Annotated in this window: 52 protein-coding genes (2 of these 52 cut by a window edge); 26 read left to right on the forward strand and 26 right to left on the reverse strand. The window is 37.5% G+C overall.

Annotated features, from left to right (window positions below; all coding sequences use genetic code 11):
* Window positions 1–137 carry the final stretch of a polysaccharide deacetylase family protein gene (locus tag GO621_RS12970; RefSeq protein WP_157567699.1) on the forward strand. The gene continues 613 nt to the left of window position 1, outside the view, so 137 of the gene's 750 nt are visible here — the last part of the coding sequence; the start codon falls outside the window, past its left edge; it ends in the stop codon at window positions 135–137.
* Window positions 138–173: 36 nt separating this feature from the next.
* Here GO621_RS12970 and GO621_RS12975 read toward each other — a convergent pair whose 3' ends face one another.
* Window positions 174–1331, reverse strand: coding sequence for a glycoside hydrolase family 26 protein (locus GO621_RS12975; RefSeq protein WP_157567701.1), 1158 nt, complete (start codon window positions 1329–1331; stop codon window positions 174–176).
* Between the two features lie 160 nt (window positions 1332–1491).
* Between GO621_RS12975 and GO621_RS12980 the strand changes: the two genes are divergently transcribed.
* The gene (locus GO621_RS12980; protein ID WP_157567703.1) at window positions 1492–2301 is read left to right on the forward strand and encodes an alpha/beta hydrolase; all 810 of its coding nucleotides are present in this window, start codon (window positions 1492–1494) and stop codon (window positions 2299–2301) included.
* 5 nt (window positions 2302–2306) lie between these two features.
* Here the strand turns inward: GO621_RS12980 and GO621_RS12985 are convergent, their stop codons facing one another.
* The 6 genes from GO621_RS12985 to GO621_RS13010 form a co-directional block, all read right to left on the reverse strand.
* Complete coding sequence (locus GO621_RS12985; RefSeq protein ID WP_157567705.1) at window positions 2307–3881, reverse strand: amidohydrolase family protein; 1575 nt, start codon at window positions 3879–3881, stop codon at window positions 2307–2309.
* A 21-nt stretch (window positions 3882–3902) separates the two neighbouring features.
* Window positions 3903–4346 carry a hypothetical protein gene (locus tag GO621_RS12990; protein WP_198170238.1) on the reverse strand — a complete coding sequence of 148 codons (444 nt, stop codon included), beginning with the start codon at window positions 4344–4346 and terminating at the stop codon, window positions 3903–3905.
* A gap of 305 nt (window positions 4347–4651) precedes the next feature.
* Window positions 4652–5809, reverse strand: coding sequence for a metallophosphoesterase family protein (locus GO621_RS12995; protein WP_157567707.1), 1158 nt, complete (start codon window positions 5807–5809; stop codon window positions 4652–4654).
* A 343-nt stretch (window positions 5810–6152) separates the two neighbouring features.
* Window positions 6153–6863, reverse strand: a complete 711-nt coding sequence (locus GO621_RS13000; RefSeq protein ID WP_157567709.1) for a hypothetical protein — start codon at window positions 6861–6863, stop codon at window positions 6153–6155.
* A 192-nt stretch (window positions 6864–7055) separates the two neighbouring features.
* A complete protein-coding gene (locus GO621_RS13005; protein WP_157567711.1) occupies window positions 7056–11225 on the reverse strand; it encodes a cache domain-containing protein in 4170 nt (1389 codons plus the stop codon).
* 15 nt (window positions 11226–11240) lie between these two features.
* The gene (locus GO621_RS13010; RefSeq protein ID WP_157567713.1) at window positions 11241–12419 is read right to left on the reverse strand and encodes a patatin-like phospholipase family protein; all 1179 of its coding nucleotides are present in this window, start codon (window positions 12417–12419) and stop codon (window positions 11241–11243) included.
* Between the two features lie 435 nt (window positions 12420–12854).
* Between GO621_RS13010 and GO621_RS13015 the strand changes: the two genes are divergently transcribed.
* The 5 genes from GO621_RS13015 to GO621_RS13035 all read left to right on the forward strand — a co-directional run bounded on the left by GO621_RS13015 (window position 12855) and on the right by GO621_RS13035 (window position 16629).
* Window positions 12855–14051, forward strand: coding sequence for an aspartyl protease family protein (locus tag GO621_RS13015; protein ID WP_157567715.1), 1197 nt, complete (start codon window positions 12855–12857; stop codon window positions 14049–14051).
* A gap of 158 nt (window positions 14052–14209) precedes the next feature.
* On the forward strand, window positions 14210–14734 hold the full coding sequence (gene lspA / locus GO621_RS13020) for a signal peptidase II (protein WP_157567717.1): 525 nt from the start codon (window positions 14210–14212) through the stop codon (window positions 14732–14734).
* Between the two features lie 80 nt (window positions 14735–14814).
* Window positions 14815–15513: a pseudouridine synthase gene (locus GO621_RS13025; RefSeq protein WP_157567719.1), complete on the forward strand. Its 699-nt coding sequence runs from the start codon at window positions 14815–14817 to the stop codon at window positions 15511–15513.
* 76 nt (window positions 15514–15589) lie between these two features.
* Window positions 15590–15982 carry a hypothetical protein gene (locus GO621_RS13030; protein WP_157567721.1) on the forward strand — a complete coding sequence of 131 codons (393 nt, stop codon included), beginning with the start codon at window positions 15590–15592 and terminating at the stop codon, window positions 15980–15982.
* A gap of 356 nt (window positions 15983–16338) precedes the next feature.
* Complete coding sequence (locus GO621_RS13035) at window positions 16339–16629, forward strand: hypothetical protein (protein WP_157567723.1); 291 nt, start codon at window positions 16339–16341, stop codon at window positions 16627–16629.
* A 122-nt stretch (window positions 16630–16751) separates the two neighbouring features.
* On the opposite strand, the gene GO621_RS13040 is transcribed toward GO621_RS13035, so the two are convergent.
* A complete protein-coding gene (locus GO621_RS13040) occupies window positions 16752–19118 on the reverse strand; it encodes a mechanosensitive ion channel family protein (RefSeq protein WP_157567725.1) in 2367 nt (788 codons plus the stop codon).
* Window positions 19119–19349: 231 nt separating this feature from the next.
* On the opposite strand from GO621_RS13040, the gene GO621_RS13045 reads away from it, so the two are divergent.
* From GO621_RS13045 to GO621_RS13070, 6 genes are all read left to right on the forward strand, one after another.
* A complete protein-coding gene (locus GO621_RS13045) occupies window positions 19350–19703 on the forward strand; it encodes a VOC family protein (protein ID WP_157567727.1) in 354 nt (117 codons plus the stop codon).
* A 120-nt stretch (window positions 19704–19823) separates the two neighbouring features.
* Complete coding sequence (locus GO621_RS13050) at window positions 19824–20024, forward strand: hypothetical protein (protein WP_157567729.1); 201 nt, start codon at window positions 19824–19826, stop codon at window positions 20022–20024.
* 254 nt (window positions 20025–20278) lie between these two features.
* Window positions 20279–20608 (forward strand): ArsR/SmtB family transcription factor, encoded by a 330-nt coding sequence (locus GO621_RS13055; RefSeq protein WP_157567731.1) that lies wholly within the window; start codon window positions 20279–20281, stop codon window positions 20606–20608.
* A 47-nt stretch (window positions 20609–20655) separates the two neighbouring features.
* Window positions 20656–21222: a DUF6428 family protein gene (locus GO621_RS13060; RefSeq protein WP_157567733.1), complete on the forward strand. Its 567-nt coding sequence runs from the start codon at window positions 20656–20658 to the stop codon at window positions 21220–21222.
* Window positions 21223–21263: 41 nt separating this feature from the next.
* Window positions 21264–21698 carry an arsenate reductase ArsC gene (locus tag GO621_RS13065; protein WP_157567735.1) on the forward strand — a complete coding sequence of 145 codons (435 nt, stop codon included), beginning with the start codon at window positions 21264–21266 and terminating at the stop codon, window positions 21696–21698.
* 69 nt (window positions 21699–21767) lie between these two features.
* On the forward strand, window positions 21768–22736 hold the full coding sequence (locus tag GO621_RS13070; RefSeq protein WP_157567737.1) for an NAD(P)H-quinone oxidoreductase: 969 nt from the start codon (window positions 21768–21770) through the stop codon (window positions 22734–22736).
* Between the two features lie 72 nt (window positions 22737–22808).
* Here the strand turns inward: GO621_RS13070 and GO621_RS13075 are convergent, their stop codons facing one another.
* Complete coding sequence (locus GO621_RS13075) at window positions 22809–23261, reverse strand: YtxH domain-containing protein (protein ID WP_157567739.1); 453 nt, start codon at window positions 23259–23261, stop codon at window positions 22809–22811.
* A gap of 189 nt (window positions 23262–23450) precedes the next feature.
* Between GO621_RS13075 and GO621_RS13080 the strand changes: the two genes are divergently transcribed.
* Window positions 23451–24197 carry a 4'-phosphopantetheinyl transferase family protein gene (locus GO621_RS13080; protein ID WP_157567741.1) on the forward strand — a complete coding sequence of 249 codons (747 nt, stop codon included), beginning with the start codon at window positions 23451–23453 and terminating at the stop codon, window positions 24195–24197.
* On the opposite strand, the gene GO621_RS13085 is transcribed toward GO621_RS13080, so the two are convergent.
* From GO621_RS13085 to GO621_RS13095, 3 genes are read right to left on the reverse strand one after another with little or no spacing between them, the layout of a single operon-like run.
* Window positions 24181–25443 (reverse strand): aspartate kinase, encoded by a 1263-nt coding sequence (locus GO621_RS13085; protein WP_157567743.1) that lies wholly within the window; start codon window positions 25441–25443, stop codon window positions 24181–24183. The genes GO621_RS13080 and GO621_RS13085 overlap by 17 nt on opposite strands.
* Before the next feature lie 45 nt (window positions 25444–25488).
* Window positions 25489–25974 (reverse strand): GNAT family N-acetyltransferase, encoded by a 486-nt coding sequence (locus GO621_RS13090; protein ID WP_157567745.1) that lies wholly within the window; start codon window positions 25972–25974, stop codon window positions 25489–25491.
* A 6-nt stretch (window positions 25975–25980) separates the two neighbouring features.
* Entirely contained in the window at window positions 25981–26670 is a 690-nt protein-coding gene (locus tag GO621_RS13095) for a YggS family pyridoxal phosphate-dependent enzyme (protein WP_157567747.1), read from the reverse strand.
* 40 nt (window positions 26671–26710) lie between these two features.
* On the opposite strand from GO621_RS13095, the gene GO621_RS13100 reads away from it, so the two are divergent.
* The 6 genes from GO621_RS13100 to truA all read left to right on the forward strand — a co-directional run bounded on the left by GO621_RS13100 (window position 26711) and on the right by truA (window position 34912).
* Window positions 26711–27232, forward strand: a complete 522-nt coding sequence (locus GO621_RS13100) for a DUF4296 domain-containing protein (protein WP_157567749.1) — start codon at window positions 26711–26713, stop codon at window positions 27230–27232.
* Window positions 27233–27237: 5 nt separating this feature from the next.
* Window positions 27238–29595: an endonuclease MutS2 gene (locus GO621_RS13105; protein WP_157567751.1), complete on the forward strand. Its 2358-nt coding sequence runs from the start codon at window positions 27238–27240 to the stop codon at window positions 29593–29595.
* Window positions 29596–30263: 668 nt separating this feature from the next.
* A complete protein-coding gene (locus tag GO621_RS13110) occupies window positions 30264–31247 on the forward strand; it encodes a glycosyltransferase family 4 protein (RefSeq protein ID WP_157567753.1) in 984 nt (327 codons plus the stop codon).
* Window positions 31248–31924: 677 nt separating this feature from the next.
* Window positions 31925–32920 carry a glycosyltransferase family 4 protein gene (locus GO621_RS13115; RefSeq protein WP_157567755.1) on the forward strand — a complete coding sequence of 332 codons (996 nt, stop codon included), beginning with the start codon at window positions 31925–31927 and terminating at the stop codon, window positions 32918–32920.
* 11 nt (window positions 32921–32931) lie between these two features.
* Complete coding sequence (locus GO621_RS13120; protein ID WP_157567757.1) at window positions 32932–34113, forward strand: polysaccharide deacetylase family protein; 1182 nt, start codon at window positions 32932–32934, stop codon at window positions 34111–34113.
* Between the two features lie 4 nt (window positions 34114–34117).
* Window positions 34118–34912, forward strand: coding sequence for a tRNA pseudouridine(38-40) synthase TruA (gene truA / locus GO621_RS13125; protein WP_157567759.1), 795 nt, complete (start codon window positions 34118–34120; stop codon window positions 34910–34912).
* A gap of 6 nt (window positions 34913–34918) precedes the next feature.
* On the opposite strand, the gene GO621_RS13130 is transcribed toward truA, so the two are convergent.
* From GO621_RS13130 to GO621_RS13140, 3 genes are all read right to left on the reverse strand, one after another.
* Entirely contained in the window at window positions 34919–35971 is a 1053-nt protein-coding gene (locus GO621_RS13130; RefSeq protein ID WP_157567761.1) for a PAS domain S-box protein, read from the reverse strand.
* Between the two features lie 6 nt (window positions 35972–35977).
* Window positions 35978–36787: an alpha/beta fold hydrolase gene (locus GO621_RS13135; protein ID WP_157567763.1), complete on the reverse strand. Its 810-nt coding sequence runs from the start codon at window positions 36785–36787 to the stop codon at window positions 35978–35980.
* A gap of 211 nt (window positions 36788–36998) precedes the next feature.
* Window positions 36999–37412, reverse strand: coding sequence for an Ohr family peroxiredoxin (locus GO621_RS13140; protein WP_157567765.1), 414 nt, complete (start codon window positions 37410–37412; stop codon window positions 36999–37001).
* A 91-nt stretch (window positions 37413–37503) separates the two neighbouring features.
* On the opposite strand from GO621_RS13140, the gene GO621_RS13145 reads away from it, so the two are divergent.
* Together GO621_RS13145 and GO621_RS13150 are read left to right on the forward strand one after the other, a co-directional pair.
* Window positions 37504–38760 (forward strand): putative DNA modification/repair radical SAM protein, encoded by a 1257-nt coding sequence (locus GO621_RS13145; RefSeq protein WP_157567767.1) that lies wholly within the window; start codon window positions 37504–37506, stop codon window positions 38758–38760.
* A gap of 1 nt (window position 38761) precedes the next feature.
* Complete coding sequence (locus tag GO621_RS13150; protein WP_157567769.1) at window positions 38762–39523, forward strand: TIGR03915 family putative DNA repair protein; 762 nt, start codon at window positions 38762–38764, stop codon at window positions 39521–39523.
* 20 nt (window positions 39524–39543) lie between these two features.
* On the opposite strand, the gene GO621_RS13155 is transcribed toward GO621_RS13150, so the two are convergent.
* Complete coding sequence (locus GO621_RS13155; protein ID WP_232335653.1) at window positions 39544–41697, reverse strand: FUSC family protein; 2154 nt, start codon at window positions 41695–41697, stop codon at window positions 39544–39546.
* Window positions 41698–41879: 182 nt separating this feature from the next.
* Here GO621_RS13155 and GO621_RS13160 point away from each other — a divergent pair, with 182 nt between their 5' ends.
* Window positions 41880–44456, forward strand: a complete 2577-nt coding sequence (locus GO621_RS13160; RefSeq protein WP_157567771.1) for a phosphoenolpyruvate carboxylase — start codon at window positions 41880–41882, stop codon at window positions 44454–44456.
* A 209-nt stretch (window positions 44457–44665) separates the two neighbouring features.
* Here the strand turns inward: GO621_RS13160 and GO621_RS13165 are convergent, their stop codons facing one another.
* From GO621_RS13165 to GO621_RS13190, 6 genes are all read right to left on the reverse strand, one after another.
* Window positions 44666–45097 (reverse strand): DUF1810 domain-containing protein, encoded by a 432-nt coding sequence (locus tag GO621_RS13165; protein WP_157567773.1) that lies wholly within the window; start codon window positions 45095–45097, stop codon window positions 44666–44668.
* A 215-nt stretch (window positions 45098–45312) separates the two neighbouring features.
* Window positions 45313–45840: a hypothetical protein gene (locus tag GO621_RS13170; protein WP_157567775.1), complete on the reverse strand. Its 528-nt coding sequence runs from the start codon at window positions 45838–45840 to the stop codon at window positions 45313–45315.
* A 649-nt stretch (window positions 45841–46489) separates the two neighbouring features.
* Window positions 46490–46648, reverse strand: a complete 159-nt coding sequence (locus GO621_RS13175) for a hypothetical protein (protein WP_157567777.1) — start codon at window positions 46646–46648, stop codon at window positions 46490–46492.
* Window positions 46649–46658: 10 nt separating this feature from the next.
* Window positions 46659–47102 (reverse strand): DUF6934 family protein, encoded by a 444-nt coding sequence (locus tag GO621_RS13180; RefSeq protein ID WP_157567779.1) that lies wholly within the window; start codon window positions 47100–47102, stop codon window positions 46659–46661.
* Between the two features lie 262 nt (window positions 47103–47364).
* A complete protein-coding gene (locus GO621_RS13185; protein ID WP_157567780.1) occupies window positions 47365–47793 on the reverse strand; it encodes a DUF3997 domain-containing protein in 429 nt (142 codons plus the stop codon).
* 336 nt (window positions 47794–48129) lie between these two features.
* On the reverse strand, window positions 48130–52086 hold the full coding sequence (locus GO621_RS13190) for a Pls/PosA family non-ribosomal peptide synthetase (RefSeq protein ID WP_157567782.1): 3957 nt from the start codon (window positions 52084–52086) through the stop codon (window positions 48130–48132).
* 274 nt (window positions 52087–52360) lie between these two features.
* Between GO621_RS13190 and GO621_RS13195 the strand changes: the two genes are divergently transcribed.
* The gene (locus GO621_RS13195; protein ID WP_157567784.1) at window positions 52361–53560 is read left to right on the forward strand and encodes a glycosyltransferase; all 1200 of its coding nucleotides are present in this window, start codon (window positions 52361–52363) and stop codon (window positions 53558–53560) included.
* Here the strand turns inward: GO621_RS13195 and GO621_RS13200 are convergent.
* The 4 genes from GO621_RS13200 to GO621_RS13215 are packed head-to-tail and all read right to left on the reverse strand — an operon-like array spanning window position 53532 to window position 55622.
* Entirely contained in the window at window positions 53532–54125 is a 594-nt protein-coding gene (locus tag GO621_RS13200) for a class I SAM-dependent DNA methyltransferase (RefSeq protein ID WP_157567786.1), read from the reverse strand. The two genes, GO621_RS13195 and GO621_RS13200, sit on opposite strands and share 29 nt — an antisense overlap.
* Window positions 54126–54136: 11 nt before the next feature.
* Entirely contained in the window at window positions 54137–54889 is a 753-nt protein-coding gene (locus tag GO621_RS13205) for a PIG-L deacetylase family protein (RefSeq protein WP_157567788.1), read from the reverse strand.
* 39 nt (window positions 54890–54928) lie between these two features.
* Window positions 54929–55312 (reverse strand): hypothetical protein, encoded by a 384-nt coding sequence (locus GO621_RS13210; protein WP_157567791.1) that lies wholly within the window; start codon window positions 55310–55312, stop codon window positions 54929–54931.
* A 1-nt stretch (window position 55313) separates the two neighbouring features.
* Complete coding sequence (locus GO621_RS13215) at window positions 55314–55622, reverse strand: hypothetical protein (protein WP_157567793.1); 309 nt, start codon at window positions 55620–55622, stop codon at window positions 55314–55316.
* Window positions 55623–55664: 42 nt separating this feature from the next.
* Between GO621_RS13215 and GO621_RS13220 the strand changes: the two genes are divergently transcribed.
* Together GO621_RS13220 and GO621_RS13225 are read left to right on the forward strand one after the other, a co-directional pair.
* Window positions 55665–57002, forward strand: a complete 1338-nt coding sequence (locus GO621_RS13220) for an MFS transporter (RefSeq protein ID WP_157567795.1) — start codon at window positions 55665–55667, stop codon at window positions 57000–57002.
* On the forward strand, window positions 57003–57671 hold the 5' portion of the coding sequence (locus tag GO621_RS13225; RefSeq protein WP_157567797.1) for a (Fe-S)-binding protein. It continues 60 nt past the right edge of the window; 669 of the gene's 729 nt are visible here — the first part of the coding sequence; its start codon is at window positions 57003–57005; its stop codon lies beyond the right edge, outside the window.

A 57671-nucleotide genomic window follows, 5' to 3' on the forward strand; every position in this document is an offset into this window, starting at 1 on the left:
TTAACCATTTATTAGATACTTATGATACCAAAAAGTCTCCACGGGGAGATAAGCATTATGGTTATGACGATTGGTTGGTTGAAGATTACAATCCGGAGAATGATATAAATATTACATTAACACCACCAAATCCATAAAAAACATCGATAAAAGAAGCATTGCAAATGCTTCAACTAAAAAATCCCCAAAAACTTCTCCTTTTTATAAATATGATGTAAATCCTTTTCAAACAAAGTATATGGATCGTTATAAAACTGAATGAAATCAGGAACAGATTTTTGGCCCGGAAAAGGCGCGTAAAAATGAGTAGGAGAGCTTCTATCGTTCCGCCAAACCAAAACATAACACAAGCGCATTGGATACATTTTCATTGTTTTTAACAAAGTTCCTGTCCACCAGGTTGGGTTTGGGATTGTTTCTAAACCGGTTTCGGTAAAGGCAGCCAACTTTCCGTGGGCAATGGCATAATCAGAAATGATCTTTAACTTTTTAGCGGCAGTTGGCAAATCGTACCGGTCGCGGCCCATATCGCCGTAATTGTCCATTCCCAACATATCTACGTAAGCATCTCCGGGATAACGCTCTAAATATTGTTCTTCCGTCCTGAATTTTGCATCCGGCGAAAACGCATAAATAAAATTATGAACGCCTAAACTATCGCGCAGATAAGTAACGGTAAAACGCCAGAGCGCTACAAAATCTTCCTGTTTGGTATGCTTTCTTCCCCACCAAAACCAATCGCCGTCGTTTTCGTGGAAAGGGCGAAAAATCATCGGTACCAATTTTCCATCTGCTCCGCGAACACTGTTTGCCCAATTGCCAATGCCTTTTAAAATTTCTTTGTATTGATTGTTGGCGCTTCCTCCCGGAATTAAATCGGGAACAGAAGCTCTGGAAAGCAAATCGACCCAATAAAAACCACCTTTAGAAAGCGGATTGTTAAAATGCCAGGCAGCCGTAATTACACCGCCGCGGTTGTAAGTATTAATGGCCGTTTGCCGGTCGTCTGCTTTTGCCCTTTCGCTTTCTTCAGGAGAACGGCCGGAAAAATCGCTGAAATCAATCCCAATAACAGCAGGATAAGAGCCGGTAACCGATTTAACATCCGAACGGTTAGCATCGCCAAACCAGCCATGCCCATATTGTGTGTCGTGCTGGTGGCCGAATAAGGTATGATTTTTAGAAAGCTTCCAAAGGTTGGCATATAAAGCTTTTGTTTCTTTAGTTGCTTTGGCATCAATCGGTTTTCTTTTTTGGGCTGTAACGATTGTGCTAAAAAAAAACAACAGCAGTAAAGCAATTGCTATGAATTTTGTTTGAAGTTTAGTCATTAGGGATATTTTGAAGTGATGCTGTTTTTACAAGTATAAAATTAAAAATTAGTTGTTAACCAAACGGCACAATTTTTTAGGTGATAAAAGAAGCACGAAAAAATAGTTTCCGGATAAAGCCAAAGCAGGGTTTTAATTTAACAGTTCAACAAAAAATATTATGAAAAGTATAAAAATAATCTTCCTTTTTTTGGTTGCAGGCTGGCAGGCAGCGGCACAAACAATAAACAAAGATGTTGCTTATGGTAACGACCCAAAACAAAAAATGGATGTTTACCTTCCGGAAAATGCTAAAGGTAAAACACCGGTCATTATATTAATTCATGGCGGAAGCTGGATTGGCGGCGACAAAATCAACATGACACATTGGCTCAAACCGTTACAAAGCGGGTTCCCTGATTATGCTATTTTTGATATTAATTACCGTTTGGCAAGCAGGCAAAACCCGGCTAATATTTGGCCGGCACAAATTGATGATGTAGATAAAGCGGTTGCTTTTATAAAAGACAAGGCCAGGGAATATAAGATCAACAAAAAGCAGCTGATATTATTAGGGGAAAGTGCAGGTGCGCAATTGGCTTTGGTAGAAGCTTTTAACCACGACCCGGAACATGCAGTTAAAGTTGTTGTTGATTTATTTGGCCCTACAGATATGGCCGATCTTTATACCGCACATCATGATTTGGCTATTTTAATGAACGGCACGCCAACTGCTATTCCGAATGTTTATGCCGATGCCAGTGTTTTAGGGCACGTAGATAAAAAAAGCCCGGCAACAATAATTTTTCATGGAACTGCCGATCCAATTGTTCCCATCCGCGAAAGTGACAGCTTAAATGTGAAACTTAAAAATGCAAATGTTCCCGTAAATTATATTACTTATCCGGGTAAAGGGCATGGCTGGAGCGGTAATGAAATTTTAGATACTTACAGTAAAACTGTTGCTTTTATTAAGGAGCAGATGAAGTAAAGGTATTATCGGTTTAATACATCTAAACGGCCCAAGACAAAGTCCCTTCCGTTTTCAAAAAATAATTTGTTAGAAAATATTTTCACATCAAACCCTGGTGGCAATTGTACTTCTGCATCTTTTGCAAACCCAGCAAAGTCTTGTTCAAACTGATCTTTAAAATACAAAAGTTCATCTGCAGTATCACAAACCCAGACCGGATTGATCAAACCATCAAAATCAGAACCAATGCAAACCTGAGCCAATGCTTTGTTTACCTCATAATTATTATTGTTGGCAACAGTAATTAAATGCAGCAAATGTGCCATAAAATGTTTTAAGTGATAATTGCCAACTGCCGGGTTTACTACGCCGCCTTCTTCAATTTCATCCCAGCCTAAACACTTATCTTCTTCAAATGCTTTGCCAACGGTTATTGTCCGTCCCTCTCCTAAAAACACAGCAATTTCCTGGTTAGAAACATATTCTGCTTCCAAAGGGTAATCAAGCCTGCCCGAAGTTTCTTCTTCAAACTCCTGGTAACCTAAAATACGTTTATCTAAAGATAAGCCAATCATTCCTCCTGACGTTAAGACTTGCAAAATATCTTCGTCATACAAATTGATACTGGAAGCATTGAAACAAGGCCGCGGCCTACTACCGCCTGTTACCGGCTTGCCTTGCCAAAGCAAAGTATAACCGTTTGTAAACGAACGAGTGTTGTAAATATAATCCGGAATTTGTTTGATAGAAATACCTGTAAAACCAGCATGGGTACAAACCATAGGCTGATTAATTGCAGCAAATTCAGGTGTATTTCTCAAACTATATAAATGTTGCCTTGCAGCCAAACTCATGTGCTTTAAATCGATCATGATTTTGTTTTGGTAACAATGCTTCAGTATTTCTATACCTCCGGCAGCAATCCGGTTACCTTTTGGCCTGAAACCTTCGGCGCTTAAAAACTGCATGCCAAAAGCATGGTTACAAATTTCAGATTGTTCCAAATGTGTCAGGTTGATGGACAATAACGCAACTTTGCTTTTCAGATCATCCAAGTTTGTAATAATTTCAGCAGCATCAAAATGCTGTAAAGCGGAAGAAAGCGTATGGCAACCTTCTACACTAAAAACAGCATGAATGGTATTGGTATCGCTTTCATTGTAATCCTGTCTTTTTTGAATTGGTTTTACTTTCTTATCGGTAATACCAAATTTACTTGCATTGGTTAACGTTACCCAATCATCAGTTCTAAGTATCTTGTAAGGATTGCCATTGATAATTGCATTAATCTTGTTTGCCTGCAAGTAAACACCAAGCGGGCCTCGCGTACTGCTTTGGATTAAATCAGCCGTAAGCATATCTTTCTCTGGTATATACAATGCAACACAAACGAAGTTGCAATCATTTACACAAAGTTGTGCTAAGTTTCCCTGTGATTGCAGGATGTACTCAAAATCTGTACAACATTTTAACAGGAAAGGAATGTTCCGCTTATCTATCTTTTGCCAAGGGCTTAATTTTTTTAATCCCGTTGCCGGAACATCTTCAGAAAAGAGGCTTTTTAAAACCGGATGAAGGTGGAAATCGAAGAAGGGCATGATGAATTCCTGATTATTAGATTAAACTTTCACACAAGCATAAATTACTTTATCCCTGCTTTCCTGGTTCCAGGAATGGGTTAGGGGCTGATCTTTCTGGCCTACGCCACCCAACTGGCCCCAATAACCCATAGGATATTGATGATGTACAGCATCTAAAGGCCCGCTGACCACAACGGCTACATGGCCATGGCTTTGGGCAGGAATATGCTCATTTCCTTTCAATCCTGCAATAACCAGGAAGCCGTGATCGGCCTTATCTTTTGCTTCAATCCCACCGGTTAATTGTGTCCAGACGGGAGATTGGATCTGATTAACAATATCATCTGCCTGGCCGGTTAAAATAACCTTAAAAGCAGCAGCAACAGCTTTGGCAAAACCACTGCAATTATTGCTGTTGGCATTAAAACACGCTTCGCAAACTTGTATGATCTGTTGAGAATTCGTATCCATAAAATTGATCATTGTATGAATTATACATTTGTCCAAATCAAAAAAATTATCAAAAAAGAAAAGGGATATTCCTTTTATCAATCTTCAGAAGTTTTATTTTTTTGCCATATCATGGGATTTTGAAAATAATTTTTTTTACATCCTGGGCTTGTTTAAATTTTGACCGGGTTATTTTCCATGCTTCTTTTATCACCTAAAAACATACAATTTACAAATTTTTATAGATTAAAAAACAAAATTTACAGGCATAAAAGAAGCATGATAAATTCCAAGAATATAAATTTAAACAAGTGCTAAACTGCTCTATGTTTTTTTGCTTAAAGGCTGATCACTTCTTTATCTTGTAAATACCTGGCTGTAGACGGATAGTTAAATTTATCTGTGATAGTAACGTTACCTGTGGTTTTATCTACAGCAGACACAACGCCTGAAATTTCTTTATTAGTAATTGTTAAGGTAACGTAACCATGGTTTTTATCATCTCCATAAATTAATTTGGCACCCGTTTGCCCATCAATTGTATTAATTTTAGAATTTAAATTGTGAAGATGATGGTATCCTCCATTGCCTGCCACCAGAAAGGGCGTAACAGATTTGTTGGTAATTATCTTTTCTATGCGTTGATAATTGTGCACATGGGCATTTAATACCAGGTTAGGTACCCGCCTCGAATCATTGATAGCATGCTGCAGGGCATCTGCCATTCCGGGGCTTCCGCTGTGATGGTCGTCAAAAGAATAGATGGGATGGTGTAAACTTACAATAAGCGCTTTATCTTTAGGGGCCGAATGAAGTTCGTTGGTTAACCATTGTTGTTGGATTGTATCAATCGAACCATGTTCAGGAACGTTAGTGTACATACCAACAATGGTAACAAAGGGGCATACCAAAGTATAGTAAACATTGGGCAGTGATAAGGTAACCCTTGGGGCGTCCTGAGATAAAGGATCAACATGTGGGGTTTCAGTCATAAAATAAGCAACCCATCCATCAAGCGATTTTTGCTCTGGGCCTATAGGGTCTCCGTCATGATTTCCGGGTATGGCAAAAATAGGTGCAGCATAATGATCGTACGGCTCATAAAACTGGTCATAGTATTTGCTTTTTTCGCCATTATAATAAACAACATCACCCAAGTGATAAAAGAAGGCAGGTGCATCAGCAGGTTTGTTATTATATAGGTCGCGCTTCATGGCAGCCGCTACTTGTGTTTGGTAGGCAGGGTCTTTTATGCCTCCGGTATCCCCAACCGCATGAAAAACAATTTTGCCCGCATCTGCTGCCACTTTCAGTATATCTGGTATAGCCGTTTCAATAGTATAATGATAAGGCGGTTCGCCTAACGGAGGAGGCAAGGGTTGAAAGGATTGCGTTTTATAGGTTAAAGGGGATAAGGGCTGAACACCATTATGACTTTGTGATTTACCAGTTTGAGGGCGGCTGCGTACAGCCCCTTGTAATAAGGAATTTGCCATAAATTATCTATTTTATTAAATCAGTAGAAAATTGTTTTGCTTTAAATAGAAAAATTTAAAATTCAAAAAGGAATTATCTTTAAGTCAAAATCTTGCATTCATTAGCCAATCCATTTGTAATTTAACTTGTATTTTACAATTAAATGTAATTTATCAACAAGTATAATTATGCTTCTTTTATCTGTATAAAAACTTAAATATTAAGCTTGTAATATTACTATTGCAGTATTTATACCGATAAAAGAAGTATGCCATTATTGTCTATTGCAATATTTTTATCATCGATTGTTTGGATTGTTTGTAATTAATTAGTTTACGCCAATAACTGAATTTAGATTTTTATTTAAGGTTTTACCGCTGGATTTGTATTTTCTTTGCCTTTTAAAGTAAGGTAAGTGGCACTGCTAATCCCTGTTAAAGCAAGGAGTGTTTGATCTAATTCCGGAAAACAAGTACCAGCCTGCAACTGCTGGTTAAATACATGGTGGAGATACACGATAATAGCGATAATTGTCCAGATAGAGTTTTGAAAACGATGAATGCTGATGCCATTGTCGTCAGAAAGAATATCAGTAAAAAAACCTTTAGAAGGTTCGTCCTGATGCCGGGGACTATCTTGTTCAATTTGGTTTTTATCTATTAACCCGGCAACGGCAATAGTTCCTGTACTGATCCCCATTAATATTAATGCAGTTGTATTGATGTTAATATTTTTGCAATTGACACATAACACTTCATAAATGTAGGTACAACTGATAACAGTTGTCCATACAGCTAATTGTGTTCTGGATAAACTATATGGCCGTTTGATAGAAGTATCTTTTTGGGAAGAAGCAGTTAATGTTTCCTGCACTTTTTTTTCGTAAGCAGGACAATCGCCTATTTCATCACGTAAAATATTCGTAATTTTTGCCATCACAAAAAAGAAGATAATAATTGCAGCAATAACAATCCAGGCAATTGTACAAGTTGCATTATTGTTTTCTACAGAAGTGCAGCCAGCAAGCAGGAATGCCGAAAGCAAGGCTTGTAAAAAATATAAAAATTTTCTCATAACAGCCGTTTAGAAATTAAAAAAATCTCAAACTTAAGCAAGGTTGCATTCCTTTTACTTCTTGAAAAGAATGTTTAAATTTATCTTCCTTATCATTTTATAGCAATAGCTACAAATAGCTATTTTAAGCGTTAGTTTTAAGTGATAATGATTACAAGGCTGGGTACAAAGAATTACAACCAAAATTTTTCCCTAACCGCTCTTTTGCGCACTATTAGTATCAAAAAGCGAAAAAAGTTTAATAACAGCCGGGATACCTGCGGCAAGAGCACTTACATAAGCAATTAGTTTGGAGTAAGCTTCCTGTTGTGAGGTGAGCAGGAAAGCCAGGATGGCAAAGATCACGACCAGTAATGGGGTTTTCAGCTTGCCCCAGTTGCCGTTGTCCTGCATCTGGCTTTTAATCTTGCGGACTTCAGTGTTACCAATAGCCGTCAGGATAAAGTTGCGAAACCCACGGTTAAACAGTTTTAAAGTTGTATCATCCCGAACAACAACACCTTTACTAATAAGCATACTTAAATTGTAGGCATCAAATCCATTTACCAAACCATCTTCGGCCAGATCGTATAGTAAAAATTTCTCTTCTTTAGTTAACGACTGCCAGATGTACATGTAAAAATAATGTGCTGTAACCTGCAACTTAAATGCAAGTGAATCGCTGTTGTCCGGTATTTTATGGTGTGCAAAGGAACGGGTTGCCTGGATAGCGGCAGCTTGCATATTATTTAAAAAGTGCGTGTACTGCGTTTCCTTCACAATAGTTTGCTGCCAGTCTGGAAGTTTTCTATCAAAATCTTTATGTTCGATGGGATGGATTAGCAAGCGGTAATGGCCAAGTAATATATGCCAGCGGTCCAAGTCCTGTACCGATGCCTTGCCCGCAGTTGATTTGTCTTGTACGGATGAACTTTTGCCCGAAACTTCTTCTGCCTGTGCATTTAATGAATCTAAAAAAGCAGTTGGATGAATGGTGGAAAAGATGATGATCTTGCATTTATTTTCCACCATCAGCCTTTCCAGTAAATTAAGTTTAATCCGGTTAGTTGTTTCATCTTTAATGTTGTATTCAAAATGATTGATTAAAACAAGTTTATAATCATTTGAAAAAACGCCTTCTTCGATTTTCTTCCAACGGGTGTTATCTTCGGAAGCAGGGTCTGGATTGTCTGGTATCTGAATTAGGTCAAGAAGCAAAACATTGTTGTTTCCGGTTTGCTTCCTATCGTAAATATAAGTTCCACCATCGTCTTGCTTCAATTCTTTACTGCTGATCTTACTTAATACGTAACTTAGTTTATTAGAACCAGGCAAACCAATAACCATCAACATTTTATTCAGGTCTTTGCAAAGCAAAACCTCTTTGTCAATCGCGTCCCAAACCTCTGTTTCAGGCAGTTTAAGTGTAAACAGTTTTTCGATGATGCTTAAGATCAACCTATAAAAAATAAGCAGTAAAAGAAGCATCAGCAGCCAAAAGGGTATTCCCTGATTTTTAAAAAATGAAGGGAAACGATAATTCAGGGTTTTCGACTGAACTTTTATGTAACCACTTTTGTAAGGGTTTTGTACAAAGGTTTTAGTGCCTATTGTATCTTTAAGCGGGCCCTTATATAAATGGTTATAAAAAAAGCTTGAGTCTTCGGCATTATACTGGTAAAGGTGGTTTTCGCGAATGGCAGAGGAATCCCGGTAAAAGTGAAAAAACTTCAACATATTGATAGTTAATTTCTCTTCGGGAAGGTAATTCTGAACTGTATCGCTCTTTGCTGAATAGGCAACTGAACTGATCCAGGAATTATCCGTATAAACACCACTGGTACCATTTTTAATATCGTTTAAATATGGTTTGTCTGCATTTGGTTCTTTTTCTATTAATCGATGTGCAAAATCATAGTGCCTGTAACGGATCAGCAAATTTTGTTCGTAATTGTAAGCCATCACATAAAACAGTACTACCGGGATGCCACTTGTAATAATAAGCCGGGTAAGTATCATGAGTGTAAAGCTGTGGACGTGGTTCCAGGAAGCCAGGGTAAAAGGAGTAACTCTTTTTTTTAAATTTGCGCCAATTTTTCCCAGGATTTTAATCCAATAATCACCAAAGACAAATAAACCAATGCCCATAATTAATGCTATGGTTTCAAAGCTAAAAAATCTTGTAAATTGATCCAGGCTTATACAAGCCAGCAAATTGATTAACCCGATAAAAACCACAAGTGCCCATATTGCCCTTTGTTTAATTATCAAAAGAGAACTATCGTTTTCTTTTTGATACCTGCGGGCAAACAAGCAAATTAAAAAGGTAAGGATAGCTGTGGCCGAAAATAGTAACATGAAGAAAAATTCTGCAAAAGTTGAAACCTTAAATGTGAAATTAAGCAGCAGTATAACCGTAATATTGAATATAGACGACAAAATATAGTAGTGATGAAAAGAAGCTTTGGGCCCGATCCAATTGATAGAAAAATGTTGTTTTTTAAAATAAGAGCCGGTAGAAGAAACAAGGAAAACTGTTGCCAATTCCAGTACCAGAAAACAGAAAAATGCAAATAACATAGCTAAGGTAAAACAATAGATCTCAATGTCGCGGGTATCAATAAAACTGTTATCACTAAAAACGGCAATCAAATAAGGCAGGCCCTTTATTGGTTTAACCTTTACAATATAATCCTTGCCCAAGTAAGCTGTGCTAAACGACTTTTGTGAATGCGATTCTATACAACTTTGCAGTTCCTCGTGTTTAGAAAATTCCTGCAGCAGGTTTTCATTCAGGTTCCGGTTTTTATCGGCATGATATAGTACTTTTCCATGCCAGTCAATCATTGCAAAACCGTAGCCCGCAGGTAAAATAACCCGGTCCAGGCATTTCATGTTGAAAGCAAGGGCTTCAACAATATTGCTATCAGCAGTGGACAGGATAGAGGGGCGGCTGATTACGGTAGTAAAAACCCCGGTAGTCCATGAAATTATCTGGTCCAAATAATAAGGCTTTGCCGGGTCTCCGTTAAGAAGATATGCTTTGTTTACCAGTATATTTTTGACATAACTGCGCTGGGCATAATTACCATGCGGCCCGTTATACTTGAGCGAGTCCCATTTAAACAGTTCCTGCCCGTACTGGTCCAGCCAGTAAACCTGGTTAAAATCTGTTTTGGGAAAATGTTCTTTTTCTAATATGGCCTGGATCTGGCTTTTAAAATTAGTTTCTGCAGGGCTTGAAATCGGATTTTTGCCTGATGCTTTAGTTACTAAATTGTTTTTTTTGCCAATTTCCCCAATATCATGATGAAAACTTTTGTTTTTATAGGCAAGCAAATCCAAATCTTTCAGGATCCTGTAATTCAGGTTTATTTCCTTTTTAAAAGCTGCCACTATTTTATCGGCTATAACATCTTTTGAATCATTGGTTTTAAGTTGCCTAAACCTGACGTTGTATTTAAAAAGGCAAAAAAACAGCAGCGACATCAACAGCATCGAGATAGCAATAGAACTAACCGCATCAAAGAGGGCCAACCTATCCTGGCTGCCCATGTGGTATAACTTTATTCCCGGAAATAAAATAATAATGCCTATGGCAATGATAATCAGCAACTGCACAACACCAGGCGGCAACTGCTTTTTTTCATACTGGTATTTTTCGTCGGTCAGCAATCCTGCAATAATCAAATTACCTTCTGTGGTAAACCCGACAGGTTGTAGAAAAATCTGGTAAACTGTGCCTCCGATTTCCCTTGTGAGGATGTTTGCACCCTTAATGCCATTTTTTTTACTTAATAAAGAGTCCGGTTTTACCTCGCTCAATCCGGACTGAAAAGTTTGATAAACAGTTTTTTTACCACTAAAAACTACATATTCGTCAAATAGTACATCGTTGGGCATTAAAGGTTTAAAAAACTGCACTACATCCACCTTCATACTTATTTTGTATGCTTCTTTTACAGCCCTTTTTTTATAAAAATTTAAAATGTACTGCTGTGCAAATATATCCTCCGCAATATTGTAAGCACTATCGCTGCCAGAACTAAATATTTTTTTAAAATCACTTGCATTAACCGGTTCGATCGGCGTAAGCTTAAAACTTCCAAAAGTATTTTTTTTAATATACCCCTGAATGCTGGTGTCCAGTTTACTTTTACTGATATAGGCCGAAAGCAGGTTGTTTAAAAGCGAAACACTGTTTTGGATTTTAGACTGGATGTTCCGGTCAATGTTTTGCATGGCACGAAAGCCTTGTTCCCTGATCCTTCTTTCTTTTATCGGGATATACACGTACATATAACTGGCCCCTAAAAACACAATTACCAGTACTGTACCAAAAATGGCCATCATACCTTTACCCGAAGAGAAAAAGCTTTTCATAAAGCAGGAAATTCATCAGGAAGGCAAACCATTGACCCAACCGGCCTGACTGATTAAAGGTTGTATTTTCTTTACACCGTAAAAGGCAGTAACCAGTTCGTCGCGGTGTGTTGGCGTATTGTTTAGGTCTTTGGTAAATTTATTTTCTTTCATAATGTAATCCGTCATGGCCTGCCCAATTGCTTTCAATAAATCAAACTTGCTTACATCATCCATAGAAATGCCATTCAAATCTTCCTTAGTCAATCCGCTTATCCGGTTTGCATTAACTGCATGGATGCCCGAAATATCATTATCGGGAAGCAGTTGCATAGCTTCGCAGTTTAAAGAGATCTGGAAACGGCGGTAGTTGAGCTGAAGCAAGGGACTACGGAAAACATCAGTTTGCATGGAACTTGCGTCCTGACCGGATTCGTCCATCACATAATTTAACCAAAAATATGCATCAGGCCCGGTAGGGCTTGCAGCCTGATCGGGAGTAACCGAAAGTACCTTTGTTCCTGTACCCAAACTAAACATCGTTATTTTATCAGCCTGGTATTTGCCTTTTCCACTATAACAAATTGCTTCTAATAAAGCAGCAAGCGAAGGGTTATTGTAGGTAGTTGTGCCGCCATCGATAAACCTTTCTAAAGGAGAAAAATAAGTTGGTGCAGACATTGTGGCCTCCATTACGGTACGCAGCAAAGCATCTTTAAAAACATTTTTAATCTCTCCGTTTACTTCAAAGCAATTAAAAAAAGTTTCTTCGTTATCGGTTACATCTTTTGCCGTAATCATCATATCAACGCCGGTTTTGCGGTTGGTTTGCTCTAAAGTAATATCGCCCAAAACACTTTTAAGCGCTTCGCGGTAATTCTTTTTATCATAGGCCGGAGGGTTGATAAAGCGGTTGGCCAACAAACTCTTCCTGATAAAAACCTTGGTTACAAACTGGATGTATAATTGCTCGATTTCGGCTGCTGTTTTACCAAAAGCAATTAACCCGGCAATAATTGCTCCGGTTGAAGTTCCTGCAACCATATCGCAAAACTGGTAACACGGAATGCCTGCTATTTCTTCGATTTTTTTTAATAGCTGCAGCGTTAAAATCCCTCTTACGCCACCTCCATCCAAAGAAAGGATAACGCGATGGCTGGTATCAATATTTAAATTCTGATAAGCTTTTTGCTGGGCAGGAGTTAGTGTTTTCATTGCAGGTTCTGGTATTGTTTAATTTATTCCTATAGAAAAAAATACATGCTTCTTTTAGCACTAAATAATTGGTATTGCAGCTTGCTTTAAAAAATAAAAGATCAGATTTTTAGCCGATAAAAGAAGCATGCAAAATTAAATGCCAATTAGCAGTTTAATTTTGACAGCATTTATTGTCAGGCTTCTGAATATAAATATCTTTTAAACCAGGTTCTAAGTTTTTTAAATTTAACAATCTAAGCATCTTACCTGCAATAGCTACAAGTAGCTATATCTTGAAATAAAATTACTTACAGAGAGGCATAAAATTTATATCCGTAAAAACAGTATTAGTTTGAATTTTTAGTAAATTTACACAACGTAAAAATTATTACCGTGTTAGTTTCCTGGCTGCAACGTCACCTTTACCGGTGGTTTTTGTTGTTAACTGTTTTTATGCTAACAGCTATTGCTATGCCTGTTTGCGGGCAAACTTTTACTATTTCTAACGGGCAGCACAAGGCTTTGGTCCCATTCCGGTTTATCAGGAATATGCTGGTTGTGCAGGTTCAGATCAACAATCGCGGCCCTTATAATTTTATTTTAGATACCGGCTGCGGATTGATGCTGATTACAGACCCGCTACTGGTTGATTCGCTCAGCCTGAAATACAAAAAAAGAGTAAAAGTTACGGGTTTGGGCGAAGGTGAAGACCTGGACGCCTGGATGGTACCAGTACTTGATGTAAAAATAAAAGGTATTGAAGGCAAAAACATATCGGCTGCTATCCTCAGCAAAGATGTTTTAGACCTTTCTTCCTTTGCCGGCATCCATATTCATGGATTGATTGGGTATGATTTTTTTAACAGTTTCCCCGTAAAAATAAATTTTACCGATAGTACCCTAACTGCTTTTAGCACACATAAAGTGCCTGTCTGGCGGAAAGGAACAAAGATCCCGTTGAATATCGAAGACAAAAAACCTTATTTAAATGCCAATATCAACTTTAAAGAAGGGTGTGGCCTGCCGTTAAAATTAATGGTTGATCTGGGTGCCGGCCATCCATTATCTGTAGAAAACGGCTGGAACAGCAGCAGTACCATGCCCGATAAGTTTATAACAGCCGCTAACCTGGGGGTTGGCTTAAGCGGGCCAATTAACGGCTTTATGAGCCGTGTTGATGAAATGAAAATTGGAAACTACCAATTCCGCCAGGTAATTACGGCTTTTCCTGATTCTTGCAGCGCGATGGATAAAGTTACTACCATAAAACGCGACGGCAGTATAGGGATTGACCTGCTGAAAAGATTTGTGCTCTTGTTTGATTATCAGCAAGGCTATCTTTATTTAAAACCGAGTTATAATTTAAAAGAGCCATTTGAGCATGATATGAGCGGCTTGGAATATTTTGCAGCGGGCAATGATTTTCATCGGATTATTGTTTGCCGGGTAGAACCAGGTTCGGCAGCAGATCAATTAGGCATTGAAAAAGATGATGAACTGTTGTCTATTAATTTTAAAGAAGTAAGCCGGATGTCGTTACAGGAAATAGATGAAATTTTACGCTCCAAAAACGACCGTACTTTATTGTTAGAAGTGATGCACCAAAACATACCGGCGCGTTTGCTGCTAACGCTTAAAAGGCGCATTTAAAACCTGGCTTTGTTGGAATAAGGAACTTTCATCCTAAATAAAAACGGTACTATTGTTTGTATTTTTGCACAGGGCAGGCTAATAAATACGTTTGCATTACAAATAATAAGTCATCCGTCAGCCAGGTTAAGCTTTTTTAAAAAGATAATAACATCAGCATGAAAACCAACTTTAAAATCATTTTATTTTGCATCTTTTCTTTTGCATTTATTAGTTGCGACCGCGTTACTAAAAATATTGCAAAAGAACAGTTGATGAACAGGGAGCCAACTTCTTATTTCCACGATACCTTTCGGTTAGAATATGCAGAAAATACAGGCGCAGCTTTAAGTTTAGGTGCAACTTTGCCTCAGCCTTATAATTTTATTTTGCTCAGCGTGGTTCCAATGCTGTTTTTATCGGCCTTGTTTATTTATGCCTTAATTAAAATAAAAGAGTTTACTTTGATCAGGATTTTATCTTTTGCTTTGGTTTTTGCCGGTGGCGTTGGAAATATTATCGACCGGGTTTTATTTGACAGGCATGTAACTGATTTTATGAATTTTGGCATCCAAAATATCCGGACCGGCATTTTTAATGTAGCTGATGTTTGTATCACTGCTGGTGTTATCGGCCTTTTCTTTTCTTATCAAAATGAAAAAGCTGCCACAGATCAGGTAAATGCTCATTCTAAAACTATTTAAATCTGGTTCATCAACCGCTCCTTTTATCAGGTAAATTTTTACCCGGTAAAAGAAGCATCAACATAAATATTAACTCCTGTTTGCCCTTGTTTTTAGAAATTTTGTTCCGCGATGAGTACCTTATTGCCATCAATAAACCACATGGTTTGCTTGTCCACCGTTCGTCTATTGCCCGCGATGTAAACGAGTTTGCTTTGCAGCTGTTAAAAAACCAGATCAACCAATGGGTAAACCCGGTACATCGGATTGACCGAAAAACGGCCGGCATTTTAGTATTTGCTTTGGATAAAGAAACCGAAAAAGCGATGCAGCAGCAATTTGCAGAAAACAAAGTGCAAAAAAAGTATCTGGCAATTGTACGCGGCCACACGCCCGGACAACAGGAAATTGATTATCCCTTGCGGAAAGAGAACGGTACTTTGCAGGATGCTTTTACAGCTTATACAACTTTGCAATGGGCAGAACTTGATGTTGCACTTGGACCGCATCCAACTTCCAGGTACTCTTTGGTTGAAGCAAAACCAACAACCGGAAGGATGCACCAATTGCGTAAACATTTTAGTCATATCTTTCATCCAATTATTGGCGACCGGACACATGGTTGTAATAAGCAAAACCGGATGTTTAAACAAAATTGGGAAATGGATACCATGCTTTTACATGCTTCGGAACTGTCCTTCCAACATCCGGTAACCCAAATGCAAATTCATATTAAAGCGCCTTTACAACAGGAGTTTTTGCGTGTAATGCAATTAATGGGATGGCAAAAGCCGGATTAATTGGAGTTTTACGGCCAGTTTATAAGGAATTTTATCATCAAAAACACCTTTTCCGCTTTTTACAATTAACCAAACCATGCGAAAGCTTTTATTCATCCTGTTAATTATACTTGGATTTTTATCCTGTAAAAGAAGTATCCACCAGCAAACACCACCTGAGTACGATACCAACCTTGTGCATACGTTACGAAAGCTGGAACAGCGTTATGCAGATAAAAAAGTAAGGATCAATACCTGGGACAAAAAGGCGGATGCTTACCAGGATATACCTGTTTTAGACGATGACCAGCAGATAACCGGGACATTAACAATTGGCGATAGTGTTAAATTTATAGCAATAGATTTAGGCCAGCCGGATGGGATCCGCGCAGCAATTAAACTCCCTGATAATAAAACAGGTTATATACAATATTGGAAAATAGAAGAGTTTGAACCAGCCGCCCGCATTGACCCCGACTTAAAAAATTAGCGGATTTATTTTTTATCAGATTAAACACTTACACTGCTTAATCTGTTATTGTAACATTCGGTGGTTTAGTAAAAAAAATTTATAATTTAACCTAACATTACTCCCTGCAAATACTGTCTAAACAAAATAATTATAGCTTTTAAAAAGCGTAAAAACCGCTCTTATTTAGAGTAATTATACGTAAAAAATCTATTATTTAATATTATATTTTTACCTATATTTATAAAGACCTATTTTTTTTAAAGTTTGAATTAATATATACACAGGCAGGTTATAGTAAACAGAAGTATTATTTGTTGTTATTTTAGAGTATGCCTGTTATTATTTAAAATAAAAAATATTTTAACTGGTATAATATGGAAACTCAGGAAACCTCTTATTTGGGCGTTGAACTAAAGCCCCATTATCTCTACGAATTTATGGCTTGCGGCATTCCGGTCCCGCACTATACAACAGATCCAATTTTTATATTGAAGTTTAAAGATGCAGAATGCTATTTGAACTACAGAAAAGTTTTAAAAGCGATTTTGAATGAGCTTGATTTGGCAGACCCCCAAAATTGCAAATATGAAATACAACATAGCAAAGCTTTTATCAGGAATATTTTATTTATTATGCGGGAACAATTATCAAAAAGATACAATTAATAATTGATCCTTCTATCCAACTGATAAGTTTCACTTTTGTACTGATGCTTCTTTTATCAGGGTAAAATTAGTATTGCTGTTTCAAACCAAATATTAATCCAATATTAAAACTGCTTTAGAACTTACATCATTTTAATGCCTTTTTCTTTAAACCTTGTAAAAAGCTGTTCTAACATTTTTCCTTTAAAACTTGTTTCATTATAAATACTATTGATCCAAACTTGTAACTTTAGTTCAATACTATCTGCGGCAACGGTATTAAATAAAATTTCGACCGGTGTATTTTTGACGGTATCTTCAGCCTTCGTTGCTTCTTCCTCTATAATTTTTTTTACAAGCGCAAGGTCTGCATCACTATTAACTTTAAACAACAATTCTGTTTTTAAATAACTGTTGCTTAATGTCCAATTTACCAGCCTTCCGGAAAGTAAATCGCCATTTGGTACAATTACTTCCGAGCCTTGCTGCGTTAACATTCGGCTTGCACGGATACCAATATCCAATACTTTGCCTTTTTTATCGGCTAATTCTACAAAATCCCCAATCTGGAATGGCTTTTCAAAAATCAGGATAATGCCAGAAACAAAATTATTTACAATGTTTTGCATTCCTAAGCCAATCCCAACACTCAGTGCACCTAAAACTACCGTCAATCGGTCAATAGGGACACCGGAAGCCGTAATTGCTAAAAAAAAGCCGACCAACAATACAACCAAACGCACCAGCGCCAGCTTAGAACTTTTTTGTTCGGCCTTGCCCATAAATGTAGTGTTGCCTTCGCCTAATAAAACCCCGACATTTTTTTGCAACCAGTTGGAGAGGTAAATAATAATTACAAAAAGTAAGATATTGCCCAGTGTATAATTGATACTGCCAAATGTGCGCTGCTTGCTCAACATACGCTCAGCAATAGAAAATAAAGCACCAGAGAAGTTAAGGTTGATAAAAAACACCAGCAGCCAAAGCAGCACAGCTATAATAGAAAGCGCTTTTTGGAAAGCTTTGCGTACTTTACTGAAATTAATTTTGGAGAGCAAACCTTCGGAACAGGAACTGATCCTGATTTGCAGTTCCAGTGCTTCTGATAAAATATGTACCAGCGTAGCTAACCCAACTACCTGTGTAAGCGAAACAATAGCGGTCTGACTAAAAACTTTTGCCAGGCTAATCCGGCCAAACAGGTTCAGGAATATGGCAAGGCCGTTCAGCAGCAGGTAAACACCAATTACTGGCTTTAAAAACTTTTTATGGATAATGTTTTTATCTATCTTTTTATAAAAAACAACACCCATATAAATAGCGCTGAGGTTTAAAAAGATAAAAATGCAGCGTAAAATCAGCCCATAATTGATAATGGCAACGGTTACGGTAATGGCAATATACAATGCAACAATCAGCAGCCAGAACTTAAACAATTGAGGTTTGATGCGGCGCCTGAAAAACAACGTTAGCACGATAAGCAAGGTCAACTGGATGAGTTCAACGTAGGAGGGGGGCGAGTCTGGCTCGAATAGTGGCGTTAAATTCAGTACTACAATCAGCGTGGCCAGAACAGGCAGTGTACTGATATAGTTAAACTTTAAAGAAGCCAGTTTTGGGTTAGCCGGCAGTTTGTTTACGACTTTAAAATTGCGAAAAACCCAGATAAAAAAAGCTGCTCCAAACAGGATCAGCAGCAGGCGGTTGTCCCAGGTGTTGTTAATAAAGTAAGATAAAATCCGGTTTTGGCCCTGGTAAGAAGTCCTGAAAAGTTTACTGATATTGGTTGTGGTGGTAATTGGCGGTGCAGACCATAAATAAGGAGATTCTTTGCCAAAAGCACTTTGCCCGGATGTTGTTAAACGTTCTTTAATATTAGTTTGCAAATCATTTATCTCAAAATAAAGTGCAGAAACATTAGCAAGCAATCTGCCCACACTATCCATTGTGGCTATTGTGGTTTTTCCCGTTTCTTGCAATTTTAAGCGCAAGTCTGTTAACTGGCCGCTGTATAATTTTTTCTGAGTTGTATCATTTCCAGCAGGAGACAAAAGTGTATCACCACTAAAAGTGACAACCTGTTTCGACATCTGCCTCAAATTATCATTATAAGCTGTTAAAGTTTTGCGCCAGCCGGCAAGCTGGTTTTGTTCGCCTTTTAAAATACTTTGATAACTCAGCAACGTTTTAATTTCAATAATTCGCGATGAACCTAAAATATCTTCTTTAATTTCGGCAACATTAGCTTTAACATCCGGCAGTTCTGCCCTGATCTGCTCCAGGTTATAACCCGTTTTATTATGCGTATTAATCTGGGTTAACGCGTTTTGTGCCTGCTCAATCCGAAAAAGTAAAGTATCAGGAATAGCTTTGGCAGAATCTGATACTGTTTTTACCGGTGTATTTTCCTGGGCGAAAGCAGCGCCTGTTATCAGCGAAAAAAATACTATTGCTTTAAAAAGGATTGTTGACCGAAGTTTAAAACGAAACGAAAAGCGCTGGTTTGCCATTATCAAAACAAAAATTAAGAACGATGCAAATTTAATGTATCTGCAAAACTTTGGTTTTGTTTTTTTTTGGAGAAGTGCAATTGTGTGCTTTAATTATAACCTGCTGAAAACTGAATGCTTCTTTTACCAGTATAAAACCTTTATAATCAACATAATTTGGATTTAAAAAGATATTAAAAAGAAGTATATTTAAGCGTTCAATTTTTAAATATAAACCCTAAAATCACGATTATGAAAAAGATTGAAGTAGTTTCTGTTCCTGTAAGTAATCAGGAAGCATCAAAAGCATTTTATCAAAAACTTGGTTTTCAGCTTATAACCGAAACACCAATGGGCAACGGACAAACCTGGTTACAAATGGGTTTTGAAGGTGGAGAAGCATCAATAACATTAGTAAACTGGTTTGAAAAAATGTCTCCCGGATCTATGCAAGGGCTTGTTGTTAAAGTTGATAGCATAGAAACTGAAATGCAACAACTTACAGACAAAGGCGTAACGGTTGGTAAATTAGATGATACACCGTGGGGCAGGTTTTGCACAATTATAGACCCTGATGGCAATACAGTTACTTTACGCCAGGAATAAAATAAATTTTGTTTCTCTGCCGGCACAACTTTGAAAACTCGGTTTTTAAGTTATCTTGCAAACGTTTTGATAACCAATTGGTATCAAAAACGTATAACCTAAATAAAACAAATTTAAACTATGAAAAAATCGTTGTTATTGTTCATGCTGATCTGTACCATGTCTGTTGCTTCTTTTGCACAACAAAAAGTAACTAAAGACGAAACTAAAGTTAAAAAAACAACAACAGTCCCACAAAAAGTGCACAACGTTTTCAGCAAACACAAACACTACAGCGGAACGAAAGTAAAACATGTTAAAAAAGTAGAAAAAGCGCATTAATTAAACCTTTTGTTAGTGTTTAAAATCAGGCTGCCATTACTGGCGGCCTTTTTTGTTTTGGTAATTTAGGTTGAAATATCAATACAATCTTCCTTACCAATTTTTATTCGATAAAAGAAGCATCGGTAAAATAAGAAAAGCCTTTTTAGCTGGGTGTAGAAGGGCAGAATGCTTCTTTTAGCAGCGTTTTTTGTTTCCTTCTTCAAAAAATAAATTTTGCATTTGTTTTTTTAATCGTAATATTGCGATGTATTATGGGGACTACAAAAACAGAAATATTTACAGAAAAACAAAACAAGCTTGCAGTTTTGCTGAAAGCATTGGCACATCCCGCACGAATTGCCATCCTTCAGGAAATTATTAAAACCAATGCCTGCATTTGCGGAGATTTAGTTTCAGAACTTGGATTGGCACAAGCCACCATTTCTCAGCATTTAAAAGAGTTAAAAACAGCAGGCTTGATTCAGGGAACGATTGAAGGCGTGAGCGTTTGTTATTGTATCAATCCTACCGTTTGGAAACAACTTCAAACCCAGCTTAAGGCTTTCCTTGAAAGTTATGATTTGAAGACAAACTGTTGTTAAAAAAAATTTGAAATCAATCATCGTAATATTACAATAAAAGAAAGGTCATGAAAAAACAAGAAGCCATTAACTGGCAAACATTTAAAGAACAATTAATACAAAATCCGGAACTAATTCTTCAATTTCAATATGCAGAAAACAAACGGGTAGAAGCGTCTTATCACATTACAGAAATTAAACAAGCCACAATTACTTCGGTAGATTGTGGTGGCGTAATGAACGCTTGGACAGAAATTATTATTCAATTATGGGAACCGCAGGGCGGGCAGCAGGAAAAAGCAATGCAGGTAAAAAAAGCGCTTTCTATTATTAATCTGGTAGAAAAATCGCTGCCTTTAAACCCTAATGGTATTGTTAAAATTGAATTTGGAAATTCTGATTTTGAAACCCATCAAATGTTTCCAAATGAATTTGTGATTTCTGGCGAAAATATGACTGTTGACCTTAGGCCAGATGCTGTACAATGTAAAGCGATAGAAAGAGGCGGCAGTTGCGGAACAACAGCGAGCGGAGAAGAATGCTGCACACCAACAGTAGCAGAAAAACCAAGGATCGCATTAAAAAACCTTGTGGCCGCTGATGCTTGTTGTACACCAGGTTCCGGATGCTGTTAATTTTATTGAACCAATCCAAAATATCCAAACTTATATTTTCCATGAAAAACATTTTAGTGCTGTGTACGGGCAACAGTTGCCGCAGCCAATTGACCGAAGGATATTTGCGGCTTTTTGCAGTAGAAAAGGCAAAAATTTACAGTGCAGGTATAGAAACGCATGGCGTAAACCCAAAAGCTATTCAGGTTATGGCAGAAGATGGTTTAGATATTTCCCACCACACTTCTAACCATGTAGATGAATATCTAAATATTCCTTTTGATGATGTGATTACGGTTTGTGATAATGCTAATGAAGCTTGTCCTTATTTCTCAGGAGATATAAAACGTTTTCACCAAAACTTTCCTGATCCGGCAAAGGCAACAGGAACGCCGGAAGAAGTGATGAACGAGTTTAGAAGAGTTCGGGATATGATCAAAGCTTATGCTGCTGATTTTGTAAAGCAACATGTGGAGAATGCTTCTTTTATCACCTAAAAATCATTGTAACAATTAGGCAGAAACAATAAATCAATTAAAGCAGTTTTCTTAGCTGAAAAAAAGCAAATGAAAGCCATCATAATTACAAAACCCGGCGCACCGGAAGTTTTAAAAATAAAGGAACGCGAAAAACCTCAACCTAAACCAAACGAAGTTTTAATCCGGATAAAAGCAGCAGGCGTAAACCGTCCGGATGTTTTTCAGCGAAAAGGAAATTATCCGGCCCCAACAAATGTTCCGCAAGATATTCCGGGCCTGGAAGTTGCCGGAATTGTGGGAGAAATTGGTGCAGAAGTAACGCAATGGAAAACCGGCGATAAAGTTTGTGCCTTGCTTGGCGGCGGCGGTTATGCAGAATTTGCCGTGGTTGATGCCAGGCATTGTCTGCCTGTTCCAAGTAATTGGTCGTTTGTAGAAGCTGCTTCGCTTCCCGAAACTGTTTTTACAGTTTGGCAGAATGTTTTCCTTCGGGGAAGCTTAAAAAGCGGCGAAATATTTCTGGTTCATGGCGGAAGCAGCGGCATTGGTATCACTGCAATTCAATTAGCAAAAGCTTTTGGGGCCGAAGTTTATGCAACAGCCGGAAGCGAAGAGAAATGCAAAGCATGCGAAGATTTAGGTGCTAAAAGAAGCATCAATTATAAAAAAGAAGATTTTGAGGAAGTTTTAAAAGACATTGGCGTAGATGTAATTTTAGATATGGTTGGCGGCGATTACATCCTTAAAAACATTCGCTTATTAAAAGCAGACGGACGTTTGGTTTATATCAATGCGATGCAAGGCGGCAAAGCAGAAATAGATGTATCGGATATCATGAAAAAACGGTTAACCTTAACCGGAAGCACGTTACGAAACCGGGATGCTTCTTTTAAGGCACAATTATCCGCAGCAATTAAAGAAAACGTGTGGCCGGTTTTGGAAGCCGGAAAGTTTAAACCAGTTATTTACAAAACGTTTAAACTGGAAGATGCAGCAGCGGCACATCAGTTGATGGAAAGCAGCGAACACATCGGCAAGATCATGTTGGAAATCTGAATGATTACGGCAAAACAAAGAAGCCATTTGTTGTTTAACAAATGGCTTCTTTTATTAAAATTTAGGTTGAAGTTAGCTGAAAGAAGGATGGTCAATATCCGGGTCTTCGCCTTCGGCACCTTCGCCGCTAATTTTTGATTTTACGGCATCAACCGCTTTGTCTTTTAAATTTGTAATGGCTTCTTTGCCTTGTTGTGCTTTATCAGCAACGGTAGTCCCTAAATCCTGCAAAGAATTTCCAATATTGGTCCTGGTTTCGGTTCCTGCATCCGGGGCAAATAAAACGCCCAAAGCTGCACCTAAAACAAGGCCGCCAATTAAAGCAATGGCTACAGAAGCTGCATTGTTACTGCCGCAGGTCTTATCTTTTGCATACTTTTTTGCTTCCGATGAATAGTCTTTAGCTTTATCTTTTGCATAGCCTTTTGCGTATTCTGCATAGTCTTTTGCATGATCTTTAGCAAATTCTTTTGCATGATCTGCATACTCTTTTGTTTTTTTCAACAAATCTTTTTTGATACTCATAGCATTGTGTTTTTTGTTGTAACAACAGTTCTAATTTTAAGTTTACTATTTTTTATACTTTTAAAAAATTTACAAGCAAAGTTGGTAAATATTAAAAAAAATGTAATCTGATTACAAGTTAAGGTTTTCAGATTAAAAATAAACATAAATAAGTGTTAAAATAGTTAAAAAAAACAGGTTTTTAAGCAGATGGCCTCCACTCGTTTATATATCAACAATTTAAGCCAAACTACCTGGATTAAAGCTCCGGAAAAGGTTTACGCTGATTTTAGTTCGGTTGCTGTTTGGAAAGCATCTGTTTCTCAGTTAAAACCACATTTACAAAACCTGCAAGCTTTGCTTTCTGTGCCGGAAACAGAAAAAGCGCTGCGTTACAAACAGGAAAACGACCGTAACCAGCATGTTTTAAGTAAAGCTGTGTTACGCATTTTATTAAGCAGGTATACCGGAATTGATCCGAAAGAAATTCGGTTTAAAGCTGATCAAAACAAAAAACCTTGTTTAGAAAACGCCTTTTCCGGCCAATTGCACTTTAACGTTTCCCATTCCGGCAATTGTATTTTGGTTGCTATTGCAGATACGCCTGTTGGTATTGATGTGGAAAAGATCAATGCTTCTTTTACCTACCAAAATATGTTAAACTTCAGTTTTAACCAGGAAGAAGCTGATTTTATTGAAAATTCTGCTCATCCAATCCAAAGCTTTTACCAGTTATGGACACGTAAGGAATGCTTGTTAAAAGCAACGGGAAAGGGTTTGGTTGATGATTTAACAGCAATTCCAGGGCTGGATGGCATTCATCCAAACCCGGAAACAATTATACAATCAGCAGAAAACTGGGAAATTACAAGTTTTAAAGTTGATGAAAACCATGTGGGCAGCGTAAGTTTTAACCCGGTAAAAACAGCATTGCAATTTTTTAATTTTCAGCTTTGATTAATATTTGTGCGGTATTTCGGCTTAATTGTTCTAATAAAATTGTTTTTCCGGCTGATAATTCCCTTAATAAAGAAATTTCATAATGCCTAACAGTAATTAAATCTGTCCCGGTATTGTACTTAAAATTGAAATCCTGCTTAAGTTTCTGCATTAATTGTTCAAATTTCCCGCTTTCAAAATCCACACAAAAAGAAAAACTCAAAGCAGAGTTTTGCATCAGGTTCACTTTAAAATGAAGTTCTGCCAAAATTTTATAAATTTCGCTTAAATGATTTTCGGTGATAAAAGAATGGTTTTTGGAAGAAACAGAAACTAAAACCTGGTTTGTTTTGACGATAATTACCGGAACTTTTACCGGCAATTCTTCGCCTAAAATTACCGTTCCGTTGTCCTGCGGCGTTAAAAAAGGTTTTACAAATAAAGGAATGCCCGCATTTTGCAATGGCTGAATGGTTTTTGGGTGAATGATACTTGCGCCGTAATAAGCCATTTCAACCGCTTCCGGGTAAGAAAGCTGATCGAATTTAATTATGTTTTGAAAGCGTTTCGGATCAGCATTAAAAACACCGGCAACATCTTTCCAAATGGTAACAGAGGCAGCATTTAAACAGGAAGCAAAAATGGCAGCCGTATAATCGGAACCTTCCCGGCCTAAAGTTGTGGTAAAATTTTCGGAAGTTCCGCCGATAAACCCCTGTGTTACAACTTTTTCTTTTTGCAGAAATGAAGGAATACTTTCTTTGATACTTTCGCTTGTTTTTTGCCAGTCAACCAAACCTTCTCGGTAAGTATTATCGGTTTGGATATAGCCGCGTACATCCAGCCACTTACTTTTAATTCCGGTTTGGTTTAAATAAGCCGTAACAATGCGCGAAGAAACCAGCTCGCCAATGGAAACAATCTGATCATAAATAAAATTGGGATCATCATGCGGTTCTTCTTCAATCATCCACTCAATTTCTACAAAAGTGTTTTCCACTTCATCAAAAATTGGATGCGAAGGATCAAAAAGTTCGGTTAAAATCTGATCATGATACGCTCTTATTCCTGCAAAAATTGTTTGTACTTCGGCCGTTTGGTTGATGTACGCTGTTGTTAATTGCTCCAGCGCATTCGTCATTTTTCCCATTGCCGAAACCACGATCAGCAATTCATCTTCCTGATACTGACGAACTATTTCAGCTAAATTTTTGATAGCGGCTGCATCTTTTACAGAAGCGCCGCCAAATTTGAAAACCTGCATACTGTTTTTATCGGTTAAAAATTGGTGTTTGCTGCTGAAGGATTTTTAGCCTAAATCCGACAAATCAAAATGTGATAATTGTTCTTTGGATAGCGAAACATTAATCCAGCCGGAATCAAAAGAAGCGTTTAACTTTTTATAAAAACCGATTGCCGGTCCGTTCCAATCCAAAACCTGCCAAAGCATTCCGCTGAAACCTTTTTCCGATGCTTCTTTTACCAGTGTTTTTATCAGTTTCATGCCGATTCCTTTGCTTCGGTAAGCTTCAGTAATAATCAAATCTTCTAAATACATGCGGCAACCTTTCCAGGTAGAATAACGGATGTAATACAAAGCAAAACCGACGATAAAACCATCAACTTCGGCTACAAAAGCTTTCCAAACTGGTTGTTCGCCAAAACCTGCATCTTCAAATTCTTCCGACGTTACGGTAACTTCTTCGGGTGCTTTTTCAAATAAAGCCAGTTCGGCAATTAGTTCGAGCAGACGAGGGCAATCAGCTTTTTTGGCTTCTCTTATCAATAAATCCATGTATAATTAGTTGTTTTTCCAATGAGGAATTAAGCGTTGTCCGAAAATCAAACTGCCAACCCGAATCATCGTGCTGCCTTGTTCAATCGCAATTTTATAATCTGCCGACATGCCCATCGAAATCTCTTTAAAAGAATCTTCTTTCCTGAAAAAGCTTGTTTTTAATCCGTTAAAAAAAGTATGTAATTCGTAAAACTCTTCTTTTAATTGTTTTTGATTTTCTGTATTTGTCGCAATTCCCATCACGCCAACAATCCGCACGTTTTTTAAAACTGTAAATTCTTCAGATCGCAGTAATTCTATTGCTTCATCAAAACCCAAACCAAATTTGGTTTCTTCATCAGCAATATAAATCTGCAATAAACAATCAATTACGCGCTTGTTTTTGGCTGCCTGCTTGTCAATTTCCTGCAACAATTTTAAGCTGTCAACAGAATGGATTAAGCTGATAAAAGAAGCAATGTATTTTACTTTATTGGTTTGCAAATGGCCGATTAAATGCCATTCGATGTCTTTGGGCAATTGTTCCTGTTTTTCAACCAGTTCCTGCACGTTGTTCTCGCCAAAAACCCGTTGCCCTGCGTTGTAAGCTTCCTGCAAAACCTCTACCGGTTTGGTCTTAGAAACCGCAATCAGCTTTACGTTACTGTGTTCAGTTTCCTTTTTTAAGTTACTGATATTATCTGCAATGCTCATTAATCCGTAAATTTGAATAAAATTGTTGCAAAACTACACAATGCGATTTTATAAAATCCTGTTTTCTTTATTGCTGATGTTTTTGATTGCTTGTCATCGCGAAGCTGCTCCTGATAATTTAATTGAAGAAGACCAGTTTGTTCCGCTTTTGGTTGATATTCATCTTGCTGATGGTTATTTAAGTACAGGGTCTCAAATGCCCGATAGTTTAAGCTATCGCGGCAACGGTTTGTATGCTGCTATTTTTAAAAAGCATCATGTTGATTCTGTCCAGTTTAAAAAAAGTTACCAGTATTACTCGGTCCATTTAGAACAAATGGGCCAGATTTATAAAGCTGTAACAGAAAGGCTTACAGCAAAAAATGATTCTTTGACCAAAATTCAGAACGCGCTGGCAATTAAAAAAAGCAAGCATGTAACCGATTCTTTGGCAAAGGTTGCCAAAATTAACGCTGCTAAAATTGATTCTGCACGAAAGAAAAGTTTAAAACGGGATTCGACAACAAAACCTAAAAAAGCAGTGGTAAAAAAAGCATCAAAAAATATTGTGGACCACAAATAATTTAAATGATTTACCCCAAAAACAGTGAAGATAAACTGGGTTTTACGGAGATAAAACAACTGATCAAAGCCAAATGCCTGAGCATTATGGGCCAGGAAATGGTAGATAAGATCCAGGTGATGAACAATTTCGACCAGATACAGAAGTTTTTACGACAAACATCTGAATTTAAAAATATCCTTTCTAACGATACGGCTTTGCCGATCAGCAATTTTCACGACATTAAAACACTGGCAAAAAAAGCACGTGTGGAAGGGACTTTTTTATCAGAAGACGAGTTTTTTCAGGTGCAGCAATCGCTGATAACCGTTTTTGCGGTGCTGGCTTATTTTAATGAACGTGCCGGTTTATATCCAAATCTGGAAGCTTTATTTGAGCATCTGCCGATCGAGAAAAATATTTTAAAAGCAATTGACCGTGTATTAGATCTGAAAGGAAAAGTACGGCCAAACGCTTCACGTGAATTGCAGGAAATTACCTCAGGAATTGCACAAGCCGAACAAGCTGCACGCAAAACCATTGAACAGATTTTTAAGAATGCAGGCAACAATGGCTGGACGGCAGACGGTTCTTTAACCATTCGCGATGGCCGTTTATGTATTCCTTTGTTAGCAGAAAATAAGCGGAAATTAAAAGGGTTTATCCATGATGAATCTTCATCCGGACAAACGGTTTATGTAGAACCGGAAGAAGTTTTTACGTTAAACAATCGCGTTCGGGATTTAGAATTTGAAAGAAGAAGGGAAATTATTAAAATCCTGACTTTATTAACTGATGAACTCCGGCCTTTTGTTCCCATTTTAATTTCTTACCATGGCTTATTGACCAAGCTGGATTTTGTCCGTGCAAAAGCTTTGTTTGCTTTGGATATTGAAGCAGAAATGCCGGTTTTAGTCCGGGAAATGCGGGTTAACTTGATCAACGCCAGCCACCCATTGCTTCTTTTATCGCATAAAAAAGAGCAAAAAAGCGTTGTCCCGTTAAATATTAAGATTGATGAAACGGACCGGATCATTGTTGTTTCCGGTCCGAATGCCGGCGGAAAATCTGTTTGTATGAAAACGGTTGGTTTGTTGCAACTGATGGTTCAGGCAGGATTATTAATCCCGGCAGCGGAACAAAGTGAAACCGGTGTTTTCCGGCAGATTTTTTCTGATATCGGCGATGATCAGTCTATAGAAAGTGATTTGAGTACCTACAGTGCGCATCTTTCTAAAATGAAATATTTTGTGGAGATGGCGGACAGTAAAACACTGGTTTTAATAGATGAATTTGGAACAGGAACAGATCCGCAATTTGGCGGACCAATTGCTGAAGCTGTTCTGGAATCCCTCAATCAAAAAAAGGTAAAAGGCGTAATTACAACGCATTATTCTAACCTGAAGTTGTTTGCAAGCAACACTGCCGGATTGGAAAATGCTTCGATGTTGTTTGATAACTTGCAATTGCGGCCCATGTATATTTTGGAAGTTGGAAAACCCGGAAGTTCGTATGCTTTTGAAATTGCACAAAAAATTGGTTTGCCTGCTTACGTAATCAACTCGGCAAAAAACAAAATTGGCGTGAACCAGAAAAAGGTAGATACGCTGTTGATTGATTTGGAACGTGATAAAAAGGAAGTGCTGGATGCGAAACTAAATTTACAGAAGCAGGAGCGGAGAGCAAATGTTTTGCTTCGGGAGAATGAAGAACTGAAGCGTTATCTCGAAGAAAATAAAAAAGAACTGATCCGCGAAGCAAAAAAAGAAGCCAAAACGATTATTCAGGATGCTAACCGGTTGGTAGAAAATACCATCTCAGAAATAAAAAGCAGTAATGCCGATAAGGAAACAATACGTAACCTGCGGGAAAACCTGCAAAAAGAATTGCAGAAAAATACGGTTAAACCAGAAATTGTGCCGGTAAAAGAAGCACCGGAAATTGCGGTTGGCGATTGGGTAAAACTGAACGATTCTGAAACAATGGGACAGGTGATGGAAATTGCAAGAGACAATGTAATTATTGCAATTGGAGATTTGCGGACTGTTGCCAAACGTAAAAAAGTACAAAAAATAGCCCGAAAAGAAGTCCCGAAAGAGATACGCCGTTCTTACAACCAGCAATTAAATGATACGGCAAGTTTTAGTCCGGAGATTGATGTGCGCGGCAAACGGGGCGAGGAAAGTTTGTATGAAATTGAAAAATACCTGGACCGTGCCATTATGATGGGCGTGGGAAGTTTGAAAATCATCCACGGAAAAGGTGATGGTATTTTACGAAAACTGATCCGTGATTATTTGAAAAAATACAATGAGGTAAGCCATGTAGAAGATGAACACGCCGACCGTGGCGGCGATGGCATTACTTACGTGTATTTGAAGTAGGTTTACAAATATATATTGTAATTTTAATAGCAATTAAATTAGCAGAACGGTTAGCAAAATACAGAAAACCGTTCTGCTAATCATTTTTTTATAAAATGAAATTTACATAAATATTCTTTTTAAAATATACCTTGTATAGTTTGGCTCTAAAGGGTTCTTTTTATAATTAAAGAATCATCCAACTAAATGTTGCTATTTAAAATATTGAAGTTGTTTAAACTTTTTTTCTGGCCTTCTTTTTTTGGGGCCGATGCTTCTTTTATCACCTAAAAATGTTAGTCGTTAGGTTTTGCTTTTAGGGGCCGGTGCTTCTTTTATCAACTAAAAATGCTGGTCATTAAATTTTGATTTTTTAGGCCGATGCTTCTTTTATCGCCTAAAAATGTTGGCCCTTCACTAAAGACCTGTAAGGTTTTCAAAACCTTTTAGGTCAGGTAGTGGATTAAATGTAAACATCAATTTTACCCGGTAAAAGAAGCATGGGCACCAAACCTGGGCCTGCCGAAGGACCAAATTTAAATTGGTACCAAAAAGTTTAAACAACCTCATTAAATAAAACAATTACATATAATTCAAAATATACTAAAATAATATTGTATTTTTATTTTTATATAATTTATATAAATCATCTTGTTGTAGCTTGGATAGTTACTTATAATCCTCTTTAAATGCATATACTAATTTTTAGTACTGTATTTTATCCTGTTTTAGGTGGTATTGAAAACCTAACCCTTAATCTGTGTAAAGAGTTTGTTAAGAAAGGGCATCAGGTAAAAGTAATTACGCATCAAAAACAAAATAAACCTTTAATAGACATTGAAGTATATGATACGCCGGGTTTTATAAAAACTATAAAATTATTTTTATGGTGCGATGTTTATTACATGCCTAATATTTCTTTAAAAGGGATTTGGCCGTTACTTTTTAATCCGGGTAAAAAGTGGGTTGTCTCACAAAATGATTTTTCGCTTAGTGAAAGAAGCTGTTTATCTCTCGTCAAATTATTTTTTATCAGACGGGCTTCAAAAAATATTTCTGTAAGCAAAAGTGTAGCTGCTTCGTTAGGTACACCATCAGAAATTATTTATAATTGTTATGACGATGCTGTTTTTACTCTGCAAAACTTGGCAGAAAGAACACATGATTTTATTTTTGTTGGCCGCCTGGTTTCTCAAAAAGGTTGTGATACACTAATTAAAGCTTGTAACAATTTACCAAGGCCATTTAAAGCAACCATAGTAGGTGATGGGCCGGAAATGCGAAAATTGCAAAACCTGGTAAAGAAATCCGACCTTACAGATAGCATTACTTTTACCGGAACACAAAACAGTGTTGCAATTGCAAGGATTTTAAATCAGCATAAATTTTTAATAATTCCATCCAATAAAAAAGAAGGTTTTGGAATTGTTGTTTTAGAAGGATTAGCTTGCGGTTGTCGCGTTATTGCATCCAACGCTGGTGGCTTGGAAGAAGCTGTTGGCAGTTTCGGCAAATTATTTGAATCTGGTAATGTGCAGCAATTAAATCAGTTGTTAAAAGAAGCATTAAACAATACCAATCAATTAAATTATACGCAGCAGGATTTGGATGCCTATTTAAGCAATTATAAAAAGCATGTGGTTGCACAAAAGTATTTGTCTGTTTTTAAGTAGATACAAACTGAAAACCTCGACTGATAAGTTTTATCTCTCCAAATAATTTACAGTAATAAAAAAAGCACAATTTTGATTTTGCTGCAAATACCTTTCCCCAACTTGTGGAACATAAGCTGATCTTCTTCCCCAAACTTCTACAACTTCCACGTTTGTTGATCCTTTTGTTTTATCAAACAATCAGTTTTAAATTTTTTAATTGCTTTTCGTTTTTCGAAGAGAAACGTACGCATTTCTTTTACCGCAAAATTTTTTTGTTTGATAAAAGCTAAAGAGCTTGTATAAAAAGCTTGATGAAATATTTATTGCTTTCAGCGAAATCTGATTTCTTATTCATTCCAAACATTACAAGTTATTTTTTCTAAGTAGAACTTAATTGTTTCACAAGTTTGATGCTTCTTTTACCTGGCATTTTTGTTGGCTATATCGCTGTGGAATCAATCAACAAAAAGTTTAAAAAATTAAAAACACTGGATCATGAAAAAAGTATTGCACTTCGTCTTTTCTGCTTTAACATTCTTTTCCTCTAAAAAAGAACAATCTCCAGCAAACACAAATACATCTGAAAAATCACCTTTAAAAATTGTTCGGTAAGAACTCAAGCTGACTTGCTTAGATTTTATTCAAAAATCTGATAACCTCTCATTTCATTTTTTGATCTTATTAAACCTACAATCATGAAGATTTTAATTTTTAGTACCGTATTTTATCCTATGCGCGGCGGGATCGAAAATTTAACACTTAATTTAACCAAAGAGTTTATTGATAAAGGGCACGAGGTTAAAGTAATTGCTTACCAAAAACAGACCGGAGTTTTAAAAGATATTGATGTTTACTACACGCCTGGATTTTTAGAAGTAGTTAAAATGTTTTTATGGTGCGATGTATATTATATGCCCAACATTTCTTTAAAAGGGGTTTGGCCGCTTATTCTTAATCCTAAAAAAAGATGGGTTGTTTCTCAAAATGATTTTTCGTTAACTAACAAAACAAGCTTTTTATCAATCTTAAAGTTATTAATGATTAAATTTTCTTCAAAAAATATTGCTGTTAGTAAAAGCATTGCTAATTCCTTACGTACATCTTCAGAAGTAATTTATAACTGTTATGATGATACTGTTTTTAAGCAGGAAAACTTAGCAGAAAGGCCAAACGACTTTGTTTTTGTTGGCCGCCTTGTTTCTCAAAAAGGTTGCGACACTTTGATTAAAGCTTGCCGTAATTTACCTCAGCCTTTTAAATTAACTATTGTTGGTGATGGGCCGGAGATGGATTATTTAAAAGCTTTAGTAACCCAGTTTGAATTGACCAACCAAATTACTTTTGCCGGTACAAAAAGCAGTACAGAAATTGTTGAAATATTGAACCAGTGTAAAACGTTGGTAATACCATCTAACGGAAGAGAAGGTTTTGGTATTGTTGCTTTGGAAGGTTTAGCTTGCGGCTGCCGTGTTATTGCAACCAATTCCGGCGGTTTGGCAGAAGCTGTGGGTGATTTTGGAAGGTTGTTTGAATCCGGAAATGTACAACAATTAAATATGCTGCTAAAAGAAGCATTGTTAAATAAAAACCAGCCGGATTATACTGAGGAAGAACTGGCCGAATACTTAAGTAATTATAACAAGCAGGTAGTTGCACAAAAATATTTAACTATTTTTGATAAAGCAGCGTAACAACGTCCGTATTGTTTAACTTAAATAAAGCTTTTTACTTGTACCAAACCCAATCATTTACCGGAACAGAACTTCCTGCAAAAACACTTTGCCTCACGTTTGATGACGGCCCTGGAAAACATACTGCCGATATTGCCCGTTTTTTATACGAAAATAATATTCAGGCTACTTTTTTTGTGGTAGGAAAGTATGCTTATCATCATCCCGATATTTTGCAGCAGTTGAAGGAAATGGACCATTTGGTAGGAAACCATACTTACGAACACCCGGATATTCCTTATTATGTTTCGGTTGATGGTAATATCATTGACCAGGTTGTACGTACCGATGCGGTTATCAAACCTTATGTTACAAGTAACCGTGTTTATTTTCGCGCACCTTATGGAAAATGGTCGCCCGAAGTTGCACACGAATTGAACCGGAGCATATTGACCGCAAACCATATCGGCCCGATTTTTTGGGAAGTTGCAGGAATAGATTGTTATTACTGGCAAAATAATTGGCCTGCAGAAGAGGCAGCAGCCCGTTATTTAACAGATATTGAGCAGCAAGGCCGGGGCATAGTGGTATTTCATGATGAAATTGCAGATATGGACGTGGTTAAACCACGAAACAAAACTTTAGAACTGCTTAAAATCCTGGTCCCGCAATTGCTGGAACGGGGCTATCAGTTTGTAAGTTTAGATGAAATTCCATCGATAAAAGAAACATCAACAGAAAAACCAACATTTACATTGCGAAGTAAAGGAGGGAAGCGTGTTTCATTAAAAAATAAGATTGAATTATATGCTGTTGGACAAGCAGGCAATTTGCAGAACTTGCTTACTTTAGAAGAATTAGGTTACGGAAAAGTTGCCATAAAAGCAGCAAATAACCTGTATTTAAGTACGGCAGGAGAAACAAATAACTTAACAGCAAGCGCTGTAGAAATGAATGCAACAGAAACTTTCGACCTCATTCCGGTAAATGCAACTACTATCATGCTTCGTTGTACAAATGGCTTCTATGTTGCTATAGAAAAAAACGGAAAGTTAAGTTCAAGTGCGCAATTTATGCGGCAGGCAGCAATTTTTAGTTATGCAAATCATAATTTAGCTGTTAAAAACAGTATTTCGCTGATGAAAAGATTTTCGTTATTAAAGAAGCGGTTGCTGTTTGTAAAATCCAAACTACAGCAAAAGATTAGCCAATAAAAATTTGAGATACTTTTTTCATATTGCTTATCTTGGAACAAATTACAGCGGTTGGCAAAAACATCCAAATACAATTACTGTTCAACAGGTTTTAGAAACCAAACTAAGTCAGGTTTTAAAAGTTTCAATTCAAATTAACGGTTGTGGCCGCACAGATGCTGGCGTTCATGCAAGCCAGTTTTTTTTTCATGCTGATATTGATATTGCAAATACAGAAGAACTACAATTTCGTTTAAACCGTGCCTTGCCAAATGATATCGCAGTTTTTGATATTCTGGAAATGCAAGACAAGCAGCACGCACGTTTTGATGCTTGTTTAAGGACTTATGATTATTTGATCCATACTTATAAAAACCCTTTTATAAGCAGTACAAGCTCTTTTTACGCACTAAAAAACCTGAACATAGAACAAGTAAAAAAAGCAATGCAACTGTTGCTTTTATATCAGGATTACAAAGCTTTTTGTACAACACCAAATAAATATGAACATACAATTTGCAAAATAAGTTCTGTAAAATTATACTTGGATGAAAGTGAAAAAAATATTCAAATTCAAATTTCTGCCAATCGTTTTTTAAGTAAAATGATCCGTATTATTGTTGGAAAACTATTGAAAATTGGAACCGGAAAAATGAGTATTGATGAATTCGAACATCATCTAATCAGTAAAGAAACACCTGCAATTTTAGATTTAGCTTATCCGCAAGGTTTACATCTTTCTAAAGTTACTTATCCATTTTTGGATCTTCCTAACAAAGCAGAAATTTTAGGTGATAAAAGAAGTATCAAACCATTGTAAAACTATTCAAACCTTTAATACAATATCTTTCACCATTACATCCAACTCAGCTGCGCTTTGTTTTAACATTCCAACAATTGAATTATTTGCCGATGATTCTTCTGTTGTTTCCAGCATTTCTACTAATCCAATAATATTTGCCAGCGGCCTTCTTACTAAATGCGACTGGCTGTAAGCAATTTCTTCTAATGTTTTTTCTTTGGAAGAGATAATTTCACTGGCTTCAGACAAGCTATTACTAAGGTTTTTTACAGCTTGCAACTGCTGCATTTTGTGTTCGTGGATATTGGTACAAGAGCCAAACCACGTTTCAATATAATCATTGGAATTTTTATAAGGAATAGCTCGGATTAAAAACCACTCGTAATTGTTAAATTGCTTTTTAAGCAAAACTTCTGCTTCAAACTTTTCTCCGTTTTTTACTGATTCAATCCAAAGCCTAAATAATTCTTTTCTTTTTTGTGGGTGAATTAAATGTAATAGTGCAGTTTTTCTTGGGGTTTCATTTTTGCAAGCGAAATATTCGAAAAACCGCTCGTTCATAAAATTCACATTTCCATTAGCTAAAGCTGTCCAGATAATTTCCGGAATAATATTGGAAAGTGATTCGAAACGTTTTCTTTCTTCTTCTGCAAATTGTTTTGACCTTAAAAGTTCGGATTCGTACTTTTTCCGGTCTGTAATTTTAAGAATAGAAGCATGTACAGCTATTGTTTTTCCGTCATCACCTTTAATATTTACAGCATTAACTAAACTTGGAAAAGCAGTGCCGTTTTTTAAATCGATATCAAAGTTAATTTCATTGATAAAACCCTGCCGGTTTAACAAAGGTAAAACCACCATTTGATAGTAAAGCTTTCCACCAACACTTAAAATATCATGAAACTTCTTTTGCTCTATAATTTCTTCATTATTCAGCCCGATCCAATTTAACAAGGTTTTATTAACGCGGAAAATTTTTCCGTCCGGATGAAAAGATAAATGTCCGCAAGGCGAATTTTCATACAAAAATTCTGTACTTGTTAGCAAGTTCTGCTCTTCAGGCTGTAGTCTGTTCACGTGGGTTTAGGCAAAAATTTCCGTTTTAATATAATCTTTTATGGCTTTGATAACTTTTTCCGGTGCACTTAAATGCGGACAATGACCGCTTGTATGTAGTTCCAGATAAATATTTCCTATCGTGTTTTCATGAATATATTGCCCGGCTGTTTCCGGCGCCATTACATCATCCATACATTGTACCGTTAAACTTGGCACCGTTAAAAAAGGCAGTTTATGCCGATGATCTGAAAGTAATGTTACACGTGCAAAATTTTGGGAAATAGCCGGATCGGCTGCAATAAAGCTTTCTGTTAGTTCTTCCTGCTTTTCTAAAGAATTTTTTTCTCCCATAATTGCAGGCGCCATCATCTGAGAAAAACCAAGATAATTGTTATCCAGCATTTCAAACAAACCATCCAAGTCGCTTCTTTCCAGTCCTCCAATGTAATCACCGTCATTTAAATAGCGTGCAGACGGACCAAGAAAAATGAGCTTTTGAAAGTAATCTGGTTCTTCCAAAGCAGCAAGCAAACCGATCATACTGCTAACAGAATGGCCAACATAAATAACCTGATGAAGCTGTAAAGCAGCACAAATATCTAATACATCTTGCGCAAAACCTCTGAGTGAATTATAAAGCTCTGGTTTATAAGCAGAGTGGTCAGAGTTGCCACTTCCAACATAATCAAAGAGAATTACCCGATAGTTTTCTGTAAAAGCATTGTAAACATATTTCCATACTTTTTGATCACCACCAAAACCATGAGCAAATAAAATTGTCTCCTTACCATTTCCAAAAATTTTTACATTGTTCCTTTTTAGAATATCCGTCATTTGGCTTTATATATTTTGGATATTTTGTACGATTTTACTTTTATAAAGATTCAATTTAAGTCATTCAGCTAATTATTTTATTATCAAATAGCATATTAAACCTGGGGAAAACAAGTACTGGGTTTTGTTAAATTTTTTTCTTAAAATATCAGGCATAAAAAAAGCCGATAAAATATCAGCTTTTAAAATTTAATCAGGAACAACCAACTGCTTATTCTGCAATAATTTTTGTTTCTACATTTCCGCGTGTTGCTTTGGAGTAGGGGCAACCTTTATGTGCAGCATCGGCCAGTTTCTGTGCTTTTTCCAGATCAATTCCCGGAATATGAACGTGCAGTTCGGCAGATAAAGCATAAGAAGAAGCGCCTTCCTGGTTAAAACCAATATGCACATCTACCGTTGCTTCGCTTACATCTACGTTATCACGTTTTCCAACAGAACCTAAAGCGCCTAAATAACAACTTCCCCAGGCAGCAGCAAAAAGCAGTTCGGGATTGGCATAACCTGCTTCGCCGCCCATTTCTGCCGGCCTTTTCAATTGTAAATCAATAACGCCGTCGGCTGATTTTACGGTGCCTTCACGGCCGCCTTTTGCAGTAACTACTGCGGTATATAATAATTCCATTTCTTTCGTATTTGAATGTTTAAACTCCTGTTTAAAACTTTTGTTTGCATTAGTTGAAACAATTTGCTAAAAATATTAGTATATTAGCGGTATGAATGATGATAGAATCCGTGAAAAGCTTTCCATTTTAGCCGATGCTGCCAAATATGATGTTTCCTGCTCGTCCAGCGGCAGCAAGCGCAAAAACGAAAATAAAGGTTTGGGCGATACCGGCAGCGGCATTTGCCATACTTATACAGAAGACGGAAGATGCGTTTCGCTGCTAAAAATATTACTGACCAACCATTGCATTTTTGATTGCGCATATTGTGTTTCCCGCAAAAGCAACGACATTAAACGTGCTGCTTTTACCGTGCAGGAAGTGGTGGATTTAACGATGAACTTTTACCGCCGGAATTATATTGAAGGTTTATTTTTAAGTTCCGGGATTTTTAAAGATGCAGATTATACCATGGAAAGATTGGTCCGCATTGCAAAAAAGTTGAGGACCGAGTACAAGTTTAACGGCTACATTCACCTTAAATCTATTCCCGGAGCAAGTGATGAACTGATGGCTGAAGCTGGTTTGTATGCAGATCGTTTAAGTGTAAACTTAGAATTGCCAACCGAAGCCGGATTAAAATTGTTGGCCCCCGACAAGAACCAAAAGGATATGATCAAACCGATGAATTTTATTAAAAATGAAATCATCCTTCGCAAAGAAGAAAAAAACCTGTTTAAAAAAGCACCATTGTTTGCGCCGGCCGGACAAAGCACGCAAATGGTAATTGGTGCAACGCTGGAAAACGACCGGCAAATTTTATATACCGCCAATCATTTTTATAATTCCTTCAACTTAAAACGGGTTTATTATTCGGGTTATGTTCCTGTTAGTAATGATAATCGTTTGCCAGGTTTAAGCACAGCAGTGCCAACGGTGCGCGAAAATCGTTTGTATCAGGCGGATTGGCTGATGCGTTTTTACGGATTCAATGTGCGGGAAATTGTGGATCAAAATAACCCTCACTTGGATTTAGATATCGATCCAAAGTTAAGCTGGGCAATTCGAAACTTACAACATTTTCCTATCGATGTGAATAAAGCTGATCTGCAATTAATTTTACGTGTTCCGGGAATTGGATTGCAATCGGCACAAAAAATTGTAAGCGGGCGCAAGTTTGGAAAACTGAATTGGGAAAATTTGAAATCAATGGGAATTGCTATCAACCGGGCACGTTATTTTATCACTTGCAACAGCCGGGATTTTGAGCGGAGGGAATTATCAGGGACCAGGATCAAGCAATTTATTTTAGCCGGATCGCAAAGCAAATACCTCAAACAAAAACCTAATCAGCTAAGCCTTTTTTAAGATGATTACTTTAGTTTACGACGGCACTTTTGAAGGTTTGCTTACCGTGGTTTTTGAGGTTTACGAGCATAAAATGGCTTTGGTAAAAGTTTGCCGAGAAAGCATGGTGCAACCCAATTTTTTTGATGCTAAAAGAAGCATTGTATCTGATACGGTTAAAGCAAACCGTGTTTTAAAAGGCCTGCACCAAAGGCTTTCGGCTGGCGGCGTACAACGTTTATATGCCACGCATTTATCGGAAATAGAAGGCGAGGACGATAATTTATTAGGTTTTATCCGCTATGTTTTTAGTACGAATACACAGGTGGAAGAAGATTTTGGGAACAAATATGTAATGCGCCTTTCTGATACACTTAAAAAAGTACGCCGCGAAAAGCACAGGATGGAGGCTTTTGTCCGTTTTCAAAAAATGGCAGATGGTATTTTTTATGCTTCCATCCAACCTGATTTTAATGTTCTGCCCTTAATTTTGCCCCATTTTAAACGAAGGTATGCCGACCAGCGCTGGATTATTTACGACATTAAAAGAGCTTACGGAATTTATTATGATTTGAACGAAGCGGAATTTATACAGATGGATTTTGCCAGCGGAAAACCTTATAATAAAACAATTTTTTCGTCTTATTCTGAAGATGAAACTTTGTACCAGGCTTTGTGGAAAGATTATTTTAAACACGTAAATATTCCAGCGCGGAAAAACACCAAACTTCACTTGCAGCACGTGCCAAAGCGCTATTGGAAACATTTAACAGAGAAGTTTTAAGGTGATAAAAGAAGCATTGATCAGGAAAGAATAACATCTGTAACTTTGCCAATATCGACACAGATTTTCAGGATAAACCGTAACTGATCTTCCAGAAAGGAACCATCTGCTTGTTCGTTATCGCTACTATTTTCAACTGGATTTGCTTCTGTTTCTGAAGAAAATATTTTTGCATCAGTTTCTGTTAACGGGCCTAATTTTTTTACTGTTTCCCTTAAAATAATTTGTGCATGGCGAGCCATTTTTAAAGAAACTTGAAGATTATTGCTGTTTTTATCAGGTAAATTTGCGGCAATAGCAGCAATGGCAGAAGACAACATGTGATTAAGCACCACAAATTTATGGAGATCTTTGATATGCTTTTGCTTGCTTTTCGGTTCAGATATCATCCGCTCGAAAGTAGCTGATAAGTTTCCTGATTCTACATAAACATCTTTGCGTGCTAATTTATATTCTACCGCGTTAAAAGGTGCTCCGCACAATCGTTCTGTTATGGTTTTAAGATAAGCCTGATTGCTGATTAAAACTTTAATTAAATTTCCATGCAACTGATCGGATTCCCAACTTGGAAAAAGAATAAAAATGGAAGAAAAAGCAAGTGCAGAACCGATAACAGTATCCAAAACACGTTCTTCAACAGTATGGATCAAATCAACACCCAAAAAACCAAAAACAATCAGCACATAAGGTGTCATAAAAATTACGCTTACAACATAATTCAGCCTTAAGAAACTGTAGGTAAACAGCATTAAAAACAGCATGATAAAAAACTGGATGGTTTTATCCGGAATAAAAAGCAGTATCAAAACGCCTATTAATCCGCCGGCCAAAGTGCCGATAAGCCTTTGAAAATTACGTTGTTTGGTAAGGCTGAACCCTGGTTTCAGGATTACGATAATGGTTAGCAAAATCCAGTAACTGTGATGGCCTGTTGCTACTGTTTTTGCCAGGGTAAAACCAATGCCGCAAACAATTGCAACACGCAAAGCATGTTTAAAAGAGGCAGATTTAAAAGTCAGGTTCTCGAAAAACAATCGCGGCGCATAATCCTGATGGGTTACAAACCGGGAAAATTCAAGGTTTGAAGCTTTTTCCGCAGTTTTTGGAACTTCATTCGTATAACTTGCCATATCAACCAATTGCTGGTTAATGTTCCGGATGTTTACCAGGATTTTCTTTAAAAATAAAGTGCTTTTTTGCTGATCTTCAGCTCCAATTTGGTCGATATGGCTTTTTAATTGTTCCAGTTCCGAATTGTGGATATTAGTGCGTTTATGCTTTTTGTTGGATTGAACAGCAAAACCTATCTGTTCCATTTCCTCTGCCATTTTATGGATAAGCTTTGATATTTCCTCCAGTACACCTGTTTCTAAAAAAGATTTTCGCAGGTTTTCATAATCATAATGTGTATAAGTAATCTGGTCGAAAAGATCTACCAGATCTACAAATGTTAGAATCAGCATTCGGCTGGTATGCGTTGATTCTTTTACAATTGCGCGCGTTTTAAATAACAGTTCCCGTACAGCATCCTGATGCTGGCTAACATTAATTTGCTGCGAAACCAGATTTTTGTAGTCCTCATCAATGTTAGTTTTCTCAGCATAAAAATCTGCCTTCAACCTTAAATATTTTGCTACTTCACTTATACATTCTCCTAACGCTTGTTGTGCAGCGCGATATGGCCTGATCCGAAAAAAGGTTAAACTGAATATCGTGTACCAAATTCCTCCGGCAAAAATCAACAGGCTGGAAGTAACGACTTCTTGCGGTTGCATGCGCTTTTCAATCATAAAAATCATGATCAGGAGAGCACAAGTTCCGATAGAAGATGCGCGATTGCCGTAAACTGCAAACATCGAAAAGAAAAAGGCAAGGAGCACGATTTCGATCCCCAGAAAAAACGGATTATGTTGTATAAAACCAGTAAGCAGCGATACCAGCAGTATGAGCAAACAGCAAACAATCATGCTGTTGCGCTTTTGAATAGCCGGGCCTGGCGAATCTACCACACTTACACATAAAGCGCCTAAAGCGAAACTAACGCCGTCGGCAAGTTGGTTAAAACCATTAAACAAAAGCACCGGAATTAATACGCCTAACGTAATACGCAAGCCATCCGAAAAATACTGACTGTAAAAGAAGCTTGAAATTTTTCTGGTAGATAGCTGCAGCATAGTAACAATATAAGTAAATTCAGAAAAAAGTTTGCTTTTTATGTTTTGAAATTAGTGCCAGTAAAAGTATTTAAGAAATTTCAATTTAGTTGATACTTCTTTTACCAATAAAAAAATGATAGAAAATACACTTTAAACTTATTAAATCTTTAATTTGCCGAAGATAATGTTACCAATATAATATGAAACTCAGTCAGAAAGAATTTGTATTTAATAATGAAGTAGTTACCCGGTTTGACTTATATAACAGCTTATTTTTAACACTTCCGTTCTACCAGGTAAAGTACACAGGTACTTTGTTGCCTTTTTTTAAATCGCATGTAGAAGAAGGCATCAGTAAAAAATTATCTCCGGTAGAAATTATTGAAAGCTTTTTTAATAAATACCAGCAATATATAAAAGATGCAGACCGTTTCCATCTCCTGTTTCGTTTTATACAATATATTGAACGCCAGGTAGTATTATTTGATGCGATTGAAGATTCTGCATTTTCAAAATTAGAAACCGGTGACGATAGCAGTTCGATGCAGGTTTTGTTACAACAAGTAATTAACCAGCCGGATACGCATGCAAAAGTTCGGGCGGCTTTGCAAAAGTTTTCATTGCGTTTGGTTTTAACCGCGCATCCAACTCAATTTTATCCGGGAAGTGTTTTGGGGATTATTACCGAATTAACCGAAGCATTAAAAGTAAATAACATTAACCAGATTTATTTACTGCTACAGCAATTAGGGAAAACGCCTTTTTTAAACAAAGAAAAACCAACGCCGGTTGACGAGGCAGTTTCTTTGGCCTGGTTTTTAGAAAACGTATTTTACCAGTCTGCTTCTTCAATTAAAGAAAAGTTAGACACCGAGTTTGATTTTTTAGCGGAAGAAGAGCACCAGACGTTAGAATTAGGTTTTTGGCCCGGTGGCGACCGCGATGGAAACCCAAATGTAAACCTGCAAGCTACACAGGCAGTAACCGAATTATTGCGAAAAGTAATTTACCGGTGTTATGCCCGCGATTACAAGGAATTACGCAAAAGGCTTACGTTTCGTGGCGTAGAACAATATATGGCCGAATTGGATAAGCAGCTTAATAAGGAAACCCGGCCTGTAGAACTGCATTCAAAAAACCAACAGGCTATAATATTAGAAAATCTGGAAGCTATTAAAAAAGTGCTGCAAAAAGAGCATGATGGCTTGTTTAGTAATTTGGTGGATGACCTGATCCGTAAAGTAAAAATTTTCGGTAATTATTTCGCTACGCTGGATATACGCCAGGACAGCAGGATTTTGCGCAAAACGCACCAGTATTGTTTAAGGGAATCACCGATCAGGCACCGTTTTCCAAAAGATTATTATGACCAGACCGAGGAAGAAAAATTAAAGAATATCCGTTTTGTAGAAGCAGATTTTTACAGTCCGGACCTGGCTGATGATATGGTGAAGGATACGTTGGATACCATTCGTTACATGCGCGAAATACAGGAAATGAACGGCGAAAAAGCATGTCATCGTTTCATCATCAGCAATTGCCAACAGGCATCTGATATTTTGCAACTGGTCAACCTGTTTTTATGGAGCGGTTGGAAAGCCGACAGTTTAACGATTGATTTTGTTCCGCTTTTTGAAACAGTAAACGATCTGCAGGAAGCAGCCGGAATTATGGAAAAACTTTATACTAATCCATTTTATACGGCTCATCTCAAAAAAAGAAACAACAGGCAAACCATCATGCTTGGTTTTTCAGATAGTACGAAAGATGGCGGTTATTTAATGGCCAACTGGTCTATCTACAAAGCAAAAGTAGAGTTAACGGCGATGTCCAGGAAATACGATATTGACCTTGCTTTTTTTGATGGCCGTGGCGGCCCTCCGGCACGCGGCGGCGGCAAAACACATCGTTTTTATGCTTCTATGGGCCATGAAATTGCTAACGATTACATCCAGTTAACCATACAGGGACAAACTATCAGTACGCAGTATGGCTCTGTTGACAGCGCCAGGTTTAATATGGAACAATTAATTAACGCCGGAATTGTATCAGCCTTAAACCAGGAAAACGGAGATACAATTGATGAAAATGGCCGCGAATTGATTCAAAATATGGCCGATGAAAGCTACCGTTACTTTATGGAGCTGCGCGGAAACCCCTTGTTCCTGCCGTATCTGGAACATTTAAGCCCGCTCAAATTGCTATCAGAAATTAATATCAGCAGCAGGCCGGTAAAAAGAAACTCAGGCGCAGAACTAAAACTGGAAGATTTGCGCGCCATTAGCTTTGTAACTGCCTGGAGCCAGTTAAAACAAAACATTCCTGGTTTTTATGGTGTAGGGGCAGCATTGAAAAAAATGGAACAGGAAGGCAAATGGGAAGATTTGAAAAACCTGTACCGGCAATCCAGCTTTTTCAAGACAATTATTGATAATTGTATGATGTCTATGTCTAAATCCAATTTTAACATAACGGCAACTTTAGCCAATGATCCTGTTTATGGTGCTTTCTGGACGATGCTAAAAAATGAATATGAATTAACAAGTTCTTTACTTTTAAAACTTTCTGACACCAAAGTTTTGATGGAAGAATCGCCGGTAGAAAGACAATCTATCGCCCTGCGCGAAAAAATTATACTACCGTTGGTTGTTATTCAGCATTATGCTTTGCAGCAATTAAATTCGCCGGAACTCAACCAGGAAACAACTAATTTATATAACAAGTTAATTATCCGTACCGTTTACGGTATTGTAAATGCCGGAAGAAATCTGGCATAATTGGATTTGATGCTTCTTTTATGCAGGTAAAATTAGTATCGGTTTTAACAAAGAGAGAAACCTTTTTAAAGAAATCTGATCGTGTTCTTTGAAGAAGATTTCTCTCTTTTTGCTAAGATTATAATTTGAAATGATAATATTTGCTTAGGCTGAACGAGGAACAATTTTATCAAAAGTAACTAACTACAAATTATTTAGGATTAAAAAGGTTATAATTGTTTATCAATTATCCCTAAAGTTTTCTGGTCTTTTGTTCCCTTAAAAAATTTTTCTAACACCAATTGAAATACAGGATTGGTGTTAGGCAGGGCAGCAAATAAAGTCATAGATGATTTTAATTTCATATCATCCGGGCTGCCAAATATTTTGTTTGCATCGGTAGGTCCAAGTTTAAGCAATTCGTTACAAATAGCAATCAGCCGGCTCCCTAAAGTTGGATGTTTTAAAAACCCTTCTGCTTCATGCACGTCTTTTATTGCATAAAATTTTGAAGTTTCACTAAAACCTAAACCTTGAATTTGCGGGAAAATATACCACATCCAATGGCTGCGTTTTCTACCACTTTTAACTTCTGCTAAAGCCGTTTGATAATCGGAATGTTGTGCATCTATGAATCTTTTCAAATCGTTCTCTTTGGCCATGTTTTGTTTTTTGTATGTTACAAGTATCTACATAAAGCTATCGTTTATTTTTGCTTCTTTTACCAGCTAAATTCTGATCCTTCTGCTTGAACTGAAGCAAAATAGAAAAATCAAAGTTCAATAATTTTTGTCTGCCAGTTTTTGCCAAACCAATGTTATGGGTAGTTAATTAACGATATTTAATTTCATGGACTTTGTAAAAACTAAAAGTGGTTCTATAAGAAATAATCTGGAATCTCCATTCTTATCTCTTTGGAAACATGCTCAATCAACTCAGCGCAGTTCAAAACAAATTTATCATCTACCTCAATTAAAGTAGAAATTTCTGAAACATCGCCTTCATCAAAGAAATTTTCTCCCGGCAATTTTATTTTGAAAGGCAATGATTCAGATTTTGAAACTAATGTATCATAACTTCTTCCTCGGCCGTGTTTTAATACATTAATAGCACAAATAAAGTTATTGAAATGATTTTGAAGTTCAACTTTTCCCTTTTGAACAAGTATATTTTTTGCCTCTTCAAATCCATTACGACATGATAATCCTTCTTGCAATATTGAGTCGAATAACGAAAACATTCCAATCGCTAAGATTGCTTTTTGTAATTGAATCATTTGAATATTTTTTACAGCAATAGTTGATGCACTTACTTGAAGTTCTTCTATAACCTTGGAATTAACATCTTCCAATGTGTTTAATGTAAATACTGTGCCTCTGTAGACTAATTCATCAAAATTGTGCATGGTTTTATTTTACTAACCCAATTTTCATCAATAAAAACTGGCACTTTAATTTTAACAACATAAAAAGCAACATTGAAGTTTATCTAAATAGAACTTCCGTCAGCGGTTGTTTAGCCGAAGTTTACTTTTAAGTTAGAAGTTTCGGCGCTTGGTCGGCTAATTACCCATAACGGAAAAGGCTTGGCAAAGAACTGGAAATAGAAATCCTTCAGCCCAAAAACCAAAGTTAAATTAATGTTCAAATGCTGATGCTTCTTTTACCAGCTAAATTTCTGTTCCTTCAGCAGAAACTGAAGCTAAATAGCAAAACAAAAGCTAAATTGTAAACTGTCAGACAGTTTTTTGCCAAACCCATGTTAGCCACTTTTTGTGTTTTTGATTTTTTGGGACAAAAAAATCTTTAGCAAACTTTCTCTGGCGAAAACACAAATTGCGCATAACGGAAAGGGCTTGGCGAAGAACTGGAAATAGAAATCCGTCCGCCCGAACCAAAGTTAAATTAATGTTCAAATGTTGATGCTTTTTTTATCAGCTAAAAAAAGTTCCTTCGGCCGATACTGAAGCAAAATAGCGAAATAAAAGTTGATGTTTATTCCGTCCGCCAGTTTTTTGCCAAACCAATGTTGTGTGCTGTACTGTTTGTTGCCCGTTAGACCTTGGGAAGCCCTATTGTTTTAAGAATATAGTTTGCCCTGTCAACCTTGTCTTTAAACAACGGCTGGTCGGCATATTTGTCCGCCAAAGATGAGTTTACCTTAAAGTCTTTGGGAAGTTCTTTCTTTTCGGTCTTTGCTTTCTTTGTTTTCATGTTTACAAATTTACACTTTTCTGCGTACTAAAAATGCACCATAGGTTGCATTTTTTCGAAATAGTTCCCAGTCCGTTTCCGTCAGTCCAAGTATAATAAAGTCTTTTTCAATGTTTGCCAGATTATTGGTAATGCCCATACGGTAAAGCCTTGTCCGTGCTTCTGTACTGCCAGTAGCGATAACTGTTGCACCAGGATGACCATCCATAAAAGCATATAGTGTTGCTGTTACAGTTGCTAATACTTTTTGACTATCGCTGTTGTTAGTCACGGTTAGGTCGCTGATGTAATCTGTTATCGGGTCTTTGTCACCAAAACCAAGGTTGTAAAAACCTTTAATATTAATTTCTGAATAGCGAACAACTTTTGTAACACTACCTTTTGGCCCAAGGCTTATAAATTCGAATGTTTGTAAGTCTGGTGATGTCTCTACGTGATAGCGGTCGTCAAGCATAATCGCTAAAATAGACAATTATTGTCAGCTTGTAGATGGTCAGAAAGTATAGCACGCAACGGAAAAGGCTTGGCGAAGAACTGGAAATAGAATTCCGTCAGCCCAGACCAAAATTAAATTTATATTCAAATGTTGATGCTTCTTTTACCAGCTAAATTTTGTTCCTTCTGCTGAAACTAAAGCAAAATAGCGAAATAAAAGTTGATGTTTAATTCGTCAGCCAGTTTTTTGCCAAACCAATGTTGCCTGTAGTGCTTTTTTGTCAATAACTATCAGGATAAGTTTGATCAAATTCTATATTCTCTATATTCAATTCAGACCTTAAATTATCAAATTGTTTAAGTGTTAATGGTCCAAAAACTTTGTCTTTTTCTCTATAAATGTCTAAAATATAATAATTAGTCTTGTTTACATTAATTTTATAACCACCTTGAAAACCATTTGTCGGATGTTGTTTTGCAATTATATAATGTTCATTATGCCCAACAGCAAAAACATAAGGTTCAATAATTGTCGAAGAACTTGAAGAATGTAATTCGCTTTCTTTAGTCAACATTTGATTTTCTGGAAGATCAATCCATAATACTTCATACTTTCCGGTAACACGATTAGAACTGCTATCAAATAAACAACTTGTTAGACAACAAACTATTAAGAAAAGTAGAATAATGTTTTTAATGGTTGTAGTCATTTAGCATTGCAGGCAACTCTTAAATATACGCACCTTTCGTTACGTCGGTTACAAATGTGTACTTTTATTTTTATAGAAAATTACAACTTGCTTATAAAAGTTAATCTTCTAAATATCAAGCCCGTGATCATTATTTCAAAATTAATCTTATAACAATTTTTATCTCTAAACAATATAAATACGTGCTTCGCTTTTTTGTATTGTTGGTATTGTGGCAATACAAAAATGCGAAACGTTTAATGTAAAAAAAATCGTTTCGGTTTTTTTTAAATTTAAGTACCGCAGCTAAAAAATATCTGGTAAAAGAAGCACATGCTTCTTTTACCAGATAAAAATCTATACCGGTTGTACCGGGCTGCCTGTCCAATCTGTTCCGGGCGCTAATCTTTCGCCTTTCATCACTAAAGATAAAGCGTCTATTTTACAGTCTGTACCAATTTCGGTATCGTATAACACAATTGTTCCGGCACCAATAGAACTGCGTGAACCAATTTTTACAGTTCCAACTTTCATCACACGGTCTTCAAATAAATGGGTTTGCGGCCCGCAGTTTTCGTTAAGGGCTACATCGTCGCCCAAAGAAACCATATCAAATTCGGTAATATCGGTCGTATTCATCCAAACCCTGTTACAAATTTTTACACCTAAAATCCGCATGGTAATGGGCAGCCAGGGTGTTCCGCGCAGGTAATCCAGCAAAAACGGAACAGACAAAGCTTCGTAAGTGGTGGTGATGGCTTCGCTTCGCCATACTTTATTGTGCCACATTGGTTTTTGCTGCGCCTTAAACCTGCCGATAAAAACATATTTCAAAATTACGGTGGTAAAAAAAGCAGGCAATCCCATAAAACCTAAATAGTACAAGGGAAAAAGTAAAATAATTTTGTACCAGGGTTGCTGGGTAATCAAATCATGCCCATAAGCAATAAAGAAAATAGAGAAAATGATGATGGCTGTTTCCGGAAGGACAATCCGTATAAATTCAACAGTTCCACGGGCCAGTTTTCTTAAAAAACTTGGCTTAGCGGTTAGTTCTTCTGAGAATGGATTGCTTTCCTGTCTTCGTGGAAGCGCAATGGCAGGAGAGCCAAACCAGTCTTTCGCATGATTTTGTTCCAGTTCCTTTTTTTCTGGCGGGATAGACAGAACGCCGATCAGCATATTGCCTGGCAACTGTGTGCCTTGCGGAATTAAAGCACTGTTGCCTACAAAAGTACCGCTGTCAATCTCAGTATAATCTAAAATTAACTGCTGTCCGCGGATATCAGATTCGCCTAAAACAACGGCATCAGCAATAAAAGCGCCGCTGCCAATTTTTAACAGTGGATGCGTAACACTGCTGGCAGTAGATATTTCTGTGTTTTTACCAATTTTAGCACCTAATGCCCGAAAGAAAGAAGATATATAAACGGTTGCATAAATGGGATGCAAAACAATGAGGCTTAATGACATTAATTGGTCTGCGAACCACTTGCGTAAATAAAAAGTGCTGTAAATAGGGTAAGTTCCTGGTTTAATGCCGCGTTGCAGTAATCGGGTTAGCACGATCGTTTCAAAAGCAAAAAGCAGGATGTAAACCAATGCTAATGACGGAACAACAACCATGTAAGTAAAATTATAATCAGGGGCGGCATCATCCAGCCTGTTTAGCGTAATAATGGTAGGTAAAAGCGGCAACAGGATGGTAAAAGGAAACACCAGCAGTGATAGTGTGAATATCAGCATGTATTTTTTTCTAGTCCAGGCAGAAACCGGAAGCGGTTGTGGCAGATCGGATATGCTTTTGGTTTCTTTTAACTGTGCCGGACTACCACGCCACACTTCACCAGAACGGATGGTTTTGCCTTCCTGCAAATAACTTAAATCCTGCAGTTCGCTCCAGGCTTCCATTACAGCCCCGCCGGCAACTATTGCACTGCTGCCGAGATAAGCATGGTCACCCAAAACAATTGAACGGATTTTTAACAATCCGTCTTCTACCACTACATTGTTAAGGTTAACGCCCGAACTGATGCTTACATCATTGCCAATAGTGATGAGATCTTCTGCGCCCGAGGTAAAATCGCCCAACTGTGCATCGGCAGCTACTTTCATTCCAAAAAGCTTTAAATAAGCAGGGTATAATGGTGTTCCGTTTAAAAACTGAACAGTTAGCAAACGTTGTATGGTTTTAACAAACCACCATCGGAAATAATAACTTCCCCATAAAGGATAATCACCTTCCTTAAATTTACCAATAACCAGCCATTTTGAGCCGATCGAAATTAAGAAAAACAGGGGAGGAACGAAGCAAAATAAAACCAGGGAAGTTACGATAGCATAACCCAAATTATCTGTAGCCTGCTGAACATAATAATATCCGAGGTACGGAATAAAAATTTGTATGGCAAAAATTGAATAGATAAAGCCAAGCGCAAGGGTTTGTGCCAGCCAGCAGCTATAGTAACGTGCTTTGTTTACCTTATGAAATTTGCGCTCTGGTTTTTTATCGACCGGTGTTTGCTGCCCCCAAACTTCTACTAATTTTTCCAGCGGACGGTGCAGATAGATATCCCGTAAAGACGCTTTCGGGATACCGCCTTCCCGCCTTAACCTTGAAACCAATCCGGCAGCAAGGAGGGAATGGCCACCCAGATCATTAAAAAAATCCATTGATAGATCAATGGTTTTATTAGGGAAAGTAACGCGCAGCATATTCAGTAAACGGTCTGAAAGCGATGCATTTAAATCCAGTGTTTCTTCAGCTTCGTTTGGTATGGTTTGCAGTAATGATTCTGGCGTTGGCAATGCCTTGCGGTTTACTTTTCCGCTTGGCATGCGCGGCATTTCAGGCAGTAAAACAATTATGGCAGGCACCATATAGGAAGGCAATACCTTGGCAAGTTCTAACCGCAACAGGTTTTCTTCTATAGCAATTCCTCCTTCGGTAACTACGTAACCCACCAATTGGTCCTGCCCGGAACTATCTTTTTTAACAGCAACAGCAGCGGCAGAAATATCTTGCAAACCACTTAACTTCGTTTCAATTTCCCCCAATTCAATCCGGTAGCCGCGCAATTTAATCTGATCGTCAAAACGGCCTAAAAACTCAATGCTGCCATCTTCTTTAATCAATGCGGCATCACCGGTACGATAAATCTTTTCGCCTGGCATTTCTTCCAGGGCAGCTGTTTTTAGCACAAACTTTTCATGTGTTAAATTCGGCAAATTAACATACCCTTCAGCAACGCCAGGGCCAGAAATAACCAATTCGCCCCGTTCTCCAAAAGGCAGCGGGTTTAATTTTTCATCTACTACGGCCAGGTTATAATTAGGGAGAGGATCGCCGATGCTGATCGGGTCACCGGGTTTTAAAGGGGCAAAAGTAGCGCTTACGGTAGTTTCTGTAGGCCCGTAACTGTTGTAAAATATCCTGTTCGGGGTTGACCAACGGTTTAAAACCTGTACCGTACAAGCTTCCCCGCCGGCATTTACCATTCTTAAAGAGGGAATATTATCTTCTATAACAGCCAGCAAACTGGGCACAGCATGTAATACTGTTATTTTTTCGCTGTTTAGTACATCGCTTAGTTCGTCTATCGCTTTTGAAGTAGTATTATCAGCTACCCAAAGTGTTGCCCCGGCAAAATAACTTACCCAGGTTTCTTCGCACCACATATCAAAAGAAACAGAAAATCCCTGGTAAACACGGTCAGTTTCCCTGATGTTGATTACGCTTTGCTCTGATCGTACCAAATGACAGATCTGCCTATGGCCAATAGGAATGCCTTTAGGTTTACCCGTACTGCCGGAAGTATATAAAACATAGGCGAGATTATCAGGCTCAGGACCTTCGGGAAGCACAATTTCCTCATTTGCTGTAGGTTTTGCCCTTACTTCAAACCTTTCAAAATCCAGGTTCAGTAAATCTTCGCTGATGTAGGCAGATGCTTCCACTTCGGTAAAAATTGTTTCTACACGTTCGGCCGGAATTTCACGGTCAACCGGAATATAAGCAGCGCCAACTTTAATTATACCGATGATAGCAGCATGCAGCTCTAACCCGCGTTTATACCAAATCCCTACTTTATCGCCTCGTTTAATACCATTTGCTGCAAGGTTAGCGGCTATGGCATCACTCCAGCGGTCTAATTCCTGATAGGTAACAGAACTATTGCCAAATATTAATGCTGTTTTTACACTGTATTTTTTTGCTGTTTGCCGGAAGATATCGGCCAGGGTTTCATTACGGATAAAGTCAGGACGATCAATACCTTTAAGGATACTGACCTGGTTTAAAAGAGTAGTTGACATACAATATTGAGACAGGTGAATGAGGCTATAGTTTGTTGCTGAATATCAGAATTATTTTTATGAGAATTATATTACTTTCACAGTTTAGATTAAAATAATCAGCCTTAATCCTACTAATTTATTAGGCTGACAATTAAAAATAAAATATTTTTGACAAGCATCATCTACCTAAATTTTTAACAGGTTCAACAATTATAATAAATTTTGGTTGTAGTGCTATGCTGTTTTTATGGGTATAAAAACAGCATCATATTAGGTTACATTTTAAGCAAAGATGCAAACAGAATACACTGGCAATACAAAAAACGTTTTTAACTATAACCGGATATTTGATCATGCAGCACTTCCGGCAAGTTCTTTAAAGGTTTCTGTTATTGTTCCTGCACGAAACGAATCTAAAAACCTGCGTAAAACGTTAGATGCATTAAGGCTGCAAACCGACACCAGCGGGACACTTTTAAACCAGAATATTTACGAAGTTTTACTGCTGGTAAATAATTGCAGCGACCAAACGTTTACTATTGCGCAAAACTATCAGAAAAAATATCCTGAGTTTTCTTTACATATAGCAGAAGTTACCCTTCCTGCAAAAAAAGCTAACATTGGTTTTGTACGAAGGCTTTTAATGGATACCGCCCATCACCGTTTAACAACTTATGGAAACTGTACAGGAATTATTGCTTCTACCGATGGCGATACACAGGTTGATGCCTGCTGGGTTTATCACATCATGCAGGAAATTGCAAAAGGATGTGATGCAGTAGGCGGCAGGATTTTAACTCAAAGCAACCGAAAAAAAGCCAGGTTATACCATTTGAGGGATGTGGCTTACCGAAGTTTATTAGCAAGGGCCGAAGCCTTGATCGATCCGGAAGAGCATGACCCCTGGCCAAGGCATTATCAGTATTTTGGCGCCAGTATGGCTGTAACTTGTGCTGTGTATGAGCAGGTTGGCCGGTTGCCGGAAGTTCCTTTTTTAGAGGACAATGCTTTTCATCAGGCTTTGCAACGCATGGATGTACGCATCAGGAAAACACCTGCGGTAAAAGCTTACACTTCTACCCGGATGAGCGGAAGGGTAAAAGTTGGTTTTTCTGAGCAGTTAAGAAGATGGTCGGGCTACATCAGGTACGGCTATACGCAGGAAGTTGAACCGCCAAAAGCCTGGTTAATTAAATTTAAAAGCAAGCGTGTATTACGGCAATGCCGGGAAGAATATTTAAAACATGGCTTTTATAACCGGGAAGCGTTTGAAAATGTTGCCAAAGATTTGCTTGTAAACCCGCAATGGCTGCATAATGAATTAATTGCAAACCAGTATTTTGGTTTATTGTGGGAAAAGGTGCGTAAAAAAATTGGCAAGGGAAAATGGGGCAAGAAATGGGAATTAGTCCACATTACAGAAGCAATCCAGGAATTACGTGCGTTTGTTAATGTTAATGGTGTTACATCTTCTCAAACAAATCGAGCCTGAATTTTTCTTTACGCTGATGCAGTAAATGTTTCAGATGCTGTTTTTGTAAGGATAAATCCATAAAGTAATTATGTACCTGGTCTCCGGTTAAAGGAAACTCGGGCACAACTGGGGTCCAATGTACCAGCAGCAATTGTCCGCCAGGCTGTAAATGGTTGGTCATTAAATCTGCAAGCTTTTTTAAATCTTCCCAACTTAAAAAATAGCCAACTTCGGATAGCAGGATCAAATCAAACTGATCTTCAGGGAAATCCTGGGGAACGAACATCTTTTGGAAAGATACGTTTGGTTTGCTTTTTAACCGTTCTTTAGCTTTTTCAAGCGGAACATCTGCCGGTTCTACTGCTAATAGCTTTTTGCATTTTGGTGCCAGCATTTGGGTTAATACACCTATTGAACAGCCTATTTCAAAAACATTCTGATATTCTGCGCGAGGTAAAGCAGCAAGCGTTGCTTTGTATTTACTTAATTCGTACGGGCTGCTTTCAAAGTTCCACGGGTCGCTTCTGTGGCTATAAAATTCGTTAAAATAATCGGGAGGAAGCGAGTTGTTGTTTTCGGGCATATCAGTAATTTTTAAACCGTTGCTTCTATAAAAAGCTCATCAGTATAATCAAAATGGGCAAGGATTTCGGGAGAGAGGATAAAACCTTCCGGGTCATCATCAATCAAACGGCCCACTTGCGAAACGTGAGCTGCTACAGCATTTTTTTTCAAAGCTGCAACTGTTTCGATATCAACCCTAAACCACTTAATGCTTTGTTTACCAGGCAAATCTTTCTGCTTACCTAATTCCCAAATCCAGATCAGATATTGCAAAATACGTGGCTGCTTTTCTAATTGTATTACCGATTTTTTTAAAATTTGAAAGGAAGACTGATGATCGTGATGCAGGTCTTTTTCCCAGGTTACCAGTACTGTTTCGGGTTTTATCTGCCGAAGACTGGCCAGCATTTGTTGTACAGCGGCATCAAAACCCGGATCTTTTTGATTTGGTACGGCTGTATCTTTTAACCGCATAAAAGAAGCATTGGCTGCCGGAACATTTAATATTTTCAAAGCATCCAATGCTTCGGTTTCCCGTAATTGCCTTAACCGTTCTGCCGGATATTTTTTGGAGTTAGGGTGAGACCTGCTGCCATCGCTAACAAAAATAACATGGACAGGTAAACCTAATTGCCGCAATAATGCAATTGTACCGCCACAACCAAGAGATTCATCATCCGGATGCGGGGCAATAATTACGGTAGTACCGAAATGCTTTAAATCGTTAAGTGTTATCTCAACTGCCTGCTGCTGCCATTCGTTACGTTCAATTTTGGATACCATAACCGTAATACAGTAACCATGAATAGTTTGTTTGGAAATTTAAGCTGAACCTTTTGTACCGGTTGCTTCCAATGGTCTGTTCATCCACTTAAAAAAGAAACAGCCGCCAATTATATAAAGCAAAACATCAGTCCAGTCTGCCGTAAATATTTCCGGGTGATAAGTGGGCAGCAACCACTCAAAAGCAATGGAAAGATAAAGCACGATAAAAATAACATGGCCAGGTTTTAAAACATACGTGCTTCTTTTAGCAATAAAAATCCGTTGAAACCATAAACCCAAATTGGCAATTACAGGAACAGCCAGGAAATCGCCTAAATGTCCGTTTAAATATAAAATAGGATGATGGGTAATGCGGGCAAAATAAAGAACGCCCCACATCAGGCAAAAAGCAACAAACCAGGGATTAAGCAGGGTTTTCATTTCAGGCTGAAAGAATGCCAATTACCCATAATAAAAGACTGATGAAAAACACAAAACCCAATTGTAAATAGAAAAATACCTGGCGGATAGGCCGCATAGTAGTTTTAAATTTTTTAACAAATTTACTGTCTTCCGGCCTTACGAATAAAAAATCTTCTTCCTTTCTTACTTCCTGTTTTATTTTTTTTTCTACTGATCTGGTAAAGTTTTCTATTTCCAGAAATTCTCCGCAGTATAAACACCGGTCGTCTATATGGCCGCGCCATAAAGTCCACTCATGGCAGTGCGGACATTTTATTTCCTGTTTCATACTAATTCCCGGTTTCTAAAATTATACCTACTTTGCAACAGTATGGAGATCAAAAATAACAAAAAGACGGTTAGGGCGTGGGCTATGTTTGACTGGGCAAATTCTGCTTACAATTTAGTCATTACTTCTACCATTTTTCCGGCGTATTATACCGCTATTACCACAACGAAAGAACATGGCGATAAAGTTTTTTTCTTCGGAAAAAGCTTTGTTAACACCGCGCTTTCCAATTATGCGCTGGCTGTTGCGTACTTAGTTATCGCTATTTTAACCCCAATTTTAACCTCTATTGCAGATTATCGGGGCAATAAAAAAATATACATGCAGTTTTTTACCTGGATCGGCGCTTTGGCCTGCTGCGGTTTGTACTTTTTCAAGCTTGATACTTTAGAAATCGGTATTATTTGTTTTGCCCTTGCTGCCATTGGTTATTGCGGCGGACAAGTTTTTTACAACTCATATTTGCCAGAAATAGCAACAATAGACAAGCAGGATTCGGTAAGCGCAAAAGGTTTTACTTACGGTTATATCGGAAGCGTGCTTTTGCAGATCATTTGCTTTGTATTTGTATTATCGCCAAAGACTTTTGGAATCACAGACGGAACTTTCCCGGCAAGGCTTAGCTTTTTATTGGTTGGATTATGGTGGATTGGTTTTGCACAAATTCCATTCAAAGTGCTGCCAAAAGGAAGTCCGAACTTCAATAAATTAAATCAGCAAAAAGTGCACAACGGTTTTGAGGAACTGAAAAAAGTTTGGCGACAAGTGCAAAACATGCCTTTGTTAAAGCTTTTTTTACCGGCATTTTTTTTCTATTCAATGGGTGTACAAACCATTATGCTGGTTGCTGCAAACTTTGGCGAAAAAGAACTTCATCTTGGAACTGCGGCCTTAATTTCCATCATCCTGATTATTCAATTGGTTGCGATTGGCGGCGCAACATTAATGTCTAAACTATCAGAAAAATATGGTAACGTAACTGTATTAATGGCTGTTGTAGTTTTATGGATTGTGGTTTGCGTTTTTGCTTATTTTATTACAACAGCAACCCAGTTTTATATTTTGGCGGTAATTGTTGGTTTGGTGATGGGAGGGATCCAATCGCTTTCCCGTTCTACCTATTCCAAGTTTTTGCCTGAAAATATTCCTGATACAGCTTCTTTTTTCAGTTTTTATGATGTGACCGAAAAAGTAGCTATTGTTGCCGGCTTGTTTGGATTTGGTTTTATTGAAGAACTAACCGGAAATATGCGCAATTCTATTTTATTCCTCACCATCTTGTTTGTAGTTGGTTTGATTTTATTGTTTTCTTTACGATCAGGCGAAAAAAGTAGCAGCAATAATCCTGAATTTTACAGCCTTAAAAATCCGGAAAGTTAAATGAAAGTTGAATTATTTATCCCTTGTTTTATCGATCAGCTTTACCCGGATACTGCTTTTAGCACCATAAAATTGTTAGAGAAAGCAGGTTGCGAAATCATTTATAATCCGGCACAAACCTGCTGTGGCCAGCCAGCTTTTAACGCCGGTTTTTGGGACGATGCCAAAGCTGTAGGCAATAAATTTCTGAATGATTTTACCGATCAGCATTTTATTGTTTCGCCTTCGGCTTCCTGCACCGGAATGGTGAAGAATTATTATAATGATCTGTTTACCAATACCGCTCTTCATAATAAATGCCGTTCTATCCAGAACCACATTCATGAATTGTCCGACTTTTTAATCAACGTAATGCAGCATGATTATTTTGGAGCTGAACTGGAAGGCAAAGCCGTTTACCACGATAGTTGCGCTGCTTTATGCGAATGCAAAATCAAGGAAGAGCCAAGAAAATTACTTGAAAAAGTCCACGGACTGGAATTGCTGGAACTGCCCGACAGCAGCACTTGCTGCGGTTTCGGCGGAACATTTGCGGTAAAATTTGAAGCGATTTCTACAGCGATGGCACAGCAAAAAATAGATCAAGCGCTGGCTTTGGAAGCTGATTATATTATTTCTACCGATGCTTCCTGCCTGCTGCATTTGCAAGGTTATATCGATAAGAATAAT

This window comes from Mucilaginibacter arboris (assembly GCF_009754915.1).
GTDB lineage: Bacteria > Bacteroidota > Bacteroidia > Sphingobacteriales > Sphingobacteriaceae > Mucilaginibacter_A > Mucilaginibacter_A arboris.

Excerpts from the sequence above, each read along its gene's own strand:
- GO621_RS13140 (WP_157567765.1), bottom strand. The coding sequence starts at position 37,412 with ATGGAATTATTATATACCGCAGTAGTTACTGCAAAAGGCGGCCGTGAA.
- GO621_RS13075 (WP_157567739.1), bottom strand. The coding sequence starts at position 23,261 with ATGAGTATCAAAAAAGATTTGTTGAAAAAAACAAAAGAGTATGCAGAT.
- GO621_RS13070 (WP_157567737.1), top strand. The coding sequence starts at position 21,768 with ATGAAAGCCATCATAATTACAAAACCCGGCGCACCGGAAGTTTTAAAA.
- GO621_RS12985 (WP_157567705.1), bottom strand. The coding sequence starts at position 3,881 with ATGCCCTTCTTCGATTTCCACCTTCATCCGGTTTTAAAAAGCCTCTTT.
- GO621_RS13060 (WP_157567733.1), top strand. The coding sequence starts at position 20,656 with ATGAAAAAACAAGAAGCCATTAACTGGCAAACATTTAAAGAACAATTA.
- GO621_RS13030 (WP_157567721.1), top strand. The coding sequence starts at position 15,590 with ATGCGAAAGCTTTTATTCATCCTGTTAATTATACTTGGATTTTTATCC.
- GO621_RS13085 (WP_157567743.1), bottom strand. The coding sequence starts at position 25,443 with ATGCAGGTTTTCAAATTTGGCGGCGCTTCTGTAAAAGATGCAGCCGCT.
- GO621_RS13115 (WP_157567755.1), top strand. The coding sequence starts at position 31,925 with ATGAAGATTTTAATTTTTAGTACCGTATTTTATCCTATGCGCGGCGGG.
- GO621_RS13170 (WP_157567775.1), bottom strand. The coding sequence starts at position 45,840 with ATGCACAATTTTGATGAATTAGTCTACAGAGGCACAGTATTTACATTA.
- GO621_RS13155 (WP_232335653.1), bottom strand. The coding sequence starts at position 41,697 with ATGCTGCAGCTATCTACCAGAAAAATTTCAAGCTTCTTTTACAGTCAG.
- GO621_RS13220 (WP_157567795.1), top strand. The coding sequence starts at position 55,665 with ATGGAGATCAAAAATAACAAAAAGACGGTTAGGGCGTGGGCTATGTTT.
- GO621_RS12990 (WP_198170238.1), bottom strand. The coding sequence starts at position 4,346 with ATGATCAATTTTATGGATACGAATTCTCAACAGATCATACAAGTTTGC.
- lspA (WP_157567717.1), top strand. The coding sequence starts at position 14,210 with ATGAAAACCAACTTTAAAATCATTTTATTTTGCATCTTTTCTTTTGCA.
- GO621_RS13050 (WP_157567729.1), top strand. The coding sequence starts at position 19,824 with ATGAAAAAATCGTTGTTATTGTTCATGCTGATCTGTACCATGTCTGTT.
- GO621_RS13080 (WP_157567741.1), top strand. The coding sequence starts at position 23,451 with ATGGCCTCCACTCGTTTATATATCAACAATTTAAGCCAAACTACCTGG.
- GO621_RS13215 (WP_157567793.1), bottom strand. The coding sequence starts at position 55,622 with ATGAAACAGGAAATAAAATGTCCGCACTGCCATGAGTGGACTTTATGG.
- GO621_RS13100 (WP_157567749.1), top strand. The coding sequence starts at position 26,711 with ATGCGATTTTATAAAATCCTGTTTTCTTTATTGCTGATGTTTTTGATT.
- GO621_RS13095 (WP_157567747.1), bottom strand. The coding sequence starts at position 26,670 with ATGAGCATTGCAGATAATATCAGTAACTTAAAAAAGGAAACTGAACAC.
- GO621_RS12995 (WP_157567707.1), bottom strand. The coding sequence starts at position 5,809 with ATGGCAAATTCCTTATTACAAGGGGCTGTACGCAGCCGCCCTCAAACT.
- GO621_RS12980 (WP_157567703.1), top strand. The coding sequence starts at position 1,492 with ATGAAAAGTATAAAAATAATCTTCCTTTTTTTGGTTGCAGGCTGGCAG.
- GO621_RS13205 (WP_157567788.1), bottom strand. The coding sequence starts at position 54,889 with ATGGTATCCAAAATTGAACGTAACGAATGGCAGCAGCAGGCAGTTGAG.
- GO621_RS13165 (WP_157567773.1), bottom strand. The coding sequence starts at position 45,097 with ATGGCCAAAGAGAACGATTTGAAAAGATTCATAGATGCACAACATTCC.
- GO621_RS13190 (WP_157567782.1), bottom strand. The coding sequence starts at position 52,086 with ATGTCAACTACTCTTTTAAACCAGGTCAGTATCCTTAAAGGTATTGAT.
- GO621_RS13005 (WP_157567711.1), bottom strand. The coding sequence starts at position 11,225 with ATGAAAAGCTTTTTCTCTTCGGGTAAAGGTATGATGGCCATTTTTGGT.
- GO621_RS13015 (WP_157567715.1), top strand. The coding sequence starts at position 12,855 with ATGCTAACAGCTATTGCTATGCCTGTTTGCGGGCAAACTTTTACTATT.
- GO621_RS13035 (WP_157567723.1), top strand. The coding sequence starts at position 16,339 with ATGGAAACTCAGGAAACCTCTTATTTGGGCGTTGAACTAAAGCCCCAT.
- GO621_RS13185 (WP_157567780.1), bottom strand. The coding sequence starts at position 47,793 with ATGACTACAACCATTAAAAACATTATTCTACTTTTCTTAATAGTTTGT.
- GO621_RS13135 (WP_157567763.1), bottom strand. The coding sequence starts at position 36,787 with ATGACGGATATTCTAAAAAGGAACAATGTAAAAATTTTTGGAAATGGT.
- GO621_RS13105 (WP_157567751.1), top strand. The coding sequence starts at position 27,238 with ATGATTTACCCCAAAAACAGTGAAGATAAACTGGGTTTTACGGAGATA.
- GO621_RS13000 (WP_157567709.1), bottom strand. The coding sequence starts at position 6,863 with ATGAGAAAATTTTTATATTTTTTACAAGCCTTGCTTTCGGCATTCCTG.
- GO621_RS13010 (WP_157567713.1), bottom strand. The coding sequence starts at position 12,419 with ATGAAAACACTAACTCCTGCCCAGCAAAAAGCTTATCAGAATTTAAAT.
- GO621_RS13055 (WP_157567731.1), top strand. The coding sequence starts at position 20,279 with ATGGGGACTACAAAAACAGAAATATTTACAGAAAAACAAAACAAGCTT.
- GO621_RS13145 (WP_157567767.1), top strand. The coding sequence starts at position 37,504 with ATGAATGATGATAGAATCCGTGAAAAGCTTTCCATTTTAGCCGATGCT.
- GO621_RS13200 (WP_157567786.1), bottom strand. The coding sequence starts at position 54,125 with ATGCCCGAAAACAACAACTCGCTTCCTCCCGATTATTTTAACGAATTT.
- GO621_RS13175 (WP_157567777.1), bottom strand. The coding sequence starts at position 46,648 with ATGAAAACAAAGAAAGCAAAGACCGAAAAGAAAGAACTTCCCAAAGAC.
- GO621_RS13065 (WP_157567735.1), top strand. The coding sequence starts at position 21,264 with ATGAAAAACATTTTAGTGCTGTGTACGGGCAACAGTTGCCGCAGCCAA.
- GO621_RS13040 (WP_157567725.1), bottom strand. The coding sequence starts at position 19,118 with ATGGCAAACCAGCGCTTTTCGTTTCGTTTTAAACTTCGGTCAACAATC.
- GO621_RS13110 (WP_157567753.1), top strand. The coding sequence starts at position 30,264 with ATGCATATACTAATTTTTAGTACTGTATTTTATCCTGTTTTAGGTGGT.
- GO621_RS13150 (WP_157567769.1), top strand. The coding sequence starts at position 38,762 with ATGATTACTTTAGTTTACGACGGCACTTTTGAAGGTTTGCTTACCGTG.
- GO621_RS13045 (WP_157567727.1), top strand. The coding sequence starts at position 19,350 with ATGAAAAAGATTGAAGTAGTTTCTGTTCCTGTAAGTAATCAGGAAGCA.
- GO621_RS13160 (WP_157567771.1), top strand. The coding sequence starts at position 41,880 with ATGAAACTCAGTCAGAAAGAATTTGTATTTAATAATGAAGTAGTTACC.
- GO621_RS13195 (WP_157567784.1), top strand. The coding sequence starts at position 52,361 with ATGCAAACAGAATACACTGGCAATACAAAAAACGTTTTTAACTATAAC.
- GO621_RS13210 (WP_157567791.1), bottom strand. The coding sequence starts at position 55,312 with ATGAAAACCCTGCTTAATCCCTGGTTTGTTGCTTTTTGCCTGATGTGG.
- GO621_RS13090 (WP_157567745.1), bottom strand. The coding sequence starts at position 25,974 with ATGGATTTATTGATAAGAGAAGCCAAAAAAGCTGATTGCCCTCGTCTG.
- GO621_RS13180 (WP_157567779.1), bottom strand. The coding sequence starts at position 47,102 with ATGCTTGACGACCGCTATCACGTAGAGACATCACCAGACTTACAAACA.
- GO621_RS12975 (WP_157567701.1), bottom strand. The coding sequence starts at position 1,331 with ATGACTAAACTTCAAACAAAATTCATAGCAATTGCTTTACTGCTGTTG.